The 55,627-nt window shown below is 72.0% G+C and carries 52 protein-coding genes and 2 pseudogenes (2 of these 54 running past the window's edge); 20 read left to right on the top strand and 34 right to left on the bottom strand.

The window, feature by feature from the left end:
* Positions 1-203: the 3' portion of a PspC domain-containing protein gene (locus DDW44_RS18935; protein WP_026165055.1), read on the top strand. The gene continues 28 nt to the left of window position 1, outside the view; only the last 203 of its 231 coding nucleotides appear in the window; its start codon lies off the left edge, out of view; the stop codon is at positions 201-203.
* Between the two features lie 249 nt (positions 204-452).
* Here DDW44_RS18935 and DDW44_RS18930 read toward each other — a convergent pair whose 3' ends face one another.
* Positions 453-746 carry a hypothetical protein gene (locus tag DDW44_RS18930; RefSeq protein WP_108907155.1) on the bottom strand — a complete coding sequence of 98 codons (294 nt, stop codon included), beginning with the start codon at positions 744-746 and terminating at the stop codon, positions 453-455.
* Positions 747-879: 133 nt separating this feature from the next.
* A complete protein-coding gene (locus DDW44_RS18925) occupies positions 880-2,067 on the bottom strand; it encodes an adenosine deaminase (RefSeq protein ID WP_017946419.1) in 1,188 nt (395 codons plus the stop codon).
* Between the two features lie 295 nt (positions 2,068-2,362).
* Between DDW44_RS18925 and DDW44_RS18920 the strand changes: the two genes are divergently transcribed.
* Entirely contained in the window at positions 2,363-3,043 is a 681-nt protein-coding gene (locus DDW44_RS18920; RefSeq protein WP_026281571.1) for an alpha/beta hydrolase, read from the top strand.
* 154 nt (positions 3,044-3,197) lie between these two features.
* Here the strand turns inward: DDW44_RS18920 and DDW44_RS18915 are convergent, their stop codons facing one another.
* The gene (locus tag DDW44_RS18915; RefSeq protein ID WP_026281572.1) at positions 3,198-4,151 is read right to left on the bottom strand and encodes a LysR family transcriptional regulator; all 954 of its coding nucleotides are present in this window, start codon (positions 4,149-4,151) and stop codon (positions 3,198-3,200) included.
* Between the two features lie 62 nt (positions 4,152-4,213).
* On the opposite strand from DDW44_RS18915, the gene DDW44_RS18910 reads away from it, so the two are divergent.
* The 3 genes from DDW44_RS18910 to DDW44_RS18900 all read left to right on the top strand — a co-directional run bounded on the left by DDW44_RS18910 (position 4,214) and on the right by DDW44_RS18900 (position 7,431).
* Entirely contained in the window at positions 4,214-5,509 is a 1,296-nt protein-coding gene (locus DDW44_RS18910; RefSeq protein WP_108907154.1) for an MFS transporter, read from the top strand.
* A gap of 182 nt (positions 5,510-5,691) precedes the next feature.
* Positions 5,692-6,378 carry a L,D-transpeptidase family protein gene (locus tag DDW44_RS18905; protein ID WP_026165059.1) on the top strand — a complete coding sequence of 229 codons (687 nt, stop codon included), beginning with the start codon at positions 5,692-5,694 and terminating at the stop codon, positions 6,376-6,378.
* A gap of 66 nt (positions 6,379-6,444) precedes the next feature.
* On the top strand, positions 6,445-7,431 hold the full coding sequence (locus DDW44_RS18900; RefSeq protein WP_108907153.1) for a sigma-70 family RNA polymerase sigma factor: 987 nt from the start codon (positions 6,445-6,447) through the stop codon (positions 7,429-7,431).
* Here the strand turns inward: DDW44_RS18900 and DDW44_RS18895 are convergent.
* From DDW44_RS18895 to DDW44_RS18835, 14 genes are all read right to left on the bottom strand, one after another.
* A complete protein-coding gene (locus DDW44_RS18895) occupies positions 7,415-7,738 on the bottom strand; it encodes an STAS domain-containing protein (protein ID WP_108907152.1) in 324 nt (107 codons plus the stop codon). The two genes, DDW44_RS18900 and DDW44_RS18895, sit on opposite strands and share 17 nt — an antisense overlap.
* Before the next feature lie 99 nt (positions 7,739-7,837).
* The gene (locus DDW44_RS18890; RefSeq protein ID WP_108907151.1) at positions 7,838-8,428 is read right to left on the bottom strand and encodes a Uma2 family endonuclease; all 591 of its coding nucleotides are present in this window, start codon (positions 8,426-8,428) and stop codon (positions 7,838-7,840) included.
* Between the two features lie 169 nt (positions 8,429-8,597).
* Complete coding sequence (locus DDW44_RS18885; RefSeq protein WP_017946428.1) at positions 8,598-9,875, bottom strand: thymidine phosphorylase; 1,278 nt, start codon at positions 9,873-9,875, stop codon at positions 8,598-8,600.
* Between the two features lie 117 nt (positions 9,876-9,992).
* A complete protein-coding gene (locus DDW44_RS18880) occupies positions 9,993-10,472 on the bottom strand; it encodes a cytidine deaminase (protein WP_108907150.1) in 480 nt (159 codons plus the stop codon).
* Entirely contained in the window at positions 10,469-11,740 is a 1,272-nt protein-coding gene (locus DDW44_RS18875) for an ABC transporter permease (protein WP_018889217.1), read from the bottom strand. Before DDW44_RS18875 ends, DDW44_RS18880 begins: the two co-directional genes overlap by 4 nt.
* Positions 11,737-11,865 carry a hypothetical protein gene (locus DDW44_RS33220; RefSeq protein WP_267806531.1) on the bottom strand — a complete coding sequence of 43 codons (129 nt, stop codon included), beginning with the start codon at positions 11,863-11,865 and terminating at the stop codon, positions 11,737-11,739. Before DDW44_RS33220 ends, DDW44_RS18875 begins: the two co-directional genes overlap by 4 nt.
* Positions 11,862-12,971 (bottom strand): ABC transporter permease, encoded by a 1,110-nt coding sequence (locus tag DDW44_RS18870; RefSeq protein WP_108907149.1) that lies wholly within the window; start codon positions 12,969-12,971, stop codon positions 11,862-11,864. Before DDW44_RS18870 ends, DDW44_RS33220 begins: the two co-directional genes overlap by 4 nt.
* Positions 12,968-14,536 carry an ABC transporter ATP-binding protein gene (locus tag DDW44_RS18865; protein ID WP_078503372.1) on the bottom strand — a complete coding sequence of 523 codons (1,569 nt, stop codon included), beginning with the start codon at positions 14,534-14,536 and terminating at the stop codon, positions 12,968-12,970. The genes DDW44_RS18870 and DDW44_RS18865 overlap by 4 nt, the downstream gene beginning before the upstream one ends.
* A 224-nt stretch (positions 14,537-14,760) precedes the next feature.
* A complete protein-coding gene (locus DDW44_RS18860) occupies positions 14,761-15,807 on the bottom strand; it encodes a BMP family lipoprotein (RefSeq protein WP_018889219.1) in 1,047 nt (348 codons plus the stop codon).
* 147 nt (positions 15,808-15,954) lie between these two features.
* Positions 15,955-17,193, bottom strand: coding sequence for an amidohydrolase (locus DDW44_RS18855; protein ID WP_108907148.1), 1,239 nt, complete (start codon positions 17,191-17,193; stop codon positions 15,955-15,957).
* 480 nt (positions 17,194-17,673) lie between these two features.
* Positions 17,674-18,861 carry a hypothetical protein gene (locus DDW44_RS18850; RefSeq protein ID WP_108907147.1) on the bottom strand — a complete coding sequence of 396 codons (1,188 nt, stop codon included), beginning with the start codon at positions 18,859-18,861 and terminating at the stop codon, positions 17,674-17,676.
* Positions 18,862-18,866: 5 nt separating this feature from the next.
* A complete protein-coding gene (locus DDW44_RS18845; RefSeq protein ID WP_108907146.1) occupies positions 18,867-19,838 on the bottom strand; it encodes an N-acetylneuraminate synthase family protein in 972 nt (323 codons plus the stop codon).
* Positions 19,839-19,861: 23 nt separating this feature from the next.
* Positions 19,862-21,256 carry an acylneuraminate cytidylyltransferase gene (locus DDW44_RS18840; RefSeq protein ID WP_108907145.1) on the bottom strand — a complete coding sequence of 465 codons (1,395 nt, stop codon included), beginning with the start codon at positions 21,254-21,256 and terminating at the stop codon, positions 19,862-19,864.
* Between the two features lie 31 nt (positions 21,257-21,287).
* Positions 21,288-22,616 (bottom strand): DUF6716 putative glycosyltransferase, encoded by a 1,329-nt coding sequence (locus tag DDW44_RS18835; protein WP_208647977.1) that lies wholly within the window; start codon positions 22,614-22,616, stop codon positions 21,288-21,290.
* A 199-nt stretch (positions 22,617-22,815) separates the two neighbouring features.
* Here DDW44_RS18835 and DDW44_RS18830 point away from each other — a divergent pair, with 199 nt between their 5' ends.
* Both DDW44_RS18830 and DDW44_RS18825 read left to right on the top strand, forming a co-directional pair.
* Complete coding sequence (locus tag DDW44_RS18830; RefSeq protein ID WP_108907143.1) at positions 22,816-23,817, top strand: glycosyltransferase family 2 protein; 1,002 nt, start codon at positions 22,816-22,818, stop codon at positions 23,815-23,817.
* Complete coding sequence (locus tag DDW44_RS18825) at positions 23,817-25,349, top strand: alpha-2,8-polysialyltransferase family protein (protein WP_244224061.1); 1,533 nt, start codon at positions 23,817-23,819, stop codon at positions 25,347-25,349. Before DDW44_RS18830 ends, DDW44_RS18825 begins: the two co-directional genes overlap by 1 nt.
* 106 nt (positions 25,350-25,455) lie before the next feature.
* On the opposite strand, the gene DDW44_RS18820 is transcribed toward DDW44_RS18825, so the two are convergent.
* Together DDW44_RS18820 and DDW44_RS18815 are read right to left on the bottom strand one after the other, a co-directional pair.
* Positions 25,456-25,833, bottom strand: a complete 378-nt coding sequence (locus tag DDW44_RS18820; RefSeq protein ID WP_108907142.1) for a DUF397 domain-containing protein — start codon at positions 25,831-25,833, stop codon at positions 25,456-25,458.
* Complete coding sequence (locus DDW44_RS18815; RefSeq protein WP_108907141.1) at positions 25,814-26,668, bottom strand: helix-turn-helix domain-containing protein; 855 nt, start codon at positions 26,666-26,668, stop codon at positions 25,814-25,816. The genes DDW44_RS18820 and DDW44_RS18815 overlap by 20 nt, the downstream gene beginning before the upstream one ends.
* A gap of 136 nt (positions 26,669-26,804) precedes the next feature.
* Here DDW44_RS18815 and DDW44_RS18810 point away from each other — a divergent pair, with 136 nt between their 5' ends.
* Positions 26,805-27,020 carry a hypothetical protein gene (locus DDW44_RS18810; protein WP_108907140.1) on the top strand — a complete coding sequence of 72 codons (216 nt, stop codon included), beginning with the start codon at positions 26,805-26,807 and terminating at the stop codon, positions 27,018-27,020.
* Complete coding sequence (locus DDW44_RS18805) at positions 27,008-27,439, top strand: ATP-binding protein (protein WP_108907139.1); 432 nt, start codon at positions 27,008-27,010, stop codon at positions 27,437-27,439. The genes DDW44_RS18810 and DDW44_RS18805 overlap by 13 nt, the downstream gene beginning before the upstream one ends.
* Positions 27,440-27,602: 163 nt before the next feature.
* Here the strand turns inward: DDW44_RS18805 and leuE are convergent, their stop codons facing one another.
* Positions 27,603-28,262, bottom strand: a complete 660-nt coding sequence (gene leuE / locus DDW44_RS18800) for a leucine efflux protein LeuE (protein WP_017946445.1) — start codon at positions 28,260-28,262, stop codon at positions 27,603-27,605.
* 82 nt (positions 28,263-28,344) lie between these two features.
* Entirely contained in the window at positions 28,345-29,925 is a 1,581-nt protein-coding gene (locus DDW44_RS18795; protein WP_108907138.1) for an acyl-CoA mutase large subunit family protein, read from the bottom strand.
* Between the two features lie 213 nt (positions 29,926-30,138).
* Here DDW44_RS18795 and DDW44_RS18790 point away from each other — a divergent pair, with 213 nt between their 5' ends.
* Entirely contained in the window at positions 30,139-30,957 is an 819-nt protein-coding gene (locus DDW44_RS18790; RefSeq protein WP_108907137.1) for a L,D-transpeptidase family protein, read from the top strand.
* Between the two features lie 489 nt (positions 30,958-31,446).
* Here the strand turns inward: DDW44_RS18790 and DDW44_RS18785 are convergent, their stop codons facing one another.
* From DDW44_RS18785 to DDW44_RS18770, 4 genes are all read right to left on the bottom strand, one after another.
* On the bottom strand, positions 31,447-32,454 hold the full coding sequence (locus DDW44_RS18785; RefSeq protein WP_108907136.1) for a hypothetical protein: 1,008 nt from the start codon (positions 32,452-32,454) through the stop codon (positions 31,447-31,449).
* Positions 32,454-33,137: an RNA polymerase sigma factor gene (locus DDW44_RS18780; protein ID WP_026165063.1), complete on the bottom strand. Its 684-nt coding sequence runs from the start codon at positions 33,135-33,137 to the stop codon at positions 32,454-32,456. The genes DDW44_RS18785 and DDW44_RS18780 overlap by 1 nt, the downstream gene beginning before the upstream one ends.
* 434 nt (positions 33,138-33,571) lie before the next feature.
* Positions 33,572-35,077, bottom strand: a complete 1,506-nt coding sequence (locus DDW44_RS18775; RefSeq protein ID WP_108907135.1) for a P-loop NTPase family protein — start codon at positions 35,075-35,077, stop codon at positions 33,572-33,574.
* A gap of 251 nt (positions 35,078-35,328) precedes the next feature.
* On the bottom strand, positions 35,329-36,006 hold the full coding sequence (locus DDW44_RS18770; protein ID WP_108907134.1) for a hypothetical protein: 678 nt from the start codon (positions 36,004-36,006) through the stop codon (positions 35,329-35,331).
* A gap of 148 nt (positions 36,007-36,154) precedes the next feature.
* Between DDW44_RS18770 and DDW44_RS18765 the strand changes: the two genes are divergently transcribed.
* A complete protein-coding gene (locus DDW44_RS18765; RefSeq protein WP_244224059.1) occupies positions 36,155-37,828 on the top strand; it encodes an FG-GAP-like repeat-containing protein in 1,674 nt (557 codons plus the stop codon).
* Between the two features lie 70 nt (positions 37,829-37,898).
* On the opposite strand, the gene DDW44_RS18760 is transcribed toward DDW44_RS18765, so the two are convergent.
* The 3 genes from DDW44_RS18760 to DDW44_RS18750 all read right to left on the bottom strand — a co-directional run bounded on the left by DDW44_RS18760 (position 37,899) and on the right by DDW44_RS18750 (position 40,944).
* Positions 37,899-38,417 carry a hypothetical protein gene (locus DDW44_RS18760; RefSeq protein ID WP_017946453.1) on the bottom strand — a complete coding sequence of 173 codons (519 nt, stop codon included), beginning with the start codon at positions 38,415-38,417 and terminating at the stop codon, positions 37,899-37,901.
* A gap of 110 nt (positions 38,418-38,527) precedes the next feature.
* The gene (locus DDW44_RS18755; RefSeq protein ID WP_108907132.1) at positions 38,528-39,211 is read right to left on the bottom strand and encodes a DUF4328 domain-containing protein; all 684 of its coding nucleotides are present in this window, start codon (positions 39,209-39,211) and stop codon (positions 38,528-38,530) included.
* A gap of 152 nt (positions 39,212-39,363) precedes the next feature.
* Positions 39,364-40,944, bottom strand: coding sequence for a beta-N-acetylhexosaminidase (locus DDW44_RS18750; protein ID WP_108907131.1), 1,581 nt, complete (start codon positions 40,942-40,944; stop codon positions 39,364-39,366).
* A gap of 305 nt (positions 40,945-41,249) precedes the next feature.
* Between DDW44_RS18750 and DDW44_RS18745 the strand changes: the two genes are divergently transcribed.
* The 6 genes from DDW44_RS18745 to DDW44_RS18720 all read left to right on the top strand — a co-directional run bounded on the left by DDW44_RS18745 (position 41,250) and on the right by DDW44_RS18720 (position 46,110).
* On the top strand, positions 41,250-41,798 hold the full coding sequence (locus tag DDW44_RS18745; RefSeq protein ID WP_027731772.1) for a 2-oxo-4-hydroxy-4-carboxy-5-ureidoimidazoline decarboxylase: 549 nt from the start codon (positions 41,250-41,252) through the stop codon (positions 41,796-41,798).
* 285 nt (positions 41,799-42,083) lie between these two features.
* A complete protein-coding gene (sdhC, locus tag DDW44_RS18740) occupies positions 42,084-42,464 on the top strand; it encodes a succinate dehydrogenase, cytochrome b556 subunit (RefSeq protein WP_026165064.1) in 381 nt (126 codons plus the stop codon).
* 8 nt (positions 42,465-42,472) lie between these two features.
* Complete coding sequence (locus DDW44_RS18735; protein ID WP_018889247.1) at positions 42,473-42,946, top strand: succinate dehydrogenase hydrophobic membrane anchor subunit; 474 nt, start codon at positions 42,473-42,475, stop codon at positions 42,944-42,946.
* Positions 42,947-42,969: 23 nt separating this feature from the next.
* On the top strand, positions 42,970-44,724 hold the full coding sequence (sdhA, locus tag DDW44_RS18730) for a succinate dehydrogenase flavoprotein subunit (RefSeq protein WP_017946459.1): 1,755 nt from the start codon (positions 42,970-42,972) through the stop codon (positions 44,722-44,724).
* Positions 44,724-45,485, top strand: a complete 762-nt coding sequence (locus tag DDW44_RS18725) for a succinate dehydrogenase iron-sulfur subunit (protein WP_017946460.1) — start codon at positions 44,724-44,726, stop codon at positions 45,483-45,485. Before sdhA ends, DDW44_RS18725 begins: the two co-directional genes overlap by 1 nt.
* 139 nt (positions 45,486-45,624) lie before the next feature.
* Positions 45,625-46,110, top strand: coding sequence for a hypothetical protein (locus DDW44_RS18720; RefSeq protein WP_018889248.1), 486 nt, complete (start codon positions 45,625-45,627; stop codon positions 46,108-46,110).
* A 264-nt stretch (positions 46,111-46,374) separates the two neighbouring features.
* On the opposite strand, the gene DDW44_RS18715 is transcribed toward DDW44_RS18720, so the two are convergent.
* From DDW44_RS18715 to DDW44_RS18700, 4 genes and pseudogenes are all read right to left on the bottom strand, one after another.
* On the bottom strand, positions 46,375-48,510 hold the full coding sequence (locus DDW44_RS18715; protein WP_108907130.1) for an ATP-binding SpoIIE family protein phosphatase: 2,136 nt from the start codon (positions 48,508-48,510) through the stop codon (positions 46,375-46,377).
* A gap of 482 nt (positions 48,511-48,992) precedes the next feature.
* Positions 48,993-49,304, bottom strand: a pseudogene (locus DDW44_RS18710) (zinc ribbon domain-containing protein); the annotation flags it as partial.
* 237 nt (positions 49,305-49,541) lie between these two features.
* Positions 49,542-50,369: an SGNH/GDSL hydrolase family protein gene (locus tag DDW44_RS18705; RefSeq protein ID WP_108907129.1), complete on the bottom strand. Its 828-nt coding sequence runs from the start codon at positions 50,367-50,369 to the stop codon at positions 49,542-49,544.
* Between the two features lie 388 nt (positions 50,370-50,757).
* Positions 50,758-51,006 (bottom strand): annotated as a pseudogene (locus DDW44_RS18700) (alpha/beta fold hydrolase); the annotation flags it as partial.
* Positions 51,007-51,141: 135 nt separating this feature from the next.
* Between DDW44_RS18700 and DDW44_RS18695 the strand changes: the two are divergent.
* The 3 genes from DDW44_RS18695 to DDW44_RS18685 are packed head-to-tail and all read left to right on the top strand — an operon-like array spanning position 51,142 to position 52,801.
* Complete coding sequence (locus tag DDW44_RS18695) at positions 51,142-51,576, top strand: hypothetical protein (RefSeq protein WP_018889257.1); 435 nt, start codon at positions 51,142-51,144, stop codon at positions 51,574-51,576.
* A gap of 17 nt (positions 51,577-51,593) precedes the next feature.
* Positions 51,594-51,980, top strand: coding sequence for a thiol-disulfide oxidoreductase DCC family protein (locus DDW44_RS18690; protein WP_017946474.1), 387 nt, complete (start codon positions 51,594-51,596; stop codon positions 51,978-51,980).
* Between the two features lie 11 nt (positions 51,981-51,991).
* Positions 51,992-52,801, top strand: coding sequence for a TetR family transcriptional regulator (locus DDW44_RS18685; protein WP_108907128.1), 810 nt, complete (start codon positions 51,992-51,994; stop codon positions 52,799-52,801).
* A 218-nt stretch (positions 52,802-53,019) separates the two neighbouring features.
* Here DDW44_RS18685 and DDW44_RS18680 read toward each other — a convergent pair whose 3' ends face one another.
* Both DDW44_RS18680 and DDW44_RS18675 read right to left on the bottom strand, forming a co-directional pair.
* On the bottom strand, positions 53,020-54,570 hold the full coding sequence (locus DDW44_RS18680; RefSeq protein ID WP_108907127.1) for an ABC transporter substrate-binding protein: 1,551 nt from the start codon (positions 54,568-54,570) through the stop codon (positions 53,020-53,022).
* Between the two features lie 99 nt (positions 54,571-54,669).
* Positions 54,670-55,627, bottom strand: partial view of a metallophosphoesterase gene (locus DDW44_RS18675; protein WP_108907126.1) — the 3' portion only. It continues 476 nt past the right edge of the window; only the last 958 of its 1,434 coding nucleotides appear in the window; its start codon lies off the right edge, out of view — the gene reads right to left on this strand; it ends in the stop codon at positions 54,670-54,672.

Here is a 55,627-nt window from a genome sequence, read left to right as displayed (position 1 = left end):
GGGGACACCGCCCGCTCCGGAGGAGTGGGGGGAGGATGATCGGCGGAGTGTGCGCAGCGCTGGCGGGGCGCTTCGGCATCTCCGCGACCACCGTGCGCGTGATCTTCCTGGTGTCCTGCCTGCTGCCCGGCCCGCAGTTCCTGATCTACCTGGCGCTGTGGCTGCTGCTGCCGGCGGAGAAGCCCGCCTCCACCACGTGGTGACGGCCGCCGCGGCCACGCGCGGGGGCGCGCACCCGGTTGCCGGGTGCGCGCCCCGTGTCGTCGGCGCTCGGGCCGTCAGGCGTCCCCGGTGGCCGGCCGGGCGGGTCGCACAGGCGCCGTCCGCCCGGGTCACGGGGGCGACGCAGGCGCGAGTCGCACAGGCGCCGTCCGCCTCGGTCGTACGGGCGACACCCGCGCCGGTCGTACGGGCGACGCCCGCGCGAGTCGCCCGGGGAGCGGTCGCCCGGCTCACATGGGCAGCGGAAGGCCGTCCAGCGGGAGCCCGTTCAGCGGCGTCGCGCCGACCGGCAGACCGCCCAGCAGGCCGCCTACCGGGGCGGGCGCGGGCAGGATCCGGGGACCGGACTGCCCGGTGACGTCCTCGACGGCGGGCAGCGCGGCCGGCTGGACGGCGGAGAGGGCGTCCAGCGGTGTGCCGACGTCGGGGAGGGCCGTCGTGGCCGACGCGGAACCGGCGGCGGCAGCGGCGAAGGCGGCGCCGAGGGCGGCGACACCGAGGGTCTTGGCAGCAGCTTGCTTCATCAGGTGGGTTTCCTTGGGGAGGGGAATGGCACGGCTTTGCAAGCTAGCCAGCGCGTCCCGGCTCCCGCAAACAGCCGGGAAAAGGAAAAGGACCGGGAGTTGACACTCCCGGCCGCTTTCGCATCTCCCCGACTCAGCCCTGTCCGGAGGAGGAACCGCTGGTCGTGGCCGTCTGCTGGAAGAGCCATTCGGACCTGAGTTCGGCGTATCCCGGCTTGATGACATCGTTGATCATCGCGAGTCGCTCATCAAAAGGAATGAACGCCGATTTCATCGCATTGACGGTGAACCACTGCATGTCGTCGAGCGTGTAGCCGAACGTCCCGGTCAGCAGCTCGAATTCACGGCTCATACTCGTGTTGCTCATCAGCCGGTTGTCCGTGTTGACGGTGGCCCGGAAGTGCAGCCTGCGCAGCAGCCCGATGGGGTGCTCCTCGTACGAGGACGCGGCGCCCGTCTGCAGATTGGACGTCGGGCACAGCTCCAGCGGGATGCGCTTGTCCCGGACGTACGCCGCCAGCCGCCCCAGCTTCACACCGCCGTCGGCGGCGACGTCGATGTCGTCGATGATGCGGACGCCGTGGCCGAGCCGGTCGGCACCGCACCACTGGAGGGCCTGCCAGATGGACGGCAGCCCGAACCCCTCCCCGGCGTGGATCGTGAAGTGGTTGTTCTCCCGCTTGAGGTACTCGAAGGCGTCGAGGTGGCGGGTGGGCGGGTAGCCGGCCTCGGCGCCCGCGATGTCGAAGCCCACCACACCCTCGTCGCGGTAGCGGTTGGCGACCTCGGCGATCTCCAGGGCCCGGGCGGCGTGCCGCATGGCGGTCAGCAGGGCACCCACCCGGATGCGGTGGCCGTTGGCCCGGGCCCGGCGTTCGCCCTCCCGGAAGCCCTCGTTGACGGCCTCGACGACCTCTTCCAGGGTCAGCCCCGCTTCGAGGTGCTGCTCCGGCGCGTAGCGCACCTCGGCGTAGACGACGCCGTCCTCGGCCAGGTCCTCGGCGCACTCGACGGCGACGCGCTTGAGGGCCTCCCGGGTCTGCATGACGGCGCAGGTGTGCGCGAACGTCTCCAGGTAGCGCTCCAGGGAGCCGGAGTCGGCGGCCTCGTGGAACCAGACGCCGAGTTTGTCCGGTTCGGTCTCGGGCAGGGCGTCGTAGCCGACGGCACGGGCGAGGTCGATGACCGTACCGGGGCGCAGCCCGCCGTCGAGGTGGTCGTGCAGAAGAACCTTGGGGGCGCGGCGGATCTGGTCCGCGGTGGGCCCCTGGTGCCCGGGGGCGCTTCCCCCGGAGGACGCGTGGGGTGTCTGGCTCGTCATCTGCGCACTCTATTCCCTACGCGCGTAGAAGGCATCTGCACGAATCACCTGTCGATACGTAACAGTGACCGTGCGGACGGGTGGCGTACACCTGCCCTTCTGAGACTGTTCTGGGATGGCACACCAGGCACTGCCCCGGTGGTGGGGGCGTATGGCGGGCGCGGCGGAGTCGGCCCGTACACGGTTCGAGGGGAACGTGGCGCGGGGGCAACGGGGGAACGGCGGCGATACACAGGCCGGGCTGGGCCGCGCGGTCCGGTCGTTCGGGGACTCGGCGGACGGAGTCGTCACCGCGGTGGTGCTGGTGCTGCCGAACGGCGAGCCCGAATCGGCACGCGGCCCGTCCACCCTCTCCCACGCCTCCGCGCTGCCGCTGGCGCGCTCGCTCGCCCGGGCGGGCCGCGCCGACGGCCTCGCCGCGCACGTGGTGCGCTACCGCGGCCGCGGCTGGAACGGCCCGGACGCCCGACTCGCGGCAGACGCGTCCCGGGCGGCGGACGAGGCGGTACGGCGGTACGGCGACATCCCCGTGTGCCTGGCCGGCCAGGGCATGGGGGGCCGCGCCGCCCTGCACGCGGCCGGCCACGCCGCCGTCAACTCGGTGCTGGCGCTCGCCCCCTGGCTGCCGGAGAACGACATGGCGGCGGACCCCGAACCGGTGAAGCAGCTCGTGGGCCGCCGGGTGCTGATCGTGCACGGCACCAACGACGCGAGGAGCGCTCCGGAGCTGTCGTACCGGCTGGCGGAGCGGGCGAAGAAGACGAACCGCGACACCTGCCGGTTCGAGGTCCACTCGGACGGGCACGCACTGCGGCAGTACCAGGCCGAAGTCCAGGCGCTGGCCGCGGACTTCGTCCTCGGCTCGCTGTTCTCGCGCGCCTACGCCCGCCCCGTCGCGGACGCGCTCGCCGCGCCCCCGCCGCTGGGGCTCCGCATGCCCCTCGCCGCGGGCTTCGGGCGGGCGTTGCGGCACTGACGGCGGGAGGGGGCGCCCGACGGCCCGGGCCCGCACGGGGCTTGCGCCGGCGGCGGTACGGGGGCGCCTCTGCGGCGAGTCGGGCGCGCGAACGCCGAGTCGGGCGCGCGCGTGGGAGCATCCGCGGCCACCCGGCCGGACCGGTGCCGGTCGCTCAGTCCGGGAGCAGGTTCCCCCGGCGCGACAGCAGGAACTTCTTGAACGCCGCCACCGGCGGGGTGTCCGGGTGCCCGTCCAGCCACGCCACCCCCACCTCCCGGATCGCCCGCGGTGCCGTCACCGTCAGTTCGACCACCCCGGGGCGCGGCACCGCCGGCGGGGGCAGCAGCGCCACGCCGAGGCCGGCGGCGACCAGGCCGCGGAGCGTCTCCGCCTCCTCGCCCTCGAAGGCGACGCGCGGCGAGAAGCCCGCCTCGGCGCACAGCGCGTCGGTGATGCGACGCAGCCCGTAGCCGGGTTCGAGGGTCACGAAGGTCTCGTCCGCGGCCTCGGCCAGCCGGATGCGCTTGCGGCCGGCGAGCCGGTGGTCGTCGGGGACGACGAGCCGCAGCCGCTGCTCGTCGAGGCGCCGGGCGACCAGGTCCGGCGCGTCCGGGACCGGCGAGGTGAGGCAGAGGTCGAGCTCGCCGGCCCGGAGCCGCTCGATCATGGCCTCGCCGTAGTTCTGGACCAGCGTGAAGCGGACCCGGGGGTGGTCGACGCGGAACGCCCGGATCAGCTCGGGCACGGTCTCGGAGCCCATGGTGTGCAGGAAGCCGAAGGCGACCTTGCCCCCGGACGGGTCGGCGTCCGCGCGTACCGACTCCGCCGCCCGCTCGACCTCGCCGAGGGCCCGCTCCACCGAGGCCAGGAAGTCGCGGCCCGCGGCTGTCAGCGACACGGTGCGGCCCTTGCGCGTGAACAGCGCCACGCCCAGGTCCTGTTCGAGACGGACCATGGCGCGGGAGAGCGTCGACTGGGGCACGCCGAGCTCCTGTGCGGCCCTGGTGACATGCTCGTGGCGGGCGACCCCGGCGAAGTACGCGAGTCGGGGCGCGAGCAGCAGCCGCATGTCTTCTTCGTAACTGCTCGGTGACAGGCGGGCCGGTGAGCTGCGTTCATGCACCATGGGAACGATTAAAGCCGTTCTATGCATTGGACGCATCAAAAGGCCGTGTCTACCTTCGAGGTATGCCTTCCGCCAGTACCGGGGCGCCCACCACCGTGGGTGCCCTCTCCTCGCCGTCCCCCGAACCCACCCCGCCCCGGCTCGCCCCCGGGGTCCCCGGCTACCGGCGGATGAGCCTCGCGCTCTTCGCCGCGGGCGTCGCCGCCTTCGCCCTCCTCTACTCCACCCAGGCCCTGCTGCCCGCGGTGTCCGGCGAGTTCGGCGTGACCGCGAGCGCGGCCAGCTGGACCGTCTCCGCGGCCACCGGGGCGCTCGCCCTGTGCGTACTGCCGCTCAGCGCGCTGTCCGAGCGGTTCGGCCGGGTGCGGCTGATGACGGTGTCCCTGGTGGTGGCGACGGCCCTCGGGCTGCTGGTGCCGTTCGCACCCGGCCCGGAGTGGCTGGTGGCGCTGCGTGCGGTGCAGGGCGCGGCGCTGGCGGGCATCCCCGCCTCGGCGATGGCGTACCTGGCGGAGGAGGTGCGCCCGAAGGCTCTGATCGCGGCGATCGGGCTGTTCGTGGCGGGCAACAGCATCGGCGGGATGAGCGGCCGGATCGTGACCGGCTGGGTCGCGCAGCTGTGGGGCTGGCGGGCGGCGCTCGCCGCGGTCGGGCTGATGGCGGTGGTCTGCACCGTGGCGTTCCGGCTGCTGCTGCCGAAGGCGCGGCACTTCACGCCCGGTTCGCTGAACCCGGGCGCGCTGGCGCGCACCGTCCGCGGCCATCTGTCGGACCCGCTGCTGATGCGGCTGTACGGGATCGGCGCGCTGTTCATGACGGTCTTCGGCGCGGTCTACACCGTGATCGGCTACCGACTCGCGGACGACCCGTTCGGCCTGCCCCAGGGGGTCGTCGGCTCCGTCTTCCTGGTCTATCTGGTCGGTACGGTCTCGTCGGCCGCGGCGGGCCGCCTGGTGGGGAGGCTCGGCAGGCGCGGTGCGCTGTACCTGGCGGTGGGCACGACGGCGGCGGGTCTGCTGCTGTCGCTCGCCGACTCGCTGACCGCGGTGCTGCCGGGCCTGGTGCTGATCACGGCGGGCTTCTTCGCGGGGCACGCGGTGGCCTCCTCCTCGGTCAGCCGGACCGCGACGACGGGCCGCGCGCAGGCCTCGGCCCTGTACCAGTCCGCGTACTACCTGGGCAGCAGCGCGGGCGGCACGCTCGGAGCGGTCGCCTTCCACTCCGGCGGCTGGGCGGGCACGGTCCTGCTGGGGCTGCTCGCGGTGCTCGGGGTCGTCTCGATCACGCTGTACGGGTCGTACGCGGCGCGGGCGCGGGCACGCCGTCCCGTGCTCTCCGCGGCGGCAGCGCGCCACTGAGGCTGGTGTGACGGCGGTGGCGGAGATCCGCCGGGTCCCGCCGCGTCCCCGCCGAGACCCGCCGAATTCACGGCCTCCTCCCTACAACCACGGCTCCCCCGCACGCGTCCAAAGGTCAAGGCAACCGCGTCGGGCGTACAGGGGAGTTGGTGACCGTGGGCCGCACAGGACAGTGGGGGACCATACGGAGACGGGGTGGCGTCGCCCTCGGCGTCGCGGGGCTGGTGGTGCCGCTGAGCCTCGCGCTCGGCGCCGCACCGGCCCAGGCGGCGTCGTGCACGACGTCGACCGGGCCGTACCAGAAGGAGGTCGAGAAGTTCATGGGCCTGAAGGTCGACGGGCGGCAGTCGCCGTCGGACTGCAAGGCGATCCAGACCTTCCAGCGCTGGCACGGGATCACCCCGACCATCGGCTACGCGGGTACGGTCACCTGGCGCACGATGAGCACGATCCTCGCCCAGCGGGCCGCGGGCACGACCCCGAACAAGGCCGGCGCGTGCCCGACCAACAAGGGGCGCATCGCCTGCGTCGACCTGACCAGGCAGCTGAGCTGGATCCAGGACGGGGCGAAGCTGACGTACGGGCCGGTGCCGGTGCGGACCGGGCGGGACGGCGCGGAGACCCGGACCGGCGCGAAGCGGATCTACTACCGCAGCGCCAACCACTGGTCGACGCTCTACAAGGTGTGGATGCCGCACTCGCAGTTCTTCGACGGCGGGCAGGCGTTCCACTCGGTCACCAAGAGCATGTACAACCCGCCGGGCTCCGCGGGCTGCGTCAATATGCGGCCGGCGGACGCCAAGGCGTACTGGAACCTGCTCCGGAACGGGGACGACGTGCACGTCTACGGCCGCAAGCCCGGCACCTGAGGCCCATTGTCAGTGCCCCCCTGTAGCGTCCGAAGGGCTGGAGCGGACGGCGACAGGGACAGACCCATGAGTGATCAGGCGACGGCACAGGACCTCGAATCCGGGCTGGAGGGCTACCGGAAGGAGCTCACCGGATACTGCTACCGCATGCTCGGCTCGGCCTTCGAGGCCGAGGACGCGGTCCAGGACACCATGGTGCGGGCCTGGAAGAACCTCGAGAAGTTCGAGGGGAGGTCCTCGCTGCGTTCCTGGCTGTACCGCATCGCCACCAACGTGTGCCTGGACATGCTGCACGCGGGAAACCGCCGGGCCCGTCCGATGGACCTGACCGAGGCCACCCCGGTGGCGCAGGCCCGGCTCACCGCCCGTCCGGAGATCACCTGGCTGGAGCCGGTGCCGGACGGGCGGGTGCTGCCGTCCGTGGCCGACCCGGCCGACACGGCGGTGGAGCGCGAGTCGATCAGGCTGGCGTTCGTCGCGGCGCTGCAGCGCCTGCCCGCGAAGCAGCGCGCGGTGCTGATCCTGCGGGAGGTGCTGGCGTGGAAGGCCGCCGAGGTCGCCGAACTCCTGGACACGTCCGTCGCCTCGGTCAACAGCGCGCTCCAGAGGGCCCGTGCCTCCCTCGCCGAGTACGCCCCCTCGGACTCCGATCCGGCGGACCCGCTCGACGAGGAGCAGCAGAAGCTGCTGGAGCGCTATGTCGCCGCCTTCGAGGGGTACGACATGACGGCGCTGACGGCGCTGCTGCACGAGGACGCCACCATGTCCATGCCGCCGTACGACCTGTGGCTGCGCGGCCACGACGACATCGTGGGCTGGATGCTCGGTGTCGGCGAGGTGTGCCGCGGCTCCAAGCTGGTCCCCACGGTGGCCAACGGGTCGCCCGCGTTCGCGCAGTACCACCCCGGCCAGGACGGCGAGGGCTATGAACCCTGGGCGCTGATCGTGCTGGAGGTCGCCGACGGCAGGATCGGCGCGATGGACTTCTTCCTGGACGCCAAGCGGTGGTTCCCGCTGTTCGGGCTGCCGGAGCGGCTCAGCTCCGGGGACTGACCGGCGCGGGCCAACCCGGGTCGCCGTCGTCCAGCCCGACGAGGGCCAGCAGGGCGAGCAGTTCGGGACCGGCGTTCACCAGCCGCAGCTCCCGGCCCAGTCTCCGCGCGGTCAGCCGCAGCCGTGCGACGGCGTTCACGGCCGTCAGATCGGCGACGGCCAGCCGCCCCGCGTCACACACGACCTCCCGGCCGGTGCCGTCATCCGCGGCGGTATGTCTCCGCAGCCGGGCGCACAGCAGCGGCACATCGGCCGGGGTGATCCGGTCGCCGAGTTCCAGAACGATCGGCTGTTCGACACTGTCCACATGAGAGGAGACCGTGCCCGCCGCGGCAACTCATCGGAGCCGCGCGGTCACATCCCGCGCGAGGCGGGCAGGGGCGGGCAGGGAAGTCCGCGCGCGCTGTCAGCCGGCGGGGAAGGCGCCGGTGTCGATCGTGAGGTCGAAGGGGGCGGGGATGCGCAGCCCTTCTCCGTACTTCACCGTGTCGAGCGCGCGGTACATGGCGTTCCTGGGCTGTCCGTACAGGGTCGCTGTGGGCCGCCCCGAGTGCCAGCTGTCGAGCAGCAGATACAAGGGCACTCCGGCCGTCGCATAGCCGTGCAGCTTCTCGATCCGGTCGTGGTTGGCGTTGGACTTCGAGGTGATCTCGACGACGAGCAGGGCGGCTGCGGCAGGGATGTAGTGGCCGGGTTCGTCGAGAGCCGCCTCGGGCGCCACGACCAGATCCGGAATGAACATGCCAAGCCGAGAGGGAATGGCCACGGCCAGGGTCTGGTAGACGCCCCAGTCTTCGGGAATCACCGTGTACAGCTGCCGCTGGACCCGCTGGGCGACGCTGTTGTGGCTGTTCGCAGGCGTGGGTGACACGGTGACGATCCCCTCGATGATCTCCACCTTGCAGCCCTCGGGCGCGTCCGTCTCCTCCCAGAGACGGACGAGGTCGTCCCACTCCTGGCCGTGAGAGGCCGGTGGGTCGACGCTGAGTGCGCTCATGGCGGTCTCCTCTGTCGGTGCGTCACCGAGTCCAGCATGCCGAACGGGACCGGCGGCCCACCACCGGTCCCGTTCACCCGAAGGAAGTCGCCGACCGGGAACGGGTCGGCGACCGGGAGGACGTCACCGCCCCGGAACGCATCGGGGACGGGTGACGCGCAAGCCCGGATCAGGCGATGCGCTCCAGCACCACCGGGGTCGCCTCGTGGGCGGTGCCCGGTGCGGCGATGTCGAAGGAGCCCTCCAGGGACCGCAGGGCGTAGTCGAACTTCTCGGGGGTGTCCGTGTGCAGGGTCATCAGCGGGGCGCCCGCGGTGACCTCGTCGCCGGGCTTGGCGTGCAGTTCGACGCCCGCACCCGCCTGCACCGGGTCCTCCTTGCGGGCCCGGCCGGCGCCCAGGCGCCAGGCCGCGACACCGACCTCGTAGGCGTCGAGGCGGGTCAGCACACCCGAGGCCGGAGCGGTGATCACATGCTGCTCGCGGGCGACCGGCAGTGCGGCGTCCGGGTCGCCGCCCTGCGCGGCGATCATGCGGCGCCAGACGTCCATCGCCGAACCGTCGGCCAGGGCCTTCGCCGGGTCGGCGTCCTTGACGCCGGCCGCGTCGAGCATCTCGCGGGCCAGCGCGAGGGTGAGCTCGACGACGTCGGCGGGGCCCCCGCCCGCCAGCACCTCGACGGACTCGCGGACCTCCAGGGCGTTGCCAGCGGTGAGACCGAGCGGCGTGGACATGTCGGTGAGCAGCGCCACCGTCCTCACCCCGTGGTCCGTGCCGAGGCCGACCATGGTGGAGGCCAGCTCCCGGGCGTCCTCGATGCTCTTCATGAAGGCGCCGGAGCCCACCTTCACGTCCAGCACGAGCGAGCCGGTGCCCTCGGCGATCTTCTTGGACATGATCGAGGAGGCGATCAGCGGGATCGCCTCGACGGTGCCGGTGACGTCGCGCAGCGCGTAGAGCTTCTTGTCGGCGGGGGCGAGCCCGTCGCCGGCGGCGCAGATGACCGCGCCGGTGGTGTCGAGGACCCGCAGCATCTCCTCGTTGGACAGCAGCGCCCGCCAGCCGGGGATGGACTCCAGCTTGTCGAGGGTGCCGCCGGTGTGGCCGAGGCCGCGGCCGGACAGCTGGGGCACGGCGGCACCGCAGGCGGCGACCAGCGGCGCCAGCGGGAGCGTGATCTTGTCGCCCACGCCTCCGGTGGAGTGCTTGTCGGCGGTCGGACGGGACAGCGACGAGAAGTCCATGCGCTCGCCGGAGGCGATCATGGCGGCGGTCCAGCGGGCGATCTCGGCGCGGTTCATGCCGTTGAGCAGAATCGCCATCGCCAGCGCCGACATCTGCTCGTCGGCGACCTCGCCGCGGGTGTACGCGTCGATGACCCAGTCGATCTGCTCGGGGGAGAGTTCGCCTCGGTCGCGCTTGGTGCGGATGACGGAGATGGCGTCCATGTGCTGTGGGGTCCTTCCGGGTGCGAACCAGGTGGTGCGGAAATGTCGCGGCCCCTCCGCCGGAGCAGCGGAGGGGCCGCCGGGTCGTGGCTGCGGGGCCCAGTGCCCCTCGGGGCGCTAGCCGAGCTTCTCGGGGCCGGGCCTCTCGGGGCCGAATCCCTCCGGGCCCGGCTTGCCCGGGCCGAGCTTCTGCGGGCCGAAGGCCAGGGGCAGCATCTCGGAGAGGGGCAGGACGCCCGCCTCGGTGTCCAGCAGCATGGCGGGCCCGCCGAACTCGTACAGCAGCTGGCGGCAGCGGCCGCACGGCATCAGTACGTCGCCGTTGCCGTCCACACAGGTGAAGTGCGTGAGCCGGCCGCCGCCCGAGGCCTGCAGCTGCGACACGAGTCCGCACTCGGCGCACAGCGACAGGCCGTACGAGGCGTTCTCGACGTTGCAGCCGCTGACGGTGCGCCCGTCGTCGACGAGGGCGGCCGCGCCGACCGGGTAGCCCGAGTAGGGGACGTACGCGTGGGACATCGCGTCCCGCGCCGCCTCCCGCAGGGCCGCCCAGTCGACGGCGCCGGCCTCGGCGGCCGGGGCGGGGCCGGGCGTCACTTGCCCTGCCCCTTCTTGTACGGCTGGCCGTCGGCCTTCGGCGGCCGCAGGCGCTGCGCCGACAGCGCGAGCACCAGGAGGGTGGTGACATAGGGGGCGGCGTCCACGAACTGGCTGGGCAGCGCGTCGGTGAGCCCGTACCAGGCGAAGAGCATGCCGGCGACGGCGAGGGAGATCGCGCCCTGCCAGTACTTCTTCTTGTACAGCTGCCAGGCGAAGGCCAGCACCAGCAGGATCGCCAGCAGCAGGAGCATGGCGTGGACGTTCTCCGCGCCGCCGCGCAGCTTGAGGCTGTCGGTGAAGCCGAACAGCCCGGCGCCGAGTGCCATTCCTCCCGGCATCCAGTTGCCGAAGATCATCGCGGCGAGACCGATGTAGCCGCGGCCGCCGGTCTGGCCCTCCTGGTAGATGCCGGTGGAGACGATCACGAGGAAGGCGCCGCCGAGTCCGGCCAGCGCGCCGGAGGCGATCACGGCGATGTACTTGTACTTGTAGACGTTGACGCCGAGGGTTTCGGCGGCGACGGGGTTCTCACCGCAGGACCTCAGCCGCAGGCCGAAGCCGGTGCGCCAGAGGATCCACCAGGTGGCGGGCACCAGCAGCAGCGCGATGACCGTCAGCAGGGAGAGGTCGGTGACCAGGCCGCCGAGCACGCCCGCCAGGTCGGAGACGAAGAACCAGTGCTTGGCCTGGAGGTCCGCCAGGGCCTCCGAGAGCCCGGGAATGGTGATCTCGGGGATCTGGTCGATGCGCGGGGACTGCTTCGAGGAGCCGCCGGGCTCCTCGGCGAAGGTGAAGTTCGACAGGTAGCGGGTGACGCCGACGGCGAGGATGTTGATGGCCACACCGGAGACGATGTGGTTCACGTTGAACGTCACCGTCATGATCGCGTGCAGCAGGCCGCCGAGCGCGCCGCCGACGACGCCCATCAGGACGCCGGTCCAGGGGCCCCACTGGAACCCGGCCCAGGCACCGAACCAGGTGCCCATGATCATCATGCCTTCGAGGCCGATGTTGATCACACCGGCCCGTTCGGCCCACAGGCCGCCGAGTCCGGCGAGGCCGATCGGGACGGCCAGCTGGAGGGCTCCGGAGACCTGGCCGACCGAGGTCAGGTCGTTGGCTCCGCTGATCACGCGGACCAGCGAGAACAGCGCGAGACCGGCCGCGATGACCAGCAGGATGACGGGCAGCGACAGCGTGGGGCGTCCACCGCCCTTCCGGGGCGCGGTGCTCGTCATCGAGACCGTGCTCGTGGACTCGCTCATGCCGTCCTCATTTCGTTCTCCCCCGGCGCCGGCGCCTGGGTGGTGACCCGTTCTCCGCTCCCGCGGCGCAGCGCCGCGGCCTTCGTCGTCGTCTGCGGCCCGCCGGCCGCGCGCGCGTCACTCACAGCGCAACCTCTTCCTTGTTCCTGCGGGCCTGGGCGGCGAGTTCCTCGCCGACCTTCTGCTGCTGGCGGCGGAGCCCGTACTGGCGGACCAGTTCGTAGGACACGACGACCGAGATCACGATGAGTCCCTGCATGATCGTCGCGATCTCCTTCTCGTAACCGAACTGGTCCAGGTCGGCCGAGGTCTTCTCGATGAAGGAGATGAGGAGCGCGGCGAAGAAGATGCCGATCGGGTTGTTGCGGCCCAGCAGGGCGATGGTGATGCCGGTGAAGCCGACGCCGGCCGGGAAGCTCAGGCTGTACGTGTGGGTCTGGCCCAGCAGCAGCGGCATACCGACGAGACCGGCCATCGCGCCCGAGATCAGCATGGCGGTGAGGATCATCTTCTTGGAGTCGACACCGCTCGCCTGGGCCGCGGACTCGCTGGCACCGGTCGCGCGCAGGTCGAAGCCGAAGCGGGTGCGGTTGAGCACGAACCAGTAGACGATGCCGAGGGCGAAGGCCACGAGGGTGAAGCCGTAGACGGTCCCGCCCTCCATCGCCAGGCCCGGGAACCAGCCGGACTCGGCGATCTCGCCGGTGGTCAGGTCGTTCGAGCCGGGCAGCTGCTCGCCGAGGTTGGCGGGGAGGATCATCCAGGCGATCAGGCTGGTGGCGATCGCGTTGAGCATGATCGTGGAGACGACCTCGCTGACCCCGCGGGTGGTCTTCAGGATTCCGGCGATACCGGCCCAGAGCGCCCCGACCAGCATGGCGACGATCACGATCAGCAGGATGTGCAGCGGGCCGGGCAGTTCGACGGACGCGCCGACCACGGCGGCGAGCATCACGGCGAGGCGGTACTGGCCGTCCACACCGATGTTGAACAGGTTCATCCGGAAGCCGACGGCCACGGCGAGCGCGGCGAGGTAGTACGTGCCGGCCTGGTTGAGGATGTTGACCTGGACGTCCGTGAACTCGGCCGTCTGGAACATCAGCCGGTACGGCTCGATCGGGTCGCGGTCCGAGACGAGCAGCACCACGGAGGTGAGCAGGAACGCCACGACCAGGGCGAGGCCCGGGCCGGCGATGCCGAGGAGCAGCCGGTCCTTGTCGAACTTCTTCATCGGCCCTCACCGTTCTCGTTGTGCTCGAGGTGGCCGGTGGCGGCGCCGGTCATGGCCGAGCCCAGCTCCTCGGGGGTGATCGTGGCGGGGTCGGCGTCCGCGACCAGCCGGCCGCGGTACATCACCCGCAGGGTGTCGGAGAGCCCGATGAGCTCGTCCAGGTCGGCGGAGATCAGCAGCACCGCCAGGCCCTCCCGCCGCGCCTCGCGGATCTGGTCCCAGATCTGCGCCTGCGCGCCGACGTCCACGCCCCGGGTGGGGTGGGCGGCGATCAGCAGCTTGGGGTGGTGGCTCATCTCGCGGCCGACGATCAGCTTCTGCTGGTTGCCGCCGGACAGGGACGCGGCCGTGACCTCGATGCCGGGGGTGCGGACGTCGTACTCGCGGACGATCCGCTCGGTGTCCTTGCGGGCCGCCTTGAGGTCGAGCAGGCCCTTGACGCTGTTGGGCCGCTCGGTGACGTGGCCGAGGATGCGGTTCTCCCAGAGCGGCGATTCGAGCAGCAGGCCGTGGCGGTGGCGGTCCTCGGGGATGTACCCGATGCCGTCCTCGCGGCGCTTGCGGGTCGGGGCGTGCGAGATGTCCGTCCCGTCGAGGGTGATGACGCCGCCGTCGGGGTCGCGCATGCCCATCAGCGCCTCGATGAGCTCGGTCTGGCCGTTGCCCTCGACACCGGCGATGCCCATGACCTCGCCCTTGTGGATGGTGAGGGTGATGCCGTCGAGGACCTCGCGGACGACGCCGTCGGGGTCGGTCGCGGTCAGCCGCAGCCCGTCGACGTCCAGCATCGGCACGTCGGTCACGGTCGACTCGCGGGTCTCCGGCGAGGGCAGCTCGCTGCCCACCATCAGCTCGGCGAGCTGCTTGGGGGTGGTGGTACGCGGGTCGGCGGTGCCGACGGTGGTGCCGCGGCGGATGACGGTGATCTCGTCGGCGACCGAGAGCACCTCGCCCAGCTTGTGGGAGATGAAGATGACGGTCAGGCCCTCGGCCTTGAGCTCGCGGAGGTTGTCGAAGAGCGCGTCGACCTCCTGCGGGACCAGCACCGCGGTCGGCTCGTCGAGGATGAGGGTGCGGGCGCCCCGGTAGAGCACCTTGAGGATCTCGACGCGCTGGCGGTCGGCGACGCCGAGCTGCTCGACGAGGACGTCCGGGCGGATGTTCAGCCCGTACGCGTCGGAGATCTCCTTGATCTTGTTGCGGGCCTTCGCCCCGATCCCGTACAGCTTCTCGCCGCCGAGTACGACGTTCTCGAGCACGGTGAGGTTGTCCGCCAGCATGAAGTGCTGGTGGACCATGCCGATACCGGCCGCGATGGCATCGGCCGGGCTGTGGAAGCCGACCTGCCTGCCGTCGATCGTGATGGTCCCCTCGTCCGGCTTCTGCATGCCGTAGAGGATCTTCATCAGGGTCGACTTGCCGGCACCGTTCTCACCGACGAGGGCGTGGACCGTGCCCTTGCCGATGGTGATGTCGATGTCGTGGTTGGCGACGACGCCGGGGAAGCGCTTGGTGATGCCGCGCAGTTCTACAGCCGGCGGCGTTGACGGACTGGACGCGTTGATGACGCACTCTCCTTGGCGGGGAAGGAGCGAGAAGCAGTGGGCAGGGCGGACGCCACGAGGGTGTCGCGGGCAGGGAGTGGGGCGAAGTTACCGCGCCCACAGGGGCTCTACGCGCGTAGCGATATCGAATAGCGAAAACCGATGGCCAGAACCCGGCCCGGGGTCCGGAAGGGCGGCTCGCGCTGCCCTTCCGGACCCGGGGACCATCGGATCGGGCCGCTCGGTTACGGAGCGGTCTTGACCTCGATCTTGCCGGCGATGATGTCGGCCTTGGCCTTCTCGACCGCGGCGGTGACGTCGGCCATCTTGGTGAAGGCCGGGTTGGAGGTGGCCAGGCCCACGCCGTCCTTGTCCAGGCCGTAGCGGATCTCACCGGACTGCGGCTTGCCGTCCTTGACCGACTTGATGAGGTTGAAGACGGCGTCCGAGACGTCCTTCGTCACCGAGGTGAGGATGGACTCCTTGTACGCGGCCAGGCCCTGCTGGTTGTACTGGTCCGAGTCGACGCCGATGGCCCACTTCTTGGCCTTGGCGGCCGCCTCGATCGAGCCGGAGCCCGCGAGACCGGCGGCGGCGTAGATCACGTCGGCGCCGGCGTCGAGCTGGCCCTCCGCCGCGGCCTTGCCGAGGTCCGGCTTCGAGAAGCCACCGAAGTCCGGCGGCTGGGTCAGGTATTGGACCTTGACGTTGACGTTCTTGTTGGTGTCCTTGACGCCCTGGACGTAGCCCGCCTCGAACTTCTTGATCAGCGGGGTCTCGACGCCGCCGATGAAGCCGACGGTGTTGGACTTCGTCACCTTGGCGGCGGCGACACCGGCCAGGTAGGAGCCCTGCTCCTCGTTGAAGACCAGGTTGGCGATGTTCTTGCCGGTCTTGGAGGTGTCGTCGATGAGACCGAAGGTGGTGTCCGGGAACTTCGGAGCGACCTCGGCGATGGCCGGAGCGTAGGCGAAGCCGACGCCGATCACCGGGTTGTTCCCGGCGCGGGCCAGCGACGTGAGGCGCTGGACCTTGTCCGGGTCCGCCTCGCCCTCGCTGGGCTCGGCCTCGGTGCCCTTGACACCGAGCTCCTTCTCGGCCTTGGCGAGGCCCGCGTAGGCGGCGTCGTTGAACGACTGGTCGCCGCGGCCGCCGATGTCGTAGGCGATGGCCGCCTTGGTACCACCGTCCGAGCCGGCCTCGGACGAGGTCTTGCCGCCACACGCGGTGGCGGACAGCGCGAGAGCCGCGGACGCTATGCCCACGGTGGCGATCCTGGTGATCCGGCGCACTGAGGAGCTCCTTATAAACCTGACCGAAAGCGCCACTTCCGGCGCTGGTTTTGCGGCGATCGTAACGCGCGTAGATGTCAGGTAAAGACGTGTTCGACAGCCGTTATCGGATCGTCGCGTTCGGCGAACACAAGGTGAACTGTCCGGTTACGATCGGTGTTCGTCAAGCAGCGCCGCCGCGGTGAAGAGTTCGACGCCGACACGGATGGCCTCCTCGTCCACATCGAAGTCGCCCCGGTGCAGGTCGAGACGGGTGCCCGACCCCGGGGCACGGACGCCCAGGCGGGCCATGGCGCCCGGGACGTGTTCCAGGTACCAGGAGAAGTCCTCGCCGCCGAGGCTCTGCTCGGTGTCCTCGATCGCCTGCGATCCGCGCCGCGCGGCGTGGGCGTCGTGCAGCAGCTCGGCGACCACGGGGTCGTTGACCACGGGCGGCACCCCGCGGATGTAGTTGATCTGGGACTTCGCCCGGTGCAGGGTCGCGATCTCGTCGACCGCCGCGTGCACCAGGTCCGGGGCCTCCCGCCAGGCCGGCAGGTCCAGGCAGCGGACGGTGCCTGCGAGCTCCGCGTGCTGCGGGATCACGTTGCAGGCGTGCCCGGACTCGATGCGGCCCCAGGTCAGGGCGAGTCCGGAACGGGTGTCGACCCGGCGCGCCAGCAGCGCGGGGACCTCGGTGACGATCTTGGCGGCGGCCGTGACCAGGTCCGTGGTCAGATGCGGGCGGGCGGTGTGGCCGCCGGGCCCGTCGAGGGTGATCTCCAGCCGGTCGCACGCCGAGGTGATCGGGCCGATGCGCAGCCCGATCCGGCCGGCGTCCACACGGGGGTCGCAGTGCACGGCGATGATCCGGCCCACGCCGTCCAGCACCCCGGACTCGATCGCGTCGGCCGCGCCGCCCGGCAGCACCTCCTCCGCGGGCTGGAAGATCAGCCGCACCGGGTGGGGCAGCAGCCCCTGCCGGTCGAGGTCGGCGAGGACCAGCCCGGCGCCGAGGACCACCGTGGTGTGCACGTCGTGGCCGCAGGCATGGGCCCGGTCCGGCACGGTCGAGCGGTACGGCACTCCCACCTTGGTGTCCGGGATCGGCAGGCCGTCGATGTCGGCGCGCAGCGCGAGCATGGGCCGCACCCGGTCCGTACCCACGTCGCACACGAGTCCGGTGCCGGTCGAGAGCACCTGCGGGTGCAGGCCGGCGGCCTCCAGCCGCGCCTTGATCGCGGCAGTCGTGCGGAACTCCTGGTTCCCCAGTTCCGGGTGCATGTGCAAGTCCCGGCGGAAGGCGATGAGTTCGTTGCGCAGGGCGTCGGGCAGCGTGCCGGGCAGAACGTGGTCGCCGGGCAACTCGGCTTCGCCGGGGAGGCCGGCGTCGGGCTCGCGGGACATCAACTGGTTCACCCGTTGAAGAGTAGGCCCCTTCAAGGCCCAACTAACTCGAGATCAACAAAAGTTCAGCCCTATAGGGGGAAGAGAATGCGTCTGACGACGCATGGCCGACGTTCGGTGTGGGTAAGCTCACCCGCTCCTGACCACGATATGGACTCTCCGCCCTCCTGTCTCGTCCGTGTCGCCCGTACGTCGCCCGTACGGGTACCCGGGGCCGGGCGGCGGGAACGTCCGTACGACGGGCGGGCCCGTCCACCGGGCCCCTCCGCACCGGCCGGCCCGCCCCGCAGCCCGTCCCGCGCGGGCGCCGTGCGCCGTACGGTCAGCCGTGGGCGGCGCGGGGCCCCGGTCCCGGCCCCGGTCCGGACGGACCGGGCTGCGGGGCCCGTCCTGCCGGTCTCCTGACCACCCCCACCGTCTCCGGCGCTCCGGGCCGCTCGCGGCCCCGGGCCCTGGTCCGTCTGCCTGGTCCCCCGCGGCTCAGGCGGGCGCCGAGAGCCGGTGCACATGCCGCGCCGTTCCGGTGACCCCCGCCAGGAAGCCCTGGGCCCGGGGGGACGCCGTGTCCCTCAGCCACTCCGGCGCTATGTCGCACACCGCCACCGTCACACCGGTGCCCGCCAGCGCGAGCGGCAGGGTGTGCACGACGGTGGAGGGGAAGCTCAGCACCGTACGTCCGACCGGGCCGCGCCGGGCGATCAGCTCCAGCGGGAGATCGGGCCGGACGATCTCCAGACCGGTGGCGGCGGCCAGCCGGTGCAGCTTGTCCGTGCCCTCCCGGCGATGGGCGAAGTAGCGGGTGGCGCCGTGCGCCCGGGCGAGCGAGCCGACGGCCTCCAGATACGGCTCGGGATCGACCACTCCGGTCTCCACGAGCGAGGTCCCCACCAGGTCCGCGCCCCGGGTGAGCAGCGGCGGGCCGAACCGCGAGCGGGTCCACCGGAAGCGGTTCGCGGTGACGGTGATGCCCTCCGGGGCCTCCTCCACGGGCATCGCGGTGAAGAGCTCCACCTCGCGGCGGCCCGACGGGGTGAGCCGCCGCCGGGCGGCCGCCGAGACCGGCGCGAGCAGCAGCTCGCGCGGGCCGCGGCGGCCGCGCCGGTGCCAGCGCACCAGCCGCTCGCCGCGCGTCAGCTGCGCCACGAACTCCATGGTCGCCGTGCCGTCGTCGACCACCGTCAGCCGCCTGGTCCCCACCAGGGTGAGCAGGAGCTGCACGTAGCGGGAGAACGGGTCGCCGATGACGATGCGCTCGGCCCGCCGCAGCTCGGGGCCCAGCGCGCGCACGGTCCGCACGACCGCGTCCGCGCCGCCCCGGGCCTCCTGCCAGCGCACCGTGATCCCCTCGTCGCGCGCCAGCTCGGCCATCCGGCGGAGCTGCCCGCGGGACATGGGGTCGGTGGGCGAGAGCACGACGACCATCAGGTCGCCGCCGCGGACCGCGACGGTCGGTTCGCCACCGCGGACCGCGTCCGTCGGTTCGCCACCGCGGACCGCGTCCGTCGGTTCGCCACCGCGCGCCGCGTCCGTCGGTTCGCCGCCGCGGGCCCTCCCGCCCCGGGCCGCGTCCGGTCCCGGCTGGGCGGGGACCGCGTCCGGGGCGGGCGCGTGTGCCCACTCCAGGACGTTGAGCAGCTGGACCGGGCTCTCGACGAAGGCGAGGTCCATGGTCGTCAGACCGCGACCGGCTCGGCCCGCTCGCTGCCCTCGGCCCCGGACTCGGCCCCGGACTGGGCCCCGGACTCGGACTGGGCCTCGGCGACGACGCCGGGGACGCGGCGGAGCTTCTTCATCGGGGCGAGCTCGGAGTCGTAGACCTTCTTCACGCCGTCGCCGAGCGCGGCCTCGATGGTGCGGATGTCGCGGACCATGCGCTGCAGACCGCCGGGCTCGACGGAGGCGGCCTGGTCCGAGCCCCACATGGCGCGGTCGAGGGTGATGTGGCGCTCGACGAACGCGGCGCCCAGCGCGACGGCCGCGAGGGTGGTCTGCAGACCGGTCTCGTGCCCGGAGTAGCCGATCGGGACGTTCGGGTACTCCTGCATCAGGGTGTTGATGACGCGGAGGTTCAGCTCCTCGGCCTTGGCCGGGTACGTCGAGGTGGCGTGGCAGAGGAGGATGTTCTCGCTGCCGAGGACCTCCACGGCGTGCCTGATCTGCTTCGGCGTCGACATGCCGGTGGAGAGGATGACCGTCCTGCCGGTGGCGCGCAGCTCGCGCAGCAGCTCGTCGTCCGTGAGGGAGGCCGAGGCCACCTTGTGGGCGGGAACGTCGAACTTCTCCAGGAAGGCGACGGCCTCGGTGTCCCACGGGGAGGCGAACCAGTCGATGCCGCGCTCACGGCAGTGCGCGTCTATGGCCCGGTACTCGTCCTCGCCGAACTCCACACGGTGGCGGTAGTCGATGTACGTCATCCGGCCCCACGGGGTGTCGCGCTCGATGTCCCACTGGTCGCGGGGCGTGCAGATCTCCGGGGTGCGCTTCTGGAACTTGACCGCGTCGCAGCCCGCGTCGGCGGCGGCGTCGATCAGCGCGAAGGCGTTGTCCAGGTCGCCGTTGTGGTTGATGCCGATCTCACCGGTGACGTAGACGGGCCGGCCGGGACCGGCGGTCTTGCTGCCGAGGGTGCGCAGACGGGGGTTCATGACGGGGTTCCTTACGGTTCGGCTTACTGGGTGGGGGTGATGAGGGTGGGACCGAGAAGCCAGGCGGCGATCTCCCGGACGGCGCCGGCGCCACCGGGGGTGGTGGTGACGGCGCGCGCTGCGGCACGCACGGAGTCGTGCGCGCTCGCGACGGCGACGGGCCAGCCGACGAGCCCGAAGCAGGGCAGGTCGTTGACGTCGTTGCCGGCGTAGAGGACCCGCTCGGGCGCGACGCCGCTCTCCTCGCACCACCGCTTCAGGGCGGCGTCCTTGCGGTCGATGCCGTGCAGGACGGGGAGGTTGAGCTTGCGGGCGCGGGCCGCGACGACGGGGTTCTGTTCGGTGGAGAGGATCAGCAGCTTCAGCCCGGCGCGGCGCAGCGCGGCGATACCGAGGCCGTCGCCGCGGTGCACGGCGACGAGCTCGCGGCCGTCGGAGTCGATGAGGACGCGGTCGTCGGTCTGGGTGCCGTCGAAGTCGAGGACGACGGCGTCGACGTCCGCGCGGGTGGGGACGACCGCCGGGTCGAGCAGCGGCGCCAGGGCGCGGGCCCGGGCGAGGTCGTGCGGGTCGTCGATCTCCAGGACCCGCGCGGGGTCGGTCTCGACGAGCGCGGTGCGCCCGAAGAACCGGTGCCCGTGGACGCGGAGGCCCCGCGCGTCCATGGCGTACGCGGCGCCGGTCTCCAGGAAGTCCTCGGGCCGGTCCTGGCGGCGGGGGCGGTGGCTCTTGTCGTGGTTGACACCCCGGCCGTCGTCCCCGGCGGCGCCGTTGGCCCCGGCGGGTGCGGGGGTGCCGGCGGGCGCGGGGGTGCCGACGGGTGCTGGGGCGTCCGTCGCCGGTCGGGCGGCGGCGGGTTCGAGGGTGCCGAAGAGCGCAGGAGTGCCGGCGGGCGCAGGAGTACCGGCGGGCGCGGGTGTGCCGGCGGGTGCGGGGGTGTCCGTCGCCGCCGGTCCGCGGCGCCAGACGAAGGCGTGGAACGGGGCGACCGTGACCGCGGTGTCCGCGCCGTCCTTCGCCACCGCGGAGGCGACCCTGTCGATGTCGTCGCTGGTCAGGAAGGGGCTGGTGCACTGGACGAGGAGGACCACGTCGACGGTGCGGCCGTGCGCCGCCTCGTAGGCTTCCATGGCGTGGAGCACCGCGGACTCGCTGGTCGCGGTGTCGCCCGCGATGTCCGCCGGGCGGTCGACGCAGTGCACCCGGCCGGCCGCGCCGAGGGCCGATCCGGCCGCCCGCACGGCGTCCGCGATCGCCGGGTCGTCGGTGGACACCACGACATCCGTGACCAGGGGGGAACCGGCGCAGGCCCGTACGGCACGCGCGACGAGCGGGACGCCGCCGACCGCGGCGAGGTTCTTGCCGGGCACACCCTTGGAGCCGCCCCTGGCGGGGATCACGGCGAGGACGGTGGTCATGGGGTGGGACTCCTTCGAACCTTCGGGTCGGTCACAGCTCGCCCATCCGGCGGATGACGGGCGCCACGCGCTGCACGCCGTGGCGGTAGGCGCCGCGTGCCACGCCGCGCACCGCGTCGCGCAGGACCCGGTGCAGCCCGGTGGGCTCGTCGGCCGGAGCGGCTCCGGGCAGTGGGCCGCCGTCCGCGGCGAGGCGGTGGCGGGCGAGGATCCCCGGCAGATAGCCGGGTGCCGTCGCGGGGGTGTAGTACGGGGCGACGGGCGGCAGCTCCGGCTGCCGCAGCAGTCCGGCGACGCGTTCACGGGCCGCGTCGAAGGCCTTCTCGTACGTCCCGTCGGCGGCCACGCCCTGCCGGGCCAGCCACTCCTCGTCCGGTTCGGGCCGGTGCCCGGCGTCGAGCCGGTCCCAGGAGGTGAGCAGCCCGGAGCCGAGGAAGTGGTGGTTGCCCAGCGCCTCGCGGACGCCGAGGTCGGTGAGGATCGCGGTGGGGACGCGCCGGTGGAGCGCTTCGAGCGCGGCGGTCGAGGAGACGGTGACCAGCAGGTCGGTCCGGTCCAGGACCTCGCCCATGTGCCCGTACACGAGGCTGAGGTTCGGCGGCAGCCCGCCGGGGAGCCGCTCGGCGAGCCGCTGGTACGGCAGCTCCTCCAGGTGCGTGGTGTGCTCCCCGGGCCGGGAGCGGAGCTTGAGCAGCACCTCGCGGGAGGGGTGGAGCCTGGCGTGCCCGGCGAGCCTGTCGAGCAGGTACATCCGGTCGGCCCGGCTCTCCGGGACGGACGGCTGGACGGCGAAGACGACCGTGTCCCGGCCCTCCCGCCGCTCGTACGGGGCTCCGCCGAGGAACGGCAGCGCGGCCTCGGTCACCGCCGAGGCGTCGGCGCCGACGCCCTCGTACACGGCGCGGAACCGGTCCGCGTCGTGGCGGGAGTTGGCGAGCACGACGTCCGCGCCGTGCCGCAGCAGCAGCCCGTCGGCGAGCTTCTCGTAGACGACGCCGACGTAGCCGGTGACCAGCACGGGCCGGCGGGGCAGCCGCAGGGCCGCGATGCCGTGGAGCATGGCCTGCACGGCGCCGCCGACGAGGGCGAGGACGACGACGTCGTACCCCTCGTCGCGGATCGCCCGGAGGAACTGGGCGCCGGTGACCTCGCGCACGGAGTCCGTCCCGACGCCGACCTCGGCGAGCTGCCGCGCGGTGGGCGTCGCCCTCCCCCGCAGCAGGAACCCGGCCGTTTCGGCGGGGCGGCCGGGGTGGTCAGCGGCGGCGATGCGGCGCGCGGTGAGCGCACCCCACTTCCACCGGGTGTCGGAGTCGGCGAGCACGGCGACGCGCGGCGCCTGGCTGGTACGTGATGGCACGTCGAGGACGTTAGAAAGGCATTCGGCTCGGCGGCCCAACTGGGCAGCAACAGATGGTTAACAGCGCGTCGACGAAAGGCGAAAGCGCCCGGGGGGCGCCGGGGAGGCGTCCGGGTTAACAGTTCCGCCGCGCCTTGTTCACCCGCCGTCCTTTCGGCGGTCAGAGCGAATGACGGGGCCCGCGCCTAATGTCCGGCGCGTGGTCAAGCTCTCGGTCATCGTGCCCTTCTACAACGTTCGGTCCTATGCGCCCGACACCCTGGGAAGCCTCCGGGCCAACGCCCGGGAGGACTTCGAGTTCCTGCTCGTCGACGACTGCTCGACGGACGGGACGCCGGAGATCCTGGAGCGTGCGGAACGCGAGGTGCCGGGGGCGGTGCTGATCAGACACGAGCGGAACGGCGGGCTGGCCACGGCCCGCAACACCGGCCTGGACGCCGCCCGCGGCGAGTACATCGCCTTCCTCGACGGCGACGACTGGCTGGCTCCGGGCTACTACGAGCGGCTGCTCGCGGCGGCCGAGGGACTCGGCGTCGACTTCGTCCGCACCGACCATGTGCAGTGCACGGGCCGGGAGCGCAAGGTCTTCCGGGTCCCCGTCGGCCGGCGGAACGAGGTGCTCCGGCCGCGCGACGCGATCCTGCCCGCCGACCGGTCCACCTCCGTCGACTACCCGATGGCCTGGGCCGGGATCTACCGGCGCGACCTGCTGGACCGGGGACTGCTGCACTTCACGGACGGGCTGCGCACCGCCGAGGACCGGCCCTGGATCTGGCGGCTGCACCGCGAGGCGGAGTCCTTCGCCGCGGTCGGCCTGCTGGGGATCTTCTACCGTCGGGGGGTCGCCTCGTCGCTGACGCAGATCGGCGACGTACGGCAACTCGATTTCATCAAGGCATTCGACCAGGTACTCGAGGAGACCGCGAACGATCCGGAATCCGGGCGGCTGCTGCCGAAAGCCGTCCGGACCTACTGTGCCGTCATCTCCCATCACCTGGCATCGATCGAAAGGTTCGAACCGGCCGTGGCCCGGAAACTGCGTTCGATGAGCGCGGACGCCCTGCGCAGAATGCCGCAGGACATTCTCGGAAACGCGCTCGACGGCATGGACCGGGAACGCTCCTCCCGGCTGCGCAGGCTGCGCAGGCGCCCGGCCGTCGCGCCGGCGGTCTCCACCTCCGCCATGGCGGGTGCGGCCTGATGCGTACGGACACCAACACGGTCCAGGGCACGGGCACGGCACCGGACACGAGCGCCGCCCCGCACACGAACACCGTCCCGGGCACGAAAGCCGCACCGGGCACAGCCACCGCCCCGGGCACGAACACGGCGCGGACCACGCAGATCTTCTTCGCCTCCACCCTGTACGGCGCGGCGACGCTGGCGGCCGCGCTCGACAGCGGCCGCTTCGCCCCGGCGGACCGGCGGCTGCTGCTGGTGAGCAACAACGCGGCGACCCCGGAGACGGCGCCCCCCGTCGACCGGATGCCGGGCTTCGAGCGGCTGCGAGGCCGCTTCGACGGCGTGCTGTCGTGGAACGAGGCCATCGCCCCCTTCCATCCGGGCGGCTGGTCGCCCCGCCCGGACGACGTCCCGATGTGGGAGCGGTATCTGCGGATGCTGTGGGGCCTGGGGGACGACCGGATAGAGCTGGCCCTGGAGTCCATCCAGGTCAATCCGGCGCTCGCGGTGGCCCAGTTGTTCCCGGACGCCCGTCTCGACGTGTACGCGGACGGGCTGATGAGCTACGGCCCGACCCGCAACAAGATCGACCCGCTGGTGGGCGAGCGGGTGCGCAGGCTGCTGCACCTCGATCTGGTGCCGGGGCTGACGCCGCTGCTGCTGGAGGAGTTCGGGGCCCGGCCGGAAGCTGTGCCGACCGAGGCGTTCACCAAGGTGGTCGCCGAACTAGCCGACCCCTCCGACCCCGCCGACCACGCGGCACTCGCCGAACTCGCCGAACCCGATGCAGCGGGCTCCACGGCCGGCGCCTCCGACCGCGCCTCCGACGGTTCCTCCGGCCGTGCCGGCGAGCAGCCCGCGCTGCTGCTCGGGCAGTACCTCGCGTCCCTGGGCATCCTCACCGCCGAGGAGGAGGAGGCCCTGCACCTGCGGATGGTCCGGGGCGCGGTCGCCCACGGCCACCGCCGGCTGGTCTTCAAACCGCACCCGGTGGCGCCCGCGGCGTGGTCGCGGGCACTGGAGCGCGAGGCGGAGAAGCTGGGCGCCGAACTGACCGTGCTGGACCGGCCGGTGCTGGCCGAGGTGCTGTACCGGCAGCTCAGGCCCGCGCTGGTGGTGGGGTGCTTCTCCACGGCGCTGCTGACCGCGAGCACCTTCTACGGCATCCCGGTCGCGCGGGTCGGGACGGAGCCGCTGCTCGACCGGCTGAAGCCGTACCAGAACAGCAACCGGGTGCCGGTGACGCTGGTCGACGCGCTGGTTCCCGACCTGGAGAGCGGCCGCCCCGGCTCCCCGCGCCCCGCGGACGGGGAACTGTCGGGGCTGGTCCGGGCGGTCGGGTTCGCGATGCAGCCGCAGATCCGGGCGGATCTGCGCCCGGCGGCGGAGGCGTATCTGACGGCCCGTCTCACGGACGGCAGCGCCCGCTACTTCAAGCGCCGCCGCCTGACGGTCCTGGGCCTCCCCGGCGGTCTCCCGGTCCCCCGGCACGCCGCGATCCGCCGCGTGGCCCGCCGAGTCCGCCGCATCAAGCGCGCCGCGCTCGGCTGACGGGCTTAGCTGACGGGGCTTCCCCGACGGGAGCGGGCGGGAGCGGGCGCTGGTGACGGAGCCTGGCACCTCGCCCGCCCCGGTGGGGCGACCGCAAGGCTTTGGGTTACGAGCTCAGCTGAGCGGGGCCGTCCTTGAGGGCCCCGACGAAGGACGCCCAGGCGCGGGCCGGGACCACGAGGACGGGGCCGTCGGGCATCTTGGAGTCGCGGACGGGGACGACGCCGGCGAGGCCGTCGGCGACCTCGACGCAATCGCCTCCGCTGCCGTTGCTGTGGCTGCTCTTGCGCCAGGGGGCGGCGCCGAGGAACCCTTCCGCGACCTCGACACAGTTGCCTCCGCTGCCATTGCTGTAACTGCTCTTGCGCCAGCGGGCGGCGCCGAGGAACCCTTCCGCGACCTCGACACAGTTCCCACCGTCACCGTTGCTGTGGCTGCTCTTGCGCCACGCGACAGTGCTCAAGTCAATTCGGATGCTTGCCATTTCGGTAGTCATCAGCCGCTTCCTCGATCAGGGCGAGGGACGCCTCGGGCGGTAGTGCGGCGGCCCTGAGCAGATCGTACGACCGGCGGTACTCCTTCACGAGGGCCGGATCGTCGATGGTGTCGCCAGTGTGCAGCCCCTCGGTGTAAACCAAGGGCGGTGCGTCCGGAAAGGTCATGATCATGGCAGTGCCGAGCATGAAGGGATGCGGGCCGCGGTTCCACGGGAGGATCTGTGGAACGATCCGGCGACGGCGCGCCAACGCCGCGACACGATCCAGCTGTTCGGCCATCTCCTCGGGCGAGAGGATCGGCTGACGGAGCAGTGCCTCGGACACAACCACCCAGTACATCGGGATCTTGTGGTCGGTCTCGAAGAGATGAGCCCTCGGCATGCGGGCGTTGACCCTCTCCTCCACTTCCTCGTCTGGCGCCAGCGGGTGCGTCGCGCGCACCACCGCCCGCGCGTACGCCTCCGTCTGCAGCAGGCCCGGAATCAGCGTCGGGCTCCACTCCTCGATCGTCTCCGCGTGCTTCTCCGCCTCCAGCACGCGCTCGAAGTACTGCGCGTGCCCCCGCCGTCTGGCCTTCCTCACGTCCTCGCACCGCCGCTTGAAGAAGCCATCCGTCTTGAGCACCCGGTCCGCGTGTTCCGCCAGCTCCGCCGGCATCCGCCGCTCGCCGCGCTCGATCTCGCTCAGGTGGCTGGGTCCGTAGAAGCTGCCCTCGACCAGCTGCTGGAGGGTGAGTCCGGCATGCTCCCGCTGCCAGCGCAGCTCCTTGCCGTAGAAGGTGGGGACACCCTCCGAGCCGTCGATGTCCTTGCGTCGCGCCATCGTTCACCGTTCTTTCCCACCTGCCGGTGGTATGCACGCCGTTCACGGCCGGGAACCCGAACCTCTTTCACGGTAGGGCCCGCCACGCCAGTGTGTGAGTGATTCGTCACAGAGCGCACAGGAAGGCGTGCCCCCCATGTACGACGCGACGGACGCGGACGAGTGCACCGAACAGCTCCGCGCCGCCCTCGCCGCCCACGGCATCACGCTGCCGTCTCTCGGCATCGACCTGCCGAGCTTCGCGGCCCGTGGCCCCGGCCGGCCCCTCATCTCGCTGGGCAACTGCAACCTGGCCACCGCCCGAGCACTGGTCGCGGCCCTCCGCAAGGGGGTTGCCCGATGCGACGGCTGACCCTGGATCTCCTCGCGACGCCGGAGGCCGTACCCGGCGTGCGCCGCACCGTGCGCGAGTACCTCGGCGGCGTCCCCTGCGCCGACCTCCAGCTGTGTGTGAGCGAGCTGCTCACGAACGTCATCCGGCATCTCGGGGACGGGGTGCCGGTCACGATCCGCGTCACCTGCGCCGCCGACGGCGGTCGTACGCGGCTGGAGGTCACCGATCCGGCCCCGCGCGCCTCGCCCGTCCGGTGCCGGACCGCTGCGGCCGACGACGAGTCCGGCCGCGGCCTCGCCCTGCTCGATGCGGTGGCCGTGCGCTGGGGCGTGGACGAGGGGCCCGGTACCAAGACCGTCTGGTGCGAACTGCCCGGAGAGGGCGCTGCGGGTATGCGACTGCCCGGTTCGGCTCACGAGGCTTCGACGGTCCGCTGAAGGCCGAGGGGAGGACGCCCAGCAGGTGGACGGCGGCACGGGTGGACGGCGGCAAGGGTAAACGGCGGCGCCCTTCGCCTCAGGGCAGCGGTCTACGCCTCACGGCAGCCGCCTTCACCTCACGGCAGCGGACCACCCGCAGCGGACGAGTCCGCCCGACAGGTCAGGCGCTGCTGAGCGACAGCTTCACGGCGAAGCCGAGGAACAGCGCGCCCGCCGCCGACGTCGCACCGGCCGACAGCCTCCGGCGGCGCCGGAAGGCGGCGGCCAGATGGGTGCCGGTGAAGATCAGCAGGGTGAGGTAGAGGAAGCTCGCCAGCTGGGCGAGACCGCCGAGCACGGCGAAGGACACCGCCGGATAGGCGTAGGCGGGGTCGACGAACTGCACGAAGAAGGCGATGAAGAACAGGATCGCCTTCGGGTTGATCAGGCTGATCACCAGGGCCCTGCGGAACGGCCGCTCACCCGCCGCGGACGCGTCCGCCGCCTGCCCGCCCGGGGGTTCCGCCAGCTCCCGGCGCGAACGCCACATCGACCAGGCGGCGCGCAGCATGCCGACTGCGAGCCAGGTCAGATAGCCCGCGCCGGCGAACTTCACCGCCGAGAACAGCACGGCGTTGGCCTGGAGCAGCGAGGCGACGCCCGCCGCCGACAGCACCATCAGCACGGTGTCGCCGCACCACACACCAGCGGCGGCCTGGTATCCGGTCCGCACACCCCGGCGTGCGGCGACCGAGAGCACATAGAGCGAGTTCGGCCCCGGGAGGAGGATGATCAGGACAAGTCCCGCGAGATACGTCGGCAGATCGGTGACACCCAGCATGAGGCGGAGTGTCGCACGCGGGTACGACTCCCCGCCTCTGTGTTCCGGATGGTGGAAAGTCGATCAGAACGCGGAAAGGTGATCAGAACACCTCGCTCGGGACGTAGGTGCCCCACACCTCCCGCAGGGCGTCGCACACCTCGCCGACCGTGGCACGCGCCCGCAGCGCCTCCTTCATCGGGTACAGCACGTTGCCCGTCCCGGAGGCGGCCTCGCGCAGGCCGCCGAGGGCCGCGTCCACGGCGGCCCGGTCGCGTCCCGCCCGCAGCTCGGCGAGCCGTTCGGCCTGCCGGGCCTCGATCTCCGGGTCGACGCGCAGCGGCTCGTACGGCTCCTCCTCGTCGAGGGTGAAGCGGTTGACTCCCACGACGACGCGTTCGCCGCCGTCCGTCTCCTGCGCGATGCGGTAGGCGCTGCGCTCGATCTCCCCCTTCTGGAAGCCGCGTTCGATGGCGCTCACCGCGCCGCCGAGGTCCTCCACCTTGCGCATCAGCTCCAGCGCCGCGGCCTCGATGTCGTCCGTCATGCTCTCGACCACGTAGGACCCGGCGAACGGGTCGACGGTGGCGGCGACGTCGGTCTCGTACGCGAGGACCTGCTGGGTGCGCAGGGCAAGCCGGGCCGACTTGGCGGTCGGCAGGGCGAGCGCCTCGTCGAAGGAGTTGGTGTGCAGCGACTGGGTGCCGCCGAGGACGGCCGCCAGGCCCTGCACGGCGACGCGCACCAGGTTCACCTCGGGCTGCTGGGCGGTGAGCTGCACCCCTGCGGTCTGGGTGTGGAAGCGCAGCGCCAGCGACTTGGGGTTGCGCGCGCCGAACTCGTCGCGCATCACCCGGGCCCAGATGCGGCGCGCGGCGCGGAACTTCGCGACCTCCTCCAAAATGGTCGTGCGGGCGACGAAGAAGAACGACAGCCGGGGCGCGAAGTCGTCCACGTGCAGGCCGGCCGCGAGGGCCGTCCGGACGTACTCGATGCCGTCCGCCAGGGTGAAGGCGATCTCCTGCACGGGCGTCGCCCCGGCCTCGGCCATGTGGTAGCCGGAGATCGAGATGGTGTTCCACTGGGGGATCTCGGTTCTGCAGTAGCCGAAGAGGTCGGCGGCCAGCCGCAGCGAGGGCTTGGGCGGGAAGATGTAGGTGCCCCGGGCGATGTACTCCTTGAGCACGTCGTTCTGGACGGTGCCGGTCAGCCGGTCCGCCGGCACGCCCTGCTCCTCGCCGACCAGCTGGTAGAGGAGCAGCAGCAGCGCGGCGGGCGCGTTGATCGTCATGGACGTGGAGACCTGGTCCAGCGGGATGCCGTCCAGCAGCGTCCGCATGTCCTCGATCGAGTCGACGGCCACGCCGACCTTGCCCACCTCGCCGTGGGCGATCGGCGCGTCGGAGTCGTGCCCCATCTGCGTCGGCAGGTCGAAGGCCACGGACAGGCCGGTCGTGCCGTGCGCGATGAGCTGCTTGTACCGGGCGTTGGACTCGGCGGCCGTGCCGAAGCCCGCGTATTGGCGCATGGTCCACAGGCGGCCCGTGTACATGGACGTGTGGACACCCCGGGTGAAGGGGTACGAGCCGGGGTCGCCCAGCTTCTCGCCGGGATCCCACCCTTCGAGGTCGTCCGGTCCGTAGACCGGCTCGATAGGCAGACCCGACTCGGAGTCGCGTGCCATGTGGTGTGCCTCCCGGTACGACTACTCGCTGGTACGCAACCCTCGCGGCGGCCCGCACCGGCGGGTCTGCGAGCAGCGGCGTGCCCTCGACTGGGACCTTGCTCACAGCATGCTCCTCCGACCGCAACCAGGCACGGCCGTGAAGCATCCCTGTTCACACACGATCCTTGGGGGGCACCTATGCACCGTACGTCCGTTGTCAGCAGACCGCTCATGGCCCTTGTGTCCCTGGCGCTGGCCGCCGGGTGCACCGGCCGGGCGACCGGCGGGGGGAGTGACGAGCCCCCGGCCGCGCCGGGCGGACCGTCGAGGGTTCCCGTCGCCACCGCCACGCCCGCGGCCGACGACGCCAAGCCCCCCGCCCCCTCCCCGGCGACACCGGAGGCCCGGCCCGCCGACTCCGAGGTGCTGATGAAGGAGGGCAGTGAGACCGAGCAGGTACGCGAACTGCAGGCGCGGCTGCGCCAGATCGGCCACTTCCACCGCAGCCCCACCGCGTTCTACGGCTCGATGACGGCCGAGGCGGTCAGCGGCTTCCAGCGGAAGCAGGGTCTCGCCGGGACCGGGTCGGTCGACGGGACGACCTGGCGGCGGCTGCTCGGGCTGACCCGTACGCCGACCGCCGGGGAACTGCGGCCCGCCACGACCAACGAGCTGGACGAACCCGACCCCCGGTGCCTGAAGGGGCGCGTGCTCTGCATCAGCAAGGAGAGCAGGACGCTCGCCTGGATGATCGACGGCACGGTGGTGGCGGCGATGGACGTGCGCTTCGGCTCGGAGAACACACCCACCCGTGAAGGAACGTTCAGCGTGGGCTGGAAGGCCCAGGACTGGGAGTCGACGCTCTACCACACACCCATGCCGTACGCGATGTTCTTCAGCGGCGGCCAGGCGGTGCACTACTCCCCGGACTTCGCCGCGCGCGGCTACAGCGGCGCCTCGCACGGCTGTGTGAACGTCCGGGACAGGAAGAAGATCGCGTCGGTCTTCGGCCAGGTGAAGGTCGGCGACAAGGTCGTCGTCCACTGGTGAGACGGCGTGCCCCGGCGGAAGGCGGGGCCGGCTGTCGTACGAGGGAGGCGGGCGGCCGACGCGGGCGGCTGGTGTGAGAGGTGAGGAGGCGCGGGCGGGACCGGGGGAACGTGTCCCGCCCGCGCCTGTGTGCTCTGAGCCGTGGGTACGGGGGGAACCCCGGCTCAGGCGTCGCCGATGACCAGTCGGCTCACTTACTACTGCGCCGCTCAGCCAAAAAACGTCACACCTGGCCGAAGATTTTTCCCGAGGGGGGAGAACCGCAGGTCAAGACGTTGCGATCGAGAGAGCACGGGAGCCTCCGCTCCGGGGCGCGTGCGGCCGCCCCCGGCCACCGGCCCACCGGCCCACCGGCCACCGGCCACAGGCCACAGGCCACAGGCCCACGATCCCCCGGCCACCAGCCCGCGAGCCACCAGCCACCAGCAGGCAACCGGCCACCGGCCACGGGCAGGCAACCGGCAGGCAACCGCCGGAGGGTCCGGGGATCTACAGACCCGCGAGGGACGCCGCCGGGACGGCGGGCCGGTAAAGCCGCCGCACGTCCGTCGGCGGCACGAAGGGCATCCCCGCGGGAGCGGGCCGCAGGGAGGCGGGGGGCAGGAACGGGGAGCGCGGGAAACCACCCGAACCGGAGCCGTCGCCGTCCTCGCCGTCGTCGTCCTGCTCTCCGTCGTCGCCGCCCTGACCGCCGTCGCCGCCGTCACCGTCGTCGCCGCCGTCCTCGCCCGCACCGTCGGCGGACAGCATCCGGTCGCAGAACCGCTTCACCCGGTCCGCGCCCTGAGCCGCGGCCTCCAGCTTGCGCTTGCGCTCCTCGTCCAGGGTGCCGTTGCGGTGGTCGCGGCAGGCCTCGACCGTCTTGCTGTACCAGTCCCTGCTGCCGGTGCCCTCGGTGCGGCCGTCGTGCGGCGCGGCGGACGCGTCGCCCGGACCGCTGCCCGCCCCGTCACCGGCCCCCGGGGTTCCGGCGCCGCCCGGGACCGCGGGGGTGCCCGGCGAGGAGGGAGGGCTCACGGGCGAGGGCCCGTCGGGACTGCGCAGCCGGCCGGCCGGGGGTTCGGAGGTGATCGGCCCGGGGGTGGCGGCACCCGAGACGGACGATGCGGGCGCCGGGCGGGGGTCCCCGAACGGCGTCGGCAGCACCCCGGTCCCCGCCGCGACGGCCACGCCGCCCACCGCGAGTCCGGCCAGCGAGGCCGCCAGCCCCCAGCGCACGGAACGGGCCCAGGAGACCGGGCCTGCCTCCGGTGCCAGCCGCACCGTCGGCAGCAGTTCCGCCGCGCCGCCGTCACGCGCCTTGCGGAACGCGGCGAGCGCGGCGTCCTCGCCCCTCAGCGGCTCGGTCACCGGCCCCCGGGCGGCTGCGTCGTCGAGCAGCCCGGCCAGCAGAAGGGCCTGGTGACGCGCGTCAACGCCGGCGGGATCGACCGGTTCGCCGCGGAGCAACCGCTCCGCAGCCTCCTGATCGAGCCACTCGTCACGCTCGTCCGCCATCACATGTCCTTCTGCGTCCGCAGACGCGAATGCGTCACACCAGCGGAGCGGGCCGCGCCGGGGCGAACAGTGCGCGGTGACGGTACCGCGCCGAGTCCCGTCCCGTCCCCAGGGGCCCCGTGTGCCCCTTCGCTCTCCGCCCCCAGGAGCTCCGCGAGCCGCTTCAGCCCCCGGTGGGCCGCGGTGCGCACCGCGCCGGGGCGCTTGCCCAGGGTCTTCGCCGCGCTCTTCGCGTCCAGGCCGACGACCACGCGCAGCACGACCGCCTCCGCCTGGTCCTGGGGGAGCTGGGCGATCAGGGCCATGGCCCGGCCGGTCGCCAGGGCCTCCATGGCCTCTCCCGCGGTATCGGACTCGGCGGGTCTCCCGGTCAGTTCGGTCTCGTCGCCGCCGACCGCCGGGCGCCTGCCGCGCATCCGGATGTGGTCGAGGGCGCGGTTGCGCGCGATACGCGCCGCCCAGCCGCGGAAGCGGTCGGCGTCGCCGCTGAACCGGTCGAGGTCCCGGGCGATCTGCAGCCAGGCCTCGGACGCCACGTCCTCGGCCTCCGCCTCGCCGACCAGCGTCCTGATGTATCCGAGCAGCCGCGGGTGAACGGCGCGGTACACAGTCCGGAAGGCGTCCTCGTCTCCGTCCTGCGCCGCGCGCACCGCGGCGGTCAGCTCCGCGTCGTCCCCCAGCACTCCCACTACCCGTTCGTCATCGCGGCTGGTCATCACCGCCGCACAGCCCAGCGCGCAGCGCCACGCTACGTCCTCCACGGGGGCCGCGTCCATGTCTTGTACAACCTGCAACATTGTGCGGCAGGGACGCGGTGTGACAGAAAACGCACCCGCGGCGCTGAGAGGAGTACAGGGCCGCTCAACAGCCCTCGCGGACGACGACCGGGGCCTCTCCTGTGGGGGGTGGCGGCCCCGGTCGTCTCGCGTCCCGGCGCTCTCCGCGCACCCGATCCGGTCTCGAGGTCCTCCGCCACCGGCCGTCCGCGCCGACACCGCGGGCCCCGGCCGGCACCCGCCCGATCCGTCAACGGATGTCGCCGCCCGCCTCCGCGCCCGGCCCGAAGACCGGCCGTCCCCGAGGCCGGTGGCCGTGGGGGACGGCGGGTGACCTGGTGTCAGCTGCCGTAGAGAGCGGGCAGATCGACCAGGAGGACGTCGTCACGGCGGTCGGCGAGGTCGACCAGGTCGGGGTGGAAGCCGTGGAGGGAGTACAGGGCCAAAATGGTGGCAGCGGTGTCGTAGCCCTGCTCCTGGAGCAGGGCGCGGATGTGTTCCAGGCGGTCCAGGTCACCGGTCCCACGGCGGGCGGCGGTCGCCTTGGCCTCGCCCAGCAGCGCGATCCTCGCGCGGGGCGCCTGCGGGCGCTCCCCGGCCGCCAGGGCGATGACATCGACCTCGTGCTTCGTGCGGGCGGCCCGGTCGGCGACCTCGGTGGTACCGACCAGGCCCGGCAGCCCGCCGGGCAACAGGTCGTGGGCGTGACGACGGGTGAAGTCGCGCGCCAGGTCCTCGAAGTGCGGCCCGAGGATCTTGGAGTTGAAGGTCGGAGCGGCCTGCTGCCACACCTGCTCGGCGAAGCCCTGCTCCACGGCGGCGGCCTGCGGGAGGGTGACGAGCTGGTTGAAGCGGATGACGGGGTCGGCGAGCGTGATGACGGGGTGTCTGGAGCGGAGGACGTCCTGTTCCCGCCGGATGTAGCCGGTGGACTCCAAGACCCCGAGCGGGTGGGCGACGGCGTTGCGCGGGCGTTCCAGGGCGGCGCCGATCTTGCTGGGGGTGGTGGCGCCGTGCGCGATCGCGGTGAGGATGTCGTAGTACAGCGTGTGCTGCGTGATCCGGGGGTCCTCGCGCAGCAGGTACTCGGTCTCGGTGCGGGAGTAGACCGCCCGCCCGGGGTCGAGCAGCGTCCGGGTGAGCCAGGCGTCGAAGCCGTCGTCGGGATGCGGTCGGGCGGCAACCGGCCGGTAGCCGGGGGCCCCGCCGAGGACCGCGTGCACCTTCAGCGCGGTCAGCGGGTCGGCGATCCGCCAGAAGGCCCGGCTGGCGCGGTAGCCGAAGGCACCCAGCCGCAGATCGACCACGGCACGTCCGCGCAGCGGCTTGGTCCCGGAGAGGAGTTCGTGCATGACGCTCATCGCGGAGCCGCACAGGATCAGCCGCGGGCCCGGGCCGGCGCCTGGCCGGGCGCCCCACTGGCGTTCGTCGTAGAGCTGCTGCAGCAGCCCGGGGATCTCGGGCGAGTGCTGGAGCAGGTACGGCAACTCGTCGATCACCAGGAGGGGGTGCGGCGAACGGGCGCTGACGTCGAGGGCGTTGGACAGGACGTCACGCCAGTCGGTCAGACGCAGGCTCCCCGGCCTCAGGCCGGCGTGGGTGGCGACCGCGTCACTGAACCGCTGGATCGCGGGCAGCCGCCCCTCCTCCCGGACGGCTGTGATGTACAGGCCGCTGACCTGCTCGGACAGCGCCCGCAGCAGGTACGACTTCCCGTGTCTCCGCCGCCCCGACACGATGCCGAGCCGCATCGCCGGATCAGGATCGGTGAGGAAGTCCGAGAGCAGCGCCCACTCCCGGTCCCGGTCGACCACGTACTCGGGCTTGGCCGGCAGGCTCTTCTCCAACTCACCCTCCGACACATCGGCTCTTGCGGAATTTGTCCAAGTCTACTTCGACGGATTCCGTCGTACTGGAATTGCCTCCGCATGGAGCGGGGTACCCGGTCGCGGGGTTCCGGCAGGTCCCGAGGGATCCAGCAGGGGCGCGGACGTGTGCGGACGCGTCCCGGACGGCCCCTCCGGCGGCCACGGACCGGCGCCGCGTGGGCGACCGGGGGTGACTCGCGCACCGCCGGTGACCGAGCGCGGGCCGCATGTCAGCCGGGAACCGCGCCGTGCCACCGCCAGGACTCCAGGCGTTCGCGGCCCGGCAGTTCGCTGCGGCCCGTCGCCCAGAGGAGGGTCTCCCAGCGGTCCGTGTCCGCCGGGGCGTAGGGGAAGAGACGGGCGAGGACCCGGGCGCAGAGGCCGGCCGGCGGGGACCAGGGAAGGCCGAGGCCCTGGGCCACGTCATGGGTGTGGACGAGGGTCTCGACCACGCCCATGGCGGCGAAGCCCTCGGCGTCGGACGTCCCGAAGGTGTGGTGGGCCCGGGTCTCCGCGGGGGCCGTGCGCACCATCGCCGTGAGCAGGCCGCCGCAGGCGTCCAGCATCTGGAGCAGGCCCCGGGGGCCGGCGGCCCGGTCGGCGAAGAGGGTGCCGGCCGGTCCGCCCGCGCGACGCGTCCCGCAGTCGAAGGGGACGTCGCCGTCCAGCGGAGGGGATTCGGGGCCGAGCTGGGCGGCGTAGGCGAACAGGTCGTCGGCGAGATGCTCGACGGTCTCCCAGCAGGTCCACTCCAGTGCGCCGGCCCGGGTGTCCCAGTCGGCGCGGAGGGCGGCCCGCAGGGTGGTGAGCGCCAGCCGGACGGCGTGCTGCACGTCGTCGGCGGTAACGGGTGTTCTCGTCGTTCCCTCTGATGCGTCCGGGACGCCTGACACCTGATCAACGGCCATGACCGGACGGTACCAACGGCCGAGGAACGGGAGTTCGGGCCGGCATTTTCGGACAGCCCGTCAATCACCCGTTGATTCCGGACGTCACCGCCCCGGCCGTAGCGTCATTGCACACCATATGCCTGACGCTTCCTTATGCTCCGGCCCCATGAGATGCCGCCCTGTGGCCTTCACCGCCGCGTGCACCGCCGCCGTCTGCCTCACCGGCCTCACGGCCGCCGCGCCCCCCTCGGCTCCCGTCTCGCCGGCCCCCTCCCCCGTCCGGGCCGGGGCCTCCCCCGGTCGTGCGTCCCTCGCGCCGGGTGCAGGCGAGATCCACAGCGTGCCCGTACCCGGCACCGACCCGACGCGGCGTTCACTCCCGGCCAGCACCACCGAACCGTTCAGCCTGGTCGGCATCACCTGGGACGACCCGGAAGCGGAGATCGGCGGCACCGTCGAAGTCCGCACCCGGGACAGCCGTACCGGCGTCTGGTCGCCCTGGCACACGATGGACGCCGACGTACGGGCCTCCGAGGCCGGATCGGGGCCGGCCGCCACCGGGCTGCGAGCGGGCAGCCTGCCGCTGTGGACCGGGCCGTCGGACGGGGTGCAGCTGCGCGCGGAGGGGTCGGCGCTGCCCCGGGGGCTGCGCGTCGAGCTGGTGGACCCCCAGGACGGCGCCCCGGCGCCGCCGTCCGCCCGTGCGGAGGCGCCGGCGGGCGCTCCGCCGATGACCATGCGGGCGGGCTGGGGCGCGGACGAGTCCAAGGTCGGCGGGCCGCCCACGTACAACTCCACCACCAAGGCGGTGTTCGTCCACCACACCGCCGGGTCGAACACCTACCAGTGCGCCGACTCGCCCGCGATCGTGCGGGCCGTCTTCACGTACCACGTGGAGGGCCAGGGCTGGAACGACATCGGCTACCACTTCCTGGTCGACAAGTGCGGCAGGATCTTCGAGGGCCGGGCCGGCGGCATCGACCGGCCGGTCCAGGGAGCCCACACCTACGGCTTCAACGTCGACACCAGCAGCGTGTCGGTGATCGGCGACTACAGCACGGCGGCCACCACGCCCGCGGCCCGCGACGCCGTGGCGAGGCTCGCCTCCTGGAAGCTCGGCCTCTACGGCCTGGCCGTCGACGGGACCACGACGCTCACGGCGTCCACGGACAACGGCAAGTTCCGGCGAGGGGAGCGCGTCACCCTCCCGCGGCTCCCGGGACACCGCGACGCGTACCCGACCGAGTGCCCCGGCGCCCATCTCTACGCCGACCTGCCCGCCATCCGCCGGTCCGCCGCGGCGCTGGGCGACGGGTCCGGCACCGGCGGGCCGGAGCCCTCCGGGGTGCCCTGGCCGCCGGACCCCGGTGCGGAGGCGGCGGCGGCCGTGCCGGACGGCGCCGAGGAACTGGACTCCGCCGGCGGTGACTTCGACGGGGACGGGGACCGGGATCTGGCGGTCGCCTTCCGGACACCGGAGGGAGCCGCCGCGCTCGTCGTGCTGAGCGGTCCCGAGCGCGGACGCGGGACCGCCTCGCCCACGATCCTGATGGGCGCCGGTGGGTCCGCCCTCGCCTCGGGCGACATGAACGGCGACGGGTTCGACGACCTGGCCGTGTCCACCGGGCGGGGGATCGTGACGTACCACGGTTCGCCCACCGGTCTGAGCACGGAGGGGGCGCCCACCCTCGCGGTGGGCGCGGACGCCCCGGCCCTGACCGCGCTGGACCTGGACGGCGACGGCTACGCGGATCTCCTCGCCGAGCCCGACGTGATCGCGACCGGCGGGCCGCTGGGACTCGGCGTGCCCGGGAACGGTCCGGCCGGGTCCGCCGGGTAGCCGGGCCGCGCACTCCGGGACGGGGCCGGCCCGGGCCGCCTCGCCCGCCCGGACGCACCCCCGGGACGGGTCAGCCGCCGCCCCGCGCCCGCCGGGACAGGGCCGCGCGCAGCACACGACGGCCCTCGGTCGACAGGTCCAGGGCGCGGCGCAGTGCGGCGCCGTCCGGGTTGCCGGCGAGGAGTTCGAGGATCTGGATCTGGCGGCGCTCCTCGCCGGCGAGGAGCGGACCGCAGGCGCCACCGGCCGGGTCGAGTTCCCGGTGCAGTTCGAGCGCCAGGTCGGAGCAGGCCGCCGCCCACTCGCCGAGCGGGCCGGCGGCCCACTCCGAGGGAGCGGCGGCGATCATCTTCCGCACCGGGGCCCAGGCGTCGCTGGACGTACCGTCGACGGGCGCCTCGTCCAGTGCCGCCCGCGCGGCGGCCAGCTGCCCGGCCCAGCCCTCCTCGCCCTCGGCGATGCCCGCCCACAGCGGGCGCAGCACGTCGGGCTCTTCGTCGAGCAGCGGTTGGCAGCGGTCCAGGCACGCGAGACCGCTCGCGGCGAGGCTCCGCCCGTCGGCCTCCGCGATCAGTTGCACCAGGCCCATCGACGCCTCCCCGACCGTGCGTTCGCGTACGTCACATACAGCGCCGAGTGGCCGAAAATCGTCACACCCGCGGCCGAAAACCGTACGGGCAGGGCCGATCCGCCCCGCCGTCAGACCGACGGCACGGCCCGGAGCGCGAGGGCCTTGGCGTGCTGCAGGGACGTCAGCCTGCGCACGAACAGGACGGCGAGCACCGCGGCGAGCACGTCGAACCCGGCGCCGGCGATCAGCAGCGCCGTCGCGTCGTGGACGGCGTCGGCGCCCTGGGCCCTCTCGTACACCCTGCTCGCGTACCGGTCGAAGACCACCGCCCAGACCCAGGCGCCCCACCAGGCGTTGAGGAGGCCGCGCCCCACCGGCTTGCCGTCGTACGGGTCGGGGTTGCTGGCCCGCAGCACGTCGGCGGCGATGCCCCGCGGGATCCACAGGTTGGCGATCGGGATGAACCACGCGCCGATCGCCCAGCCCGGGGTCCGGCGCTGGGTGTCGGGCGCGAAGACCTCCGCGTTCTGCCGGGCCCGGTGGAACCAGATGATGAAGAGCGTGCCCACCGCCAGCAGTACGGCGACGTACAGCACGCCCGTTCCGGCCATCGCGTAGTCGGCGCGGTTCGCCGCGTCCTCGTCGAAGCCGGCCGTCCCCGAGGCGGCGCCGCTGAGGAACGACCGCATGTTGACCGAGGCCGCGACGATCAGGAGATCGGCGACGATCACGACGCCGAACAGCGCGATGACGGCGTACGAGAGCCCGACGGGCGAGCGGAGTACCCGGCCGGGTCCGTGCGACGGCGGCACGGGCGCAGGCACGGGCGCAGGCACGGGCGCAGGCATGGGTGTATGCGGTGTCAAAGGGATCCCCCCACAGGTCACGGACTCTTCGCGCGCCCCCTCCCCGGGGCAGCGCACCGAACAACCGTACGAGAACGGTCGCCCCCGGACCCTAGCCTTCAGCCGAGACTGTCCGCCAGCGCGTTGAACTGCGCCCAGCTGAGCGCGGGCCGGCCCGGGGTCCACAGCTTCTGGGACAGCGCGCGCAGCGGCATCCGGATGCCCGCCGCCACCTGGTCCTGGGTCTGCGCCTGGGCGCGGTCGCCCCAGACGGCGAGGCGGCCGCCGAGGATCTGGTCCGAGTAGCGCGCGGGCACCGGGGCCGTGCCCCGCAGCACGAGCGGCGTCCACTCCTCGTAGATGCGCCGGCCCGTCGGGTAGGTGAACTCGTTGGGCTCGCCGAGCACGTAGTAGAGGTACTCGTCGTTGAGGTTGACGACCTTGCGGCCTTCGGCCAGGTACTCGGCCGGGGGCCGGGCGCCGATCTCCTTGCCCGTCCAGTACTCGACCTCGATGTCCTTGTCGGGCGAGACCGCGCCGCCGCGGAAGAAGCCGTCGTTCCACGCCTTGGGCTGCTTCTGCGCGGCGCGCACCACGGAGGCCCGGTCGTTCAGCCAGCCGGTCGCCAGGTCGTGCACGGTGGCGTTCGGCCCGTACCTCTCCACGGCCGCCCGGGCCAGCTGCGGGTAGGAGGCCTGCGGGTCGCGCACGGTCAGCGCCTGGTACTCGTCGGCGCCGACGTGGAACCAGCGGCCGGGGAACAGCCGGGCGTACTCGCGCAGCAGGTCGTCGACGATCCGCGCGGACTCCGGCCGGGAGATGTCGATGGCGCCCTGCCGGGGCACGCCCCGGGTGTCGCGCAGCTGGAGCCCGGGGTGCGCCCGCAGGACCGCGCCGAGGTGCCCGGGCGAGTCGATCTCGGGGACGACGGTGATGTGCAGGCTCCGGGCGAGGGCGAGGATCCGGCGCACCTCGGCCTTGCCGAGGTGGTCCCGGGAGACGACCTCGGGGTGGGTGTCGGAGGCGATCCGGAACCCCTGGTCGTCGGAGAAGTGCAGTCCCAGCGTGTTGAGCTTGAGGTCGGCCATCTCGCGCAGCCGCGCCTCGATCCAGCCGGCGGTGAAGTGCTTGCGCGCGATGTCGACGTTCAGGCCGCGCTGCGGCCGGTCGGGACGGTCGCGGACAACGCCCTCGGGCATGGCGCCGCCGGAGCGCACGGCCTGCTTCAGGGTGCGGGTGCCGTAGAAGACCCCCGCCTCGTCGGGCCCGGTGATCCGGACGCGGTTGCCGCGCGTGGTGAGGGTGTACGACTCGGACCCGCCGCCGCCCGCCGGGTCGAGCGACAGTTCGACGTCGCCGGCCTTCACCGGCCCGCTGTTGCGGAAGCCGGTCTTCAGCTCCCCGGCCAGCAGCCGGCCCTCGTCGGCGAGCGCCTCGCTCCCCTTGGCGACGACGACGGCACTGCCCGCCGCCGGGCGCCAGCCCGGTCCGCGGGCGGCCTCGTGGTCCCTGACGGAGGGGATGGTCCGGGGCGCGCCGGAGAGGGGGTACGAGGGCTTCGGGGACGGGGTAGCCGCCGGGGAAGGGGCCGTGGCGGCGCCGGTCCCCCGGGCCTCCGCGCCGCCGGACCCGCCGGCCGAGCAGGCGGCGGCCGCCGACAGGGCCACGGCGGCCGCGACGGCGGGGGCCACGCGCCGCATTCGCCCGGACTGCCACATCACAGAAAGAACCTCCTCTTCTCGGAGAAGTATGACAAACGCCGGCTTACCGGTTCATTTCCGTGCATCCGTCCACCGTGCACGCTCAAACTCTCCCGTTCGGGTGAAATTCGCGCACCCTTCGGCCACCCCGTGGCGCGCCTCGATAGCGTTGCAGCTCAACCAGCTCACGCTTCCCCGTCGCCCCCCCACTCGCCCCCTGTCGCCTCCCAGTCGCCCCGGAGTCCACGCTGTCCCGCGAATCGCACACCGGCCTCCCCCAGCGACCGCCCACGATTCCTCCGGCGGTGCGGATCCCCGCCCCCGCCGGGCCGGCCTCCCCGGCATCCGCGCACGGCCCCCGTACGGCCGCCGGTGCGCACCTGCCCGGCCTGGAGCGGTTCAACACCGCGGCCCACTCCGCCGCGACCGCGGCCCTCCTCTCCTGCTGCGGCAGCCGCCGCTGGGCCCGGCGAGTCGCCGCCCACCGCCCCTACCCCGACCTCGGCTCGCTCCTCGCCGCCGCGGACGAGGCCGGCTACGACCTGTCCACCGCCGACCTGGACGAGGCGCTCGCCGCCGAATCGTCCTCCGGGCTGCACCCCACCGCCCCGGCGGCCGCCCACACCGCCCTGCGCGCCGCCCACGCCGCCTACGAGGCGAGCTTCGGCCACGCCTTCGTGATCTGCCTGGACGGCTTCCACTCCGACGAACATCCCGACCAGGTGCTCGCCGGAATCCGCTCGCGGCTCGCCAACGACCCGGACGAGGAGCGGGTGGTCGCCGCCGAGGAACTGCGCCGGCTGGCCCGGGCCCGGCTGGCGCACGTGGTGGCCGGCCGCCCAGGAGGCCCCTGATCCGGCCACCCCGAAGACCCCCGATCCGGCCGCCCAGGAGACCGCGATCCGGCCACCGCGGCAGCCACCGCCACGACCGGTTCGGCGACCGGCCCGGCAGCCGCCCCGATAGCCCGTCCGTGCCTGTTTGATCACACCGGTGGACCCCGCGCGAGGGAACCGACAAGTCGTCGCTACGATGGCGAGGGCCGGTGGACCGTACCCGGCCGGGCCAGACCGACAGAGCTGTCACCTTGGAAGGACGCTGGCGGCCGGCTCCAATCCCCGCTCCCGGAGGGTTTTTCCGTGCCGGCTGGAACGCTGTACCGCGGCCGGGAAGGTATGTGGTCCTGGGTGGCTCACCGAGTCACCGGCGTCCTCATCTTCTTCTTCCTGTTCGTACACGTGCTGGACACGGCTCTCGTCCGTGTCTCCCCCGAGGCCTATGACGAGGTCGTCGCGACGTACAAGACGCCGATCGTCGCGCTGCTGGAGTACGGCCTGGTGGCCGCCATCCTCTTCCACGCGCTGAACGGCCTTCGCGTCATCGCCGTGGACTTCTGGTCCAAGGGCCCCCGCTACCAGAAGCAGATGCTCTGGACCGTCATGGGCATCTGGGTCGTCCTGATGGCCGGCGCCGTCTACCCGGTGCTCGGCCACGCCGCACGTGAACTGTTCGGGAGCTGACGCCAGACATGTCCGCTGAGACCCCTTCCGCGATCGGCGCCGTCGAAGGCGCCGCCTACGGCCCCGACAACCCCGCGCCGTACATCGAGCCCCCGCGCAAGCGGACCGGCCGGACCCCCCGGTCGACCCGCGGCAACTTCGAGATGGCCGCATGGCTCTTCATGCGCCTCTCGGGCGTGGTCCTCGTCGTGCTGGTCATCGGCCACCTGCTGATCCAGCTCGTCCTGGACGGCGGCGTCTCCAAGATCGGCTTCGCGTTCGTCGCGGGCCGCTGGGCTTCGCCGTTCTGGCAGACCTGGGACCTGCTGATGCTGTGGCTGGCGATGCTGCACGGCGCCAACGGCCTGCGTACCGTCATCAACGACTACGCCGAGCGGCCGAACACGCGCCTGTGGCTCAAGGGCCTGCTGTACACCGCCACGGTGTTCACCATCCTTCTGGGCACGCTGGTGATCTTCACCTTCGACCCGAACATCCGCTAGGCACGGGGCTGAGGTTCCACACCATGAAGATTCACAAGTACGACACCGTCATCGTCGGCGCCGGCGGCGCCGGCATGCGCGCCGCCATCGAGGCGACGAAGCGCAGCCGTACCGCGGTGCTGACGAAGCTCTACCCGACCCGGTCCCACACGGGCGCCGCGCAGGGCGGTATGGCCGCCGCGCTGGCGAACGTGGAGGAGGACAACTGGGAGTGGCACACCTTCGACACGGTCAAGGGCGGTGACTACCTGGTCGACCAGGACGCCGCCGAGATCCTGGCGAAGGAGGCCATCGACGCCGTCCTGGACCTGGAGAAGATGGGCCTGCCGTTCAACCGGACGCCGCAGGGCACCATCGACCAGCGGCGCTTCGGCGGCCACTCCCGCAACCACGGCGAGGCCCCGGTCCGCCGGTCCTGCTACGCGGCGGACCGCACCGGGCACATGATCCTCCAGACGCTGTACCAGAACTGCGTCAAGGAGGGCGTGGAGTTCTTCAACGAGTTCTACGTCCTGGACCAGCTGATCACCGAGGTCGACGGGGTCAAGCACTCGGCCGGTGTGGTCGCGTACGAGCTGGCCACCGGCGAGATCCACGTCTTCCAGGCGAAGGCCGTCATCTACGCCTCCGGCGGCACCGGCAAGTTCTTCAAGGTGACCTCCAACGCGCACACCCTCACCGGCGACGGCCAGGCGGCCTGCTACCGGCGCGGCCTGCCGCTGGAGGACATGGAGTTCTTCCAGTTCCACCCGACGGGCATCTGGCGCATGGGCATCCTCCTCACCGAGGGCGCCCGCGGCGAGGGCGGCATCCTCCGCAACAAGGACGGCGAGCGCTTCATGGAGAAGTACGCGCCCGTCATGAAGGACCTCGCCTCCCGCGACGTCGTCTCCCGCTCCATCTACACGGAGATCCGCGAGGGCCGCGGCTGCGGTCCCGAGGGCGACCACGTCTACCTGGACCTGACGCACCTCCCGCCGGAGCAGCTGGACGCCAAGCTCCCGGACATCACCGAGTTCGCGCGTACCTACCTCGGCATCGAGCCCTACACGGACCCCATCCCGATCCAGCCGACCGCGCACTACGCCATGGGCGGCATCCCGACCAACGTCGAGGGCGAGGTCCTGGCGGACAACACCACCGTGGTGCCGGGCCTGTACGCCGCGGGCGAGGTCGCCTGCGTATCCGTGCACGGCGCCAACCGCCTCGGCACCAACTCGCTCCTGGACATCAACGTCTTCGGCAAGCGCGCCGGCATCGCCGCCGCCGAGTACGCGGCGGACGCCGAATGGGTCGACCTGCCGGAGAACCCGGCCGTCCTGGTCGAGGAGCAGGTCGAGCGCCTGCGGCACTCCACCGGCGGCGAGCGGGTCGCCGAGCTGCGCCGCGAGCTGCAGGAGACGATGGACGCCAACGTGATGGTGTTCCGTACGGAGCAGACCATCAAGACGGCCGTCGAGAAGATCGCCGAGCTGCGCGAGCGCTACAAGAGCGTGTCCGTCCAGGACAAGGGCAAGCGGTTCAACACGGACCTGCTGGAGGCCATCGAGCTGGGCAACCTGCTCGACCTGGCCGAGGTCATGGCCGTCTCCGCCCTGGCCCGCAAGGAGTCGCGCGGCGGTCACTACCGCGAGGACTTCCCGAACCGCGACGACGTCAACTTCATGCGCCACACCATGGCGTACCGCGAGGTCGGCGCCGACGGCACCGAGACCGTGCGTCTCGACTACAAGCCCGTCGTCCAGACCCGCTACCAGCCGATGGAGCGTAAGTACTGATGGCCACCCCCGTACTGGACAAGCCCGAGGCCGAGGCGCAGGACGCCTCGCCGTACATCACGGTCACGTTCCGGATCCGCCGCTTCGACCCCGAGGTCTCCGCCGAGGCCGAGTGGCAGGACTTCCAGATCGAGATCGATCCCAAGGAGCGCGTGCTCGACGGCCTCCACAAGATCAAGTGGGACGTCGACGGCACGCTGACCTTCCGGCGCTCCTGCGCCCACGGCATCTGCGGCTCCGACGCGATGCGGATCAACGGCAAGAACAGGCTCGCCTGCAAGACGCTGATCAAGGACATCAACCCTGACAAGCCCATCACGGTCGAGGCCATAAAGGGCCTCACGGTCCTCAAGGACCTGGTCGTGGACATGGAGCCGTTCTTCCAGGCGTACCGGGACGTCATGCCGTTCCTGGTCACCACCGGCAACGAGCCGACGCGCGAGCGGCTGCAGTCGGCCGAGGACCGCGAGCGGTTCGACGACACCACCAAGTGCATCCTGTGCGCCGCGTGCACATCGTCCTGCCCGGTGTTCTGGAACGACGGGCAGTACTTCGGCCCCGCGGCGATCGTCAACGCGCACCGCTTCATCTTCGACTCGCGTGACGAGGCGGGCGAGCAGCGCCTGGAGATCCTCAACGACAAGGACGGCGTGTGGCGCTGCCGCACGACGTTCAACTGCACGGACGCCTGCCCGCGCGGCATCGAGGTCACCAAGGCCATCCAGGAGGTCAAGCGCGCGCTGATCACCCGCCGCTTCTGAGCGCGGAGTCAGACGCTCCGTCAGGGGCCCGTTTCTGTACGCTCGCAGTACGGAAACGGGCCCTTGCCCGTGCTTCCGTCACGCGTGCTTCTGCCGTGCCGGCTTCTGTGATGCGAGAGCGATGCGAGAGCGGGGACCGATGAACCAGCCGAACCCCTACCAGGACGGCGGCGACTACCAGTGGGGCCCGGCGTACCCGCCGGACCCGGCCGAGTACGGGCACGGCTTCGCCCCGGCACCGCTCGCGCCGCTGGGCGGCCAGGGGGCGCCGGGCCTTCCGGGCGCCCCCCTGCTGATGATCGGCGACATCACCGTCGTCCAGGACTCCGTCGTCACCCCGAACGGGACGCTGCCCCTCAAGGGAGCGGTGTGGAACGTGACGGACCTGTCCCGCACCGAGGAGAAGACCCCCACGCACGCCATCGTGCTGGCGGTGGTCTTCTCCGTCTTCTGCCTCCTGGGGCTGCTCTTCCTGCTGATGAAGGAGCGGCGGACGACCGGCTTCGTCCAGGTCGGCGTCGCCGGCGGCGGACGCCACCACACGACGATGATCCCGGCGACCGGCCCGGAGACCCTGTACTGGGTCATGGGGCAGGTCGGCCATGCGCGCCTGCTGAGCGCGTAGCGCATCGGCCCGATCCCGCGGCCTGATCCCTTCGGCCGGCTCCCTCCGGCGCACCCTGGGGAGCTGACCTCGGCGACTCCAAGATGCCCGACAGAGTCAACCTCGTGCACGACACGATGAACCATCCCGGCATCATGCTCGCGACCGACCATGATCCACTTCGGGCGGCGCCCGTGCCCTGGCAAGCCGACACGGGCGGTAGACACTGCATCTTCAACGGCTGGGCTCCCGGGCCCCAGGCTCCAAGGCCTGGGGGTCCGGGGCCTACAGCGAGCTCTCTTCCGAAGCCGCTGAAATGAACTGCTCAGCCCAGATGGTCTTGCCTGTCCGCGTGTGACGTGTTCCCCAGCGCTGACTGAGTTGCGCCACCAGCAGCAGACCACGGCCGCCCTCGTCGAAGACGCGGGCCCGTCGCATGTGGGGGGCGGTGGGGTTGGAGTCGGAGACTTCGCAGATCAGCGTTCTGTCGTGGATCAGCCGCAGTCGGATGGGAGGCTGACCATAGCGAATGGCGTTGGTGACCAATTCGCTCACTATCAATTCCGTGGTGAACAGCAGATCGTCAAGTCCCCAAGCGGCCAGTTGAGCATGTACCTTCGCGCGGACCTGCGCAACAACGGCCGGATCGGATTCGACGTCCCAGGTGGCGACCTGGTGGGCGTTCAAGGCGCGAGTACGGGCGACCAGAAGGGCGATGTCGTCCACTGGCTGGGGAGAAAGCAGAGCCCCGAGCACGCCGTCGCACAGGGAGTTCAGCGACGGTGCAGGCCGGCCGAGTTCCTCAAGCAGCGTGTCGAGTCTCTTCTCGATGTTCTGGCCACGCTTTCCAATGAGACCGTCCGTATAGAGAGCGAGGAGACTGCCTTCGGGCAGCTCGATGTCCACGGACTCGAACGGCAGGCCTCCCAGTCCGAGTGGCGGGCCGGCCGGCAGGTCGAGGAAGTCCGCGGTGCCGTTCGGGGTGACGACAACGGGCGGTGGGTGCCCGGCGCGAGCGAGCGTGCACCGGCGCGTCACCGGGTCGTAGACGACGTACAGACAGGTGGCGCCAAAGCCCCCGGCGGTCTCGGCCTTCGTGGACAGGAGTTCCGCCGAGAGGAGCATGACCAGGTCATCGAGGTGCGTCAGCAGTTCGTCCGGTGCCAGATCGATTTCGGCCAAGGTCCGCACCGCGGTGCGTATGCGGCACATGGTGGCGGATGCCTGGACACCGTGCCCGACAACGTCGCCGACGACCAGGGCGACGCGGCCGCCCGATATCGGGATCACGTCGAACCAGTCACCGCCCACGCCTGCTCGGACTACTGCGGGCAGATAGCGGGAAGCAACCTCGACCGCGGTCTGATCGGGCAGCTTCTCCGGGAGCAGGCTGCGCTGAAGGTCCACGGCGGTGGTCCGCTCGCGGGTGTAGAGACGGGCGTTGTCGATGCAGATGGCGGCCCTGGCTGTGATCTCCTCGGCCAGGAGCACATCGTCCTCGGTGTAGGGCTCGGAGTGCACGTGCCGGGCGAAACACACCACACCCAGGGTGACGCCCCGTGCGCGTACGGGCGCGACGATCACCGCGTGCATTCCCGTCGCCCGGATGCCGGCTGCCTGAGAAGGATCGTTGGGCGACCACCGGTTGATGACGGCATCAGTCATCTCGTACCTGGCGGCCTGACCGCCGACAGCCAGGCAATCGGTCGGCGGCGAGAACGCGGAATAGGCGGCCATCGAGCCCACGTCACCCAGGGCCTCGGGCATGTTCTCAAGGACGGACCGTTGAGCCGTGCGGTTCAGGACGATCGGGCCGGTCACCGGGTCAGGAGGCGGTTCACCTCTCTGACCGACAAAGGCAAGCAAGTCGACGCAGGCAAAGTCCGCGAACCGGGGAACGGTCACATCCAGCAGCTCCTGCACCGTTTGTGCAACCTCCAGCGTGCTGCCGATCCGCGTGCCGGCCTCGTTGAGCAGCAGGAGGCGTTCCCTGGGCCAGTGCCGTTCGGTCGCGTCATGCGCGACAACGGATGCGTCGCCTCTCCGACCGGATGGCTTTCCCGGGCGATCCGGCAGGCCGGTCACCGCGGTCTCCAGGGCCCATCCACCGGACTCGCCGGGAGATGTCCGACGGTGTGCGAGGAGGGCCACGATGAGACTTCGGCCTTCCCTGTGCCGCAGCGCGACCCTCCCGCTCCACCACTCCCGGCCGGCCAGAGACCGACGACTTTCCTCAGTCATCTCTTCAGCAAGCAGGACTGCTGCCGACCGCCCCAAGACCTCATCGGTGCGGTAGCCGAGGAGCAGCTCGGCGCCCTCGCTCCAGCCCTGCACGATGCCGTGACCGTCAATGATCGCCGTAGCGCTGAACGCCACGTCAAGAGGATCACCTCGTCGGCTGTCCAAATCGGTGCGCCGCATTTCTGGCTGTCCAATCCCCTTTAATGGGATTCTTCCTTGATCTCATTGAAACACGAACACCGGGGCCTCATCCGGGAGAGAGCCCCTCGGCCGACAGAAACGGGCGCCTCGCCAAGTCTCTGGCTGCACCGGCGGCCTGCATGGCTACGAAGAGTGACAGTCATTGCCCGGTGTGCGGGCGGCCGGGGCCTGGAGGACTCGTCACACAGCGGCGGCGACCCTGGGCTCCTCCGTAGTGGGCCTGCCACGCAGCAGCCACCCGGTGACCGCACTGAGCAGCAGCCCGCCGGTGACCAGCGCGGTTCCACCCGCCGGAACAGGAGGGAGGACGCCGTGCCAGCGGGCGATGACGGCGCCGCCGAGCCGGCTGCCGAGTGCGATGCCGACGTAGAAGGCCGAATTTTTTGACGGTGAGCTCCATCGCGGCCGACGTGGCGGTCCTGGCAGTGACTCCTCCCCCTCGTGAACGAAAGGGCTTCTCGCTATGCCGGGTTGGCGTCGCGACGGACCAGCCCGGCCCGTAGAACGTTCAGGGCGCCCACTGTGTCCGCGTGCGCCTGGTGGCCGCAGGACTGACAGTGGAACTTCTCCTGGGTGGACCGGTTCTCCGCTGCGACGTGCCCGCATTCGGGGCAGGTCCGGGAGGTGTTGCGGGGGTCCACGGTGATCACTTCCCGTCCGGCGCTTTCAGCCTTTGCGTGCGGGATCGTCAGGAACACCCCCCATCCGGCATCCGAGATCGAGTGGTTGAGTCCGGCCTTCACGGCGGCCCCGTTGGGCAGGAAGACGCCCGCTTGTCACATCGAGGGCCAGAAGCGGCCTACCTGACCCTCACCCCAAAGACGCAGCGAACTCCGGCGCTGCGCGCCTCCGGCCCGGAGGATACGTTTTTCTCCCCGGCTGAAGCCGGGGATACCCACGCAAGATCAGGGATGGCACATGGGCACCTCCTTCGGTGGTCTCCGGAGAGCGGGCCCTTGAAGGAGGTGCCGGGTGCATGCCGCCGCCGTCTCACCCAGGAACCGGAGCGATCAGACTCGGTGGGCTCCGCCGCACCGGGACAGCGCACGGTTCACGGCTTTCGCCATGGCCTGCTCGCCCTGCGCGTTCGGATGGACGGGCGCCGCCTGGGGCTGGGGAGCGAGGTTCTCGATCCAGCGTTCCCCGACGGGACGGCACATGTCGTGGTTGATGGTGGGCGTGTACGTGTCGACGTACGTGGCGCCGCCGAGCTCGGCTCGGCGGGCGATCATGGCGTTGAGGGCCTTCGTCTTGTCCCGCAGAAAGGCGAAGTCGCCCGCGGCGATGGGGACGCCGGGGCTTGTGCAGCCGACTCCGCTGTCGGGGAAGAGCGACGGGTAGCCGACCATGAGGATCCTGGCTCGCGGGGCCCGGCTGCGGATCTCGGCGATCACCCGGGAGATCTTCGGCGCCGTGGCCGCGATGCTCTGCTCGACCTGGTCGGCGCCGCCCTGCGTGAGGTCGTCGCGGCATGGGCTCGCTGACGGGGCCCCGGCGGCCAGCGCGGCGCAGCGCCCGAGCACCTTGGAGAAGCCGATGTCGTTGCCGCCGATACTCACGGTGACGAGGTCCGTCTTCCGGGAGAGGGCGTCGTACTGCGCGGGAACGGCACCCTGGGCGACGGCCAGGTCCGCTGTGGTCGCCCCGGAACAGGTGACGTCCGTGAGACGGGCCTTGTTCCGCGCCGCGACGAGATGGGGGTAGTTGCTGCTGGAGCGGGCGCACGCCGGATCGATCTGCTCCGGCACGCCCGGAGCAGCGGCGTAGGAGTCACCGAGTGCGACGTAGTCGAGCGATCTGGCGTGATGGGGCGTCGCATGTGCGGCTGAGGGCAGCATCGCGCATGCCAGTGCGCCAGAGGTGATGGCCGCGCTGAGCGCAGCCGCGCGACAGCGTGAGAGACGAGTAGTGCGTGGCTTCACCGCTTCCTTTGGTCTGAGTCGGATGGTTCCGGTTGCCGGCAGAGGTGCGAGAGGCGTACGCGGGTGCGGGTGCCTCGGGTCTCTGCCGCCTCTTCTCGCTCCTCACTACGCCGTTCCCGGCCCTGGGGTTCACGCCTGTGAGTGGGCGCGTCTCGGTGATCTCCCGCAGTGGCCTGATCCACTTTGGCCTCGAACAGCGCTGTCAACGAGGCTATTTGACTGGTGGTGAGTTTCTGCGTGTGGGAGGCGGTGGGTCCGTCAGGGGTAGTTGGTGGTCCCGGTTTGAGAGGCTGCGCCGTGGCTGCGCCCCGACGAGGGCCACGCACCTCATCCCGAGGGTGTCCAGAAGAGCGACGACGTCGTCCGCGTCGCGGTACGGGCGCACGGCCTCGGCCGGGGTGTCGCCGAAGCCCCGGAAGTCGGGGCGCACGACCCGGTACCCGGCCCCGGCCAGTGCGTCCCTCTGCTCGTCCCACATCCGGCGGTCGCAGACCGACGAGTGCAGGAGCACCACCACGGGGCCGTCCCCCGCCACATCGTGAGCAAGCGTCATCCGGCCGACCCTACGGGCCCCCGGGCGCGCTCCGCCCGTCGACATCCCACCGGACCTCACCGACTTGAACGCGTTCAAGAGGAGCGCTACAGTCATGGACACAACCTTTTGAACACGTTCAAGGGAGGGTGGGGCATGGACCTCACTGTTGTCGCGTACGTCGTCTACCTGCTGATCAGCGTCGCGCTCACCGTCTGGGTGGCCCGTACGCTCAGCAGGAACGGACGGATCTTCCTCGCCGACGTCCTGCACGGGAACGAGAAGCTCGCGGACGCCGTCAACCACCTGCTGGTGGTGGGCTTCTACCTCGTCAACCTCGGCTTCGTCGCCCTCCACCTCGGCCAGGACCAGGCCGTGGCCGACGCCCGGCGGCTGTTCGAGGCCCTCTCGGTGAAGCTCGGAGTCGTCCTGCTCGTCCTCGGTGTGATGCACCTCGCCAACGTCTATGTGCTCAACCGGATCCGCCGGCGCGGGGTGATGGAGCGCGAGCAGACCCCGCCGGTCCCGCCGCAGGGCTGGACCGGACCGGCCGGCCAGGGGCCCTGGGCAGCGCCCGCCACGGGTGCGTGAGCGCCGTGGGAGTCCCCGTGGCGAGACTGACGGTGCTGTACGACGCGCAGTGCCCGCTCTGCGTCCATCTGCGCCACTGGCTGCTGCGGCAGCGGCAGCTCGTCCCACTGGACCTCGTCCCGGCGGCGTCCGAGGAGGCCAGGCGCCGCTTCCCGGCCCTCGACCACGAGAGCACCCTCCGGGAGATCACCGTGATCGGAGACCGGGGGCAGGTGTACCGGTCCACCGCCGCCTGGATCGTCTGCCTCTGGGCACTGGCCGAGCACCGGCCCAAGGCGCACTGGCTGAGCACCCCCGCCGGGCAGCCGTTCGCCAAGGTGACCGTCCTCGCCGCCGCGAAGTACCGCGAGCTCACGGCCGCCCCCTGCGAAGGGCGGTGCGAGGTACCGGCCCCGCCCGGCTAGGCTCGCTCACCGTGAACGACGTGACGGACGAGAAGCAGGACCGGGCCACCAAGCCCGCGAAGAGCGAGCAGACCCGCACCCTCATCCTCGAGACCGCCCTCCGGCTCTTCCAGGAACGCGGCTACGACAGGACGACGATGCGGGCCATCGCCCAGGAGGCCGGGGTCTCCGTGGGCAATGCCTACTACTACTTCTCCTCCAAGGAACACCTCGTCCAGGGCTTCTACGACCGGATCGCCGAGCAGCACCAGGCGGCGGCCGCCGAGGTCCTGGACGGCGGCGAGAAGGACCTCGCGGCACGCATCCGCGGAGTCCTGCTCGGCTGGCTGGACATCGCCGAGCCGTACCACGAGTTCGCGTCCCAGTTCTTCAAGAACGCGGCAGACCCGGACAGCCCGCTCAGCCCCTTCTCACCCGAGTCGGAGGGCCCCCGGGAAGCGGCCGTCGACGTCCACCGGCGGGTGCTGTCCGGGGCCGCCGTCAAGGTCGACCCCGAACTGGCCGATGCGCTGCCGCGGTTGCTCTGGCTCCAGCAGATGGGTCTGGTGCTGTTCTGGGTGTACGACCGCTCCGAGGGCTGCGCCAACAGCCGCCGCCTCGTCGAGCGGCTCGCACCGGTGACCGCCCGGGCGATCTCGCTCTCCCGGTTCCGCATCCTGCGTCCCCTGGTACAGGAGACCCACGAACTGCTGAGGGACTTCATGCCGACGGCCGCGGGCATGGCCGCCTCGGGCAAGCCAGGACGGACGGCGGGCCGCAGCTCCCCGAGCAAGGGGAACGACGGGAGGGGCGGCCGCCGGGGGCGCGGTTCCACGCCGTGAACCGGCCGCAACGGTCGCACCACTCGGGCGCACCACTCGGGCGCACCGCTCGGGCGCACCGCTCGGGCGCTCCGCTCGGGCGCACGACTCGGGCGGACCGGCCGCAACGGTCGCACCACCCGGGCGCTCCGCGGCCCTCGCACCCGGGCCGGGCCCTCCCCGACGGTGTGATGTGAACCCGGCCGGAACGGCCCGATCGCCCGGGCGGCCCCGGGGCCTCACAGCCAGCCGAGCTCCCACAGCCGCCAGATCCCGGTGCCGTCCGACAGGTTCTGAGAACCGGCGACGTCCTCGTTGCTGAGCACGTAGTCCTTCTTCTGCCACAGCGGCACGAGCGGGACGTCCTCCGCCACCGCGTCCTGGATCGACCGGAAGTCCCTGGATGCACGGCTCCGGTCGCCGTACTGCCGGGTGGACTGGATCAGCCGGTCGACCAGTGTGCTCCGGTAGCCGGAACGCAGGCTGGAGTCCCGCCCGACCAGGGGCTGGACGAAGTTGTCGGCGTCCGGGAAGTCCGGCAGCCAGCCGACGGTGTACGCGTCGTACCTCCCGGCGGCGTAACCCTTCTGGAACGCCCGCCACTCCACCGCGGTCAGCCGCACCTCGAACAGCCCGGTGCTCTCGAGCTGGCGGCGCAGCTCCGCGGCCTCCGCGGCCGCCGCGCCGTCCTCCCGGTGGGCGAGGGTGAACCGCACCGGCGTCTGCACGCCCGCGTCCTCCAGCAGTTCCGCCGCCAGATCCCGGTCCGGCTGCGGATAGGCGTCGAAGAACGAGGTGCTGTGCCCGCTGATGCCCTGCGGGACGAGGGAGTAGAGCGGTTCGACCGTGGTCTTGTGGACCGTGGTCGCGATGGCGGCGCGGTCGACGACGGCGGCGACCGCCCGCCGCACGGACTTCTCCGCGAAGGGCTCGCCCTCGCGGACGTTGAAGACCAGGTTGCGGATCTCGGAGCTGTCGGCCTCGTCGATCCGCACCGGGTCGTCGCCGCTCTCCAGGCCGGCGATGACCGACGGAGGTAACTGGCGGTGGGCGACGTCGACGCTCCCGGCCTTCCAGGCCGCCGCGAGCTGCTCGGACCGCTCGAAGTAGCGGATCACCACGGGCCCGCCGCGCTTGGTCACGGCCCCCCGGTAGGAGCGGTTGGGCTTCAGCGTGGCACCGGCGCCGGGACGGTACTCCCCGAGCAGGTAGGGGCCGGACCCGTCGACGCTGCCGCCCCGGCGGAGCGAGTCCGCCGGATACACCGAGCGGTCGACGATCGAGCCGGCACCCGTCGCGATCTTGTGCGGGAAGGTGGCGTCGCGTGAGCCGAGACTGAAGATCACGCTCCGGCCCTCCGCGGTGACCGACCTGAGCGTGCTGAACAGGGTCTGCGGACCGACGTCCGACCTGATCCGCAGCAACCGGTCGAAGGAGTGCTTGACGTCCTGCGCCGTGACCCTGCGGCCGTTGCCGAAGGTGAGGTCGTCGCGGAGCTCACAGCGGTACGACTGCAGGTTCAGCCCCGTGAAGGCGCAGCTCTCCGCCGCGTCGGGGACCGGAGTGGCCGAACCGGGCCGGAAGGTCAGCAGCGACTGGAAGACGTTGCCGTACAACGCCCAGGACCCGGCGTCGTACGCCCCGGCCGGGTCCAGGGACGTGACCACGTCGGTCGTCCCCACGGTGATCGGCGTACGCGGGTCCTCATCCGGCAGCAGCCGCCAGGCACCGACTCCGGCGAGCACCAGGACGAGACAGGTCACGAGTATCCGCAGCCGGATCGAAGGCATCGCCCGAATCCCCTTCACGCGCACCCCTGTTCGCGATGCGGTCAGCCAATCACACGGGGTGCACGGCCGAAGGGGAATCCCCTCAACTCCCGGTTACCATCAGGTTTCCCGGGAGGCGAGTTCCACCACGGTGATGTCGGACGGGGCACCGACCCGCACCGGCGGGCCCCAGGCCCCGGCGCCGCGCGAGACGTAGAGCTGGGTGTCGCCGTACCGCTCCAGGCCAGCGAGGGTCGGATTGGCCATCTCCGCGAGGTAGTTGGCGGGCCAGAGCTGACCGCCGTGGGTGTGGCCGGACAGCTGGAGGTCCACTCCGTGGCGCACGGCCTCGTGGATGACGACCGGCTGGTGGGCGAGGAGCACGGCGGCGCGGGCCCGGTCGCGGTCGCCGAGTGCCCGTGCGAAGTCCGGTCCCTGCCCCTCGCGCTCACCCGCCACGTCGTCGACCCCGGCGAGGTCGAAGCCGCCGATCTCCACGCGGTGGTTGCGCAGCGGGGTCAGACCGAGCTCGCGCACATGGTCGACCCAGGCGTCGGCCCCGGAGAAGTACTCGTGGTTGCCGGTGACGAAGAACGAGCCGTCGCGCGCGCGGAGCCGGGCGAGGGGTTCGGCGGCGCTGCCGAGGTCCGCGACGCTGCCGTCGACGAGGTCGCCGACGACCGCGACGAGGTCGGGCTGGGTGGCGTTGATCGCGTCGACGATCCGCTGGGTGTGGGCGCGGCCCAGGACGGGTCCGATGTGGATGTCGCTGACGACCGCGATCCGGTAGCCGTGCGCGCCGCGTGCGAGCTTCGCGAGCGGCACGGTGACCCGCTTGACGCTCGGTCCGCGGAGGACGCCGTACGTCCCGTAGCCCACGGTCCCCGCGGCCGCGGCCGCGGCCGCCCCGCCGACGACCCGTGCGACGAACAGCCTGCGCGACATGCCGCCCGCGGGGCGTCCGCCGCCCTCCGGCGAGGCGGCCGGCACGGGGGTGCCGGGGGCACCGGGCGCGTCGGGGGCCGGCCCGCCGGGGCCGTCGGCGGCGCCGGGGGTCTCCCCGGCCGGTGCGGCGAGC

The sequence above is a fragment of the Streptomyces tirandamycinicus genome (assembly GCF_003097515.1).
Taxonomy (GTDB): domain Bacteria; phylum Actinomycetota; class Actinomycetes; order Streptomycetales; family Streptomycetaceae; genus Streptomyces; species Streptomyces tirandamycinicus.
Note: the sequence above shows the minus strand (reverse complement) of the source record. Positions and strands in the feature narration are given on the sequence as shown.

Excerpts from the sequence above, each read along its gene's own strand:
- DDW44_RS18930 (WP_108907155.1), bottom strand. The coding sequence starts at position 746 with ATGAAGCAAGCTGCTGCCAAGACCCTCGGTGTCGCCGCCCTCGGCGCC.
- DDW44_RS18925 (WP_017946419.1), bottom strand. The coding sequence starts at position 2,067 with ATGACGAGCCAGACACCCCACGCGTCCTCCGGGGGAAGCGCCCCCGGG.
- DDW44_RS18915 (WP_026281572.1), bottom strand. The coding sequence starts at position 4,151 with ATGGTGCATGAACGCAGCTCACCGGCCCGCCTGTCACCGAGCAGTTAC.
- DDW44_RS18910 (WP_108907154.1), top strand. The coding sequence starts at position 4,214 with ATGCCTTCCGCCAGTACCGGGGCGCCCACCACCGTGGGTGCCCTCTCC.
- DDW44_RS18900 (WP_108907153.1), top strand. The coding sequence starts at position 6,445 with ATGAGTGATCAGGCGACGGCACAGGACCTCGAATCCGGGCTGGAGGGC.
- DDW44_RS18890 (WP_108907151.1), bottom strand. The coding sequence starts at position 8,428 with ATGAGCGCACTCAGCGTCGACCCACCGGCCTCTCACGGCCAGGAGTGG.
- DDW44_RS18885 (WP_017946428.1), bottom strand. The coding sequence starts at position 9,875 with ATGGACGCCATCTCCGTCATCCGCACCAAGCGCGACCGAGGCGAACTC.
- DDW44_RS18875 (WP_018889217.1), bottom strand. The coding sequence starts at position 11,740 with ATGAGCGAGTCCACGAGCACGGTCTCGATGACGAGCACCGCGCCCCGG.
- DDW44_RS18870 (WP_108907149.1), bottom strand. The coding sequence starts at position 12,971 with ATGAAGAAGTTCGACAAGGACCGGCTGCTCCTCGGCATCGCCGGCCCG.
- DDW44_RS18855 (WP_108907148.1), bottom strand. The coding sequence starts at position 17,193 with ATGTCCCGCGAGCCCGACGCCGGCCTCCCCGGCGAAGCCGAGTTGCCC.
- DDW44_RS18850 (WP_108907147.1), bottom strand. The coding sequence starts at position 18,861 with ATGGACCTCGCCTTCGTCGAGAGCCCGGTCCAGCTGCTCAACGTCCTG.
- DDW44_RS18845 (WP_108907146.1), bottom strand. The coding sequence starts at position 19,838 with ATGAACCCCCGTCTGCGCACCCTCGGCAGCAAGACCGCCGGTCCCGGC.
- DDW44_RS18840 (WP_108907145.1), bottom strand. The coding sequence starts at position 21,256 with ATGACCACCGTCCTCGCCGTGATCCCCGCCAGGGGCGGCTCCAAGGGT.
- DDW44_RS18825 (WP_244224061.1), top strand. The coding sequence starts at position 23,817 with ATGCGTACGGACACCAACACGGTCCAGGGCACGGGCACGGCACCGGAC.
- DDW44_RS18820 (WP_108907142.1), bottom strand. The coding sequence starts at position 25,833 with ATGGCAAGCATCCGAATTGACTTGAGCACTGTCGCGTGGCGCAAGAGC.
- DDW44_RS18815 (WP_108907141.1), bottom strand. The coding sequence starts at position 26,668 with ATGGCGCGACGCAAGGACATCGACGGCTCGGAGGGTGTCCCCACCTTC.
- DDW44_RS18810 (WP_108907140.1), top strand. The coding sequence starts at position 26,805 with ATGTACGACGCGACGGACGCGGACGAGTGCACCGAACAGCTCCGCGCC.
- DDW44_RS18805 (WP_108907139.1), top strand. The coding sequence starts at position 27,008 with ATGCGACGGCTGACCCTGGATCTCCTCGCGACGCCGGAGGCCGTACCC.
- leuE (WP_017946445.1), bottom strand. The coding sequence starts at position 28,262 with ATGCTGGGTGTCACCGATCTGCCGACGTATCTCGCGGGACTTGTCCTG.
- DDW44_RS18795 (WP_108907138.1), bottom strand. The coding sequence starts at position 29,925 with ATGGCACGCGACTCCGAGTCGGGTCTGCCTATCGAGCCGGTCTACGGA.
- DDW44_RS18790 (WP_108907137.1), top strand. The coding sequence starts at position 30,139 with ATGGCCCTTGTGTCCCTGGCGCTGGCCGCCGGGTGCACCGGCCGGGCG.
- DDW44_RS18785 (WP_108907136.1), bottom strand. The coding sequence starts at position 32,454 with ATGGCGGACGAGCGTGACGAGTGGCTCGATCAGGAGGCTGCGGAGCGG.
- DDW44_RS18770 (WP_108907134.1), bottom strand. The coding sequence starts at position 36,006 with ATGGCCGTTGATCAGGTGTCAGGCGTCCCGGACGCATCAGAGGGAACG.
- DDW44_RS18765 (WP_244224059.1), top strand. The coding sequence starts at position 36,155 with ATGAGATGCCGCCCTGTGGCCTTCACCGCCGCGTGCACCGCCGCCGTC.
- DDW44_RS18760 (WP_017946453.1), bottom strand. The coding sequence starts at position 38,417 with ATGGGCCTGGTGCAACTGATCGCGGAGGCCGACGGGCGGAGCCTCGCC.
- DDW44_RS18750 (WP_108907131.1), bottom strand. The coding sequence starts at position 40,944 with ATGCGGCGCGTGGCCCCCGCCGTCGCGGCCGCCGTGGCCCTGTCGGCG.
- DDW44_RS18735 (WP_018889247.1), top strand. The coding sequence starts at position 42,473 with ATGTCCGCTGAGACCCCTTCCGCGATCGGCGCCGTCGAAGGCGCCGCC.
- sdhA (WP_017946459.1), top strand. The coding sequence starts at position 42,970 with ATGAAGATTCACAAGTACGACACCGTCATCGTCGGCGCCGGCGGCGCC.
- DDW44_RS18725 (WP_017946460.1), top strand. The coding sequence starts at position 44,724 with ATGGCCACCCCCGTACTGGACAAGCCCGAGGCCGAGGCGCAGGACGCC.
- DDW44_RS18720 (WP_018889248.1), top strand. The coding sequence starts at position 45,625 with ATGAACCAGCCGAACCCCTACCAGGACGGCGGCGACTACCAGTGGGGC.
- DDW44_RS18715 (WP_108907130.1), bottom strand. The coding sequence starts at position 48,510 with ATGCGGCGCACCGATTTGGACAGCCGACGAGGTGATCCTCTTGACGTG.
- DDW44_RS18705 (WP_108907129.1), bottom strand. The coding sequence starts at position 50,369 with ATGCTGCCCTCAGCCGCACATGCGACGCCCCATCACGCCAGATCGCTC.
- DDW44_RS18695 (WP_018889257.1), top strand. The coding sequence starts at position 51,142 with ATGGACCTCACTGTTGTCGCGTACGTCGTCTACCTGCTGATCAGCGTC.
- DDW44_RS18680 (WP_108907127.1), bottom strand. The coding sequence starts at position 54,570 with ATGCCTTCGATCCGGCTGCGGATACTCGTGACCTGTCTCGTCCTGGTG.